Genomic DNA, 43356 nt, shown 5'->3' with positions numbered 1-43356 from the left:
GGTTTCAGGTTTCAGGTTTCAGGTTTCAGGTTTCAGGTTTCAGGTTTCAGGTTTCAGGTTTCAGGTTTCAGGTTTCAGGTTTCAGGTTTCAGGTTTCAGGTTTCAGGTTTCAGGTTTCAGGTTTCAGCACATAAAAAAAATCCATTTGTAAATACAAATGGATTTTTTTTTATGTGTGGTTGTCTTAAGCACAACGTTCCAACAACCTGAAACTTTATTTTATTCTTTCGAAGCTAAATAACGCTCCGCATCCAATGCAGCCATACACCCGGTTCCGGCAGCAGTAATTGCCTGACGGTACACATGATCTGCAGCATCTCCCGCTACAAAGACACCTGCTACATTTGTATTAGAAGTTCCCGGAGTATTTACGATATAACCTGTTTCATCAAGTGTAATATAATCTGCAAAAATATCGGTATTGGGTTTGTGGCCAATGGCTACGAAAAATCCTGTTGCAGGAATTTCAACAACTTCAGCAGTGGTTTTATTCAATGCTTTTATGGCATGTACCACATTTCCATCTCCTAATACTTCAACAGTATCGTGGTTCATTAAGATTTCAATATTTTCGGTTTTGCGAACGCGTTCTTCCATGATTTTAGAAGCCCTGAATTTTTCGCTTCTCACCAACATCGTTACTTTTTTACAAAGTTTAGATAAGTAATGTGCCTCCTCGCAAGCAGAATCTCCTGCTCCCACAATTACAACTTCCTGATTACGGTAGAAAAAACCATCACAAACAGCACAAGCAGAAACTCCTCCACCCATTTGCAAATAATGTTGTTCTGACGGTAATCCTAAATATTTAGCAGATGCTCCTGTAGAAATAATAACTGTTTCACAGTGCAATTCGATGCTATCGTTAATCCAAACTTTATGAATATCTCCTGAAAAATCAACTTTTGTTGCCCAACCATCACGAATATCTGCTCCAAAACGTTTTGCTTGTTCTTGCAGCTGAATCATCATTTCCGGTCCTGTTACACCATCAACATAACCAGGAAAATTTTCTACTTCATTAGTTGTAGTCAATTGTCCGCCTGGCTGCATTCCCTGATATAAAACCGGATTCATGTTTGCTCTGGCAGCATAAATAGCCGCAGTATAACCTGCTGGACCAGAACCAATAATTAGGCATTTAATTTTTTCGATTGTATCTGACATAATGTATATAGTTTTAAGAGTCGCAAAGGTAAACTTTATTATAAAAAATTGCACTCAAAACAAATCCTAAATAACTATCTCAAAATAAGTTTTATTTATTTTGAGATTTTTCTTTTGTAAATAGAATTTATTACTATATTTGCATCCGCTTACGGGGTGTAGCGTAGCCCGGTTATCGCGCCTGCTTTGGGAGCAGGAGGCCGCAGGTTCGAATCCTGCCACCCCGACAAAAGTCTTTTCATTTATTTGAAAAGACTTTTTTTTTGCCCTTTAAGTAAATACGTCTTTATTTTTTGAATAGATCCGGCAATTAAACCCATTGGTTTTAATCTCATTTCAAATATAGCCCGCGATTTCAACCGTGGGGATACCAATTACCATACTATATTGTACTCCAATGGTTAAAAGCATAGGCAATGTTTTTTTATTCAGGTTATATCATTTATCATAAGGAACCAGCTGACGAAATTCAAAATGAGCTACTTTAACAATTCAATCCTTGATAATTTAGCCGACAAAGAAATTAAAAAGCTTTACGAGCATTTACTGCAAGCTGAAAAAGATAAAAACGAGTATTTAGAATGTATTAAACAAAAAATAACCTTTGTAAAACATATAAATTTAAGAAGCTTTTTGAACCTTCTTTTTTTTTGTAAAATCTAAAAAAACTACTCTAACATTTTACAACCTGAGTACAACTCAAAAACACATTTTTAGATCAGAGTAAAAGATTTAAATAGAAAGAATTAAAACAAAAGGCCGACTCAGGATTTAAACACTTTTTTCTGATCAAACTGCAGATTTGTTCTTTTTACTGTAAAAATGAAAACAAAATAGAACGAAATTTCCCTACTATTTTTGCCGATAATAAAAATATAATCCTAAAAAACACGCACCATACAACGATTAACCGAAGTTTCTTAAATGTTAACAAAATAGATTTTCAGAAACCATAAATAATTGTATTTTTACGGTTCAAAATTCAGAAAATAAATGGGCAAAATCATTGCGATTGCTAATCAAAAAGGAGGCGTTGGAAAGACTACTACATCGGTAAATCTTGCGGCCTCATTGGGTGTTTTAGAAAAAAAAGTATTATTGATTGATGCTGATCCTCAAGCAAATGCCACATCTGGCCTTGGGATTGATGTAGAATCTGTTGAGATTGGTACCTACCAAATACTTGAACATAGCCATACACCAAAACAAACCATTGTAAAATGTTCAGCTCCAAATGTTGATGTGATCCCTGCTCACATTGATCTTGTTGCCATCGAAATCGAATTGGTTGATAAAGAAAACAGAGAATATATGCTTAAAAAAGCATTAGAGAGTGTAAAAGACGAGTATGATTTCATCATTATCGACTGTGCTCCTTCTCTTGGCTTATTAACCCTGAATGCTTTAACAGCAGCTGACTCAGTAGTAATTCCTATTCAATGCGAGTATTTTGCACTTGAAGGATTAGGAAAATTACTGAACACCATAAAAAGTATTCAAAAAATACACAACCCTGATCTTGATATCGAAGGATTATTACTAACCATGTACGATTCGAGATTACGTTTATCCAATCAGGTTGTCGAAGAGGTTCAAAAACACTTTAACGATATGGTTTTTGATACCGTTATTCAGCGAAATGTAAAATTAAGCGAAGCCCCTAGTTTTGGTGAAAGTATCATTAATTATGACGCAACAAGCAAAGGAGCCGTTAATTACATTCATTTAGCGCAAGAAATTATAAAGAAAAACAGCAAATAGTTTTTATGACAAAAGCAATTAAAAAACAAGCCTTAGGAAGAGGATTATCAGCATTATTAAAAGATCCCGAAAACGACATTACATCAGTAGAAGACAAAAATGCTGACAAAGTTGTTGGAAATATTATTGAGCTTGAAATAAGTGCTATAGAAATAAATCCGTTTCAGCCTAGAAGCAATTTTAATGAAGAATCGTTACGCGAATTAGCCACCTCTATTAAAGAACTTGGTGTAATTCAACCTATTACTGTTCGAAAATTAGACTTCAATAAATACCAGTTAATTTCAGGGGAACGCCGTTTGCGTGCTTCAACTTTAGTGGGCTTAACACATGTCCCTGCCTACATTCGTATTGCTAATGATAATGAATCATTGGTAATGGCTTTGGTAGAGAACATCCAGCGTCATGACTTAGACCCAATCGAGATCGCACTTTCATACCAGCGTTTAATTGACGAAATTCAATTAACACAAGAGCAAATGAGTGAACGCGTTGGAAAAAAACGTTCTACCATTGCCAATTATTTACGTCTTTTAAAACTGGACCCGATTATCCAAACGGGTATTCGTGATGGTTTTATTAGTATGGGCCACGGCAGAGCTATTATCAACATTGAGGACTTAGACGTTCAAACAGATATTTACCAAAAAATAGTTAGTCAAAACTTATCGGTTCGTGAGACTGAAACTTTAGTAAAAAATTATCACGAAAGCTTAAAACCAAAAGCCGAAGGAGAAGAAAAAATAAAAACCGACTCTTCGTTTATGGTTAGAGAAACTCAAAAAAACACTTTCAATGATTATTTTGGTTCGAAAGTTGATATAAAAGTCGCCAATAACGGAAAAGGAAAAATTACAATTCCTTTTAATTCTGAAGCTGATTTTAACAGAATTATAAAATTAATAAACGGATAGTGAATAAGATTGTCCCCATAAGCCTATTGTTCTTTCTCATAGGAACCGTTTCTCTTTTTGCCCAGGTAAAAAAAGACACGGTTTTGGTTGTTAAAGACACTAGCAAAATAGAAGAAATAGATCCGCTTACACCTGCAAAAGCGGCATTTTACTCTGCCATTCTGCCCGGTTTAGGCCAGGCATATAATAAAAAATACTGGAAAATTCCGTTAGTTTACGGAGCAATTGGTACAAGTTTATACTTTTATATCGATAACAATAAAAAATACCACGATTATCGTGATGCCTACAAACGAAGACTTGAAGGCTATAACGATGACAACTATAAGTTTTTAGATGAAAGCAGACTTATTGCAGGTCAGAAATTCTACCAGCGAAACAGGGACTTATCCGCTTTTTTTATCGTAGGCTTTTACGTTTTAAACATTATCGATGCCAATGTTGATGCTGCTTTAATTCAATTTAACGTAAGCGAAAGATTATCAATGCGTCCGGAAGTCTATCCCGCTGATGTAACATTTAAACCAAACGTTGGACTAACCTTTAACTATCGTTTTTAAATAGTTTTATTGCTATTTAAAATTCTCAAATACATATAATAATGAAAATTGCGCTTTTAGGATACGGAAAAATGGGTAAAGTAATTGAACGAATTGCTTTAGAAAGAGGACATGAAATTGTTTTAAAGAAAGACGAATTCAATACTTACGACGGACTTTCAACAGCTGATGTTGCAATAGACTTTAGTGTTCCAACCGCAGCAGTAAGCAACATTTCGAGTTGTTTTAACAATAATGTTCCTGTAGTATCCGGAACAACAGGATGGTTAGAACATTTTGATGAAATGGTAACACTTTGCAATGAAAAACAAGGTGGCTTTATATCAAGTTCAAACTTTAGCTTAGGCGTTAATATTTTCTTTGAGCTAAACGAATATTTGGCCAAAATCATGTCACAATTTGATTCGTACAAAGTGACAATGGAAGAAATTCATCATACCCAAAAATTAGATGCCCCAAGCGGAACAGCTATTTCATTAGCAAAAGGAGTTATTGAAAACAGCAATTACGCCAATTGGACTTTAGATCAGGCCAAAACAAACGAAATTCATATTGAAGCAAAAAGAATTGGAGATGTTCCGGGTACACACACCGTAACTTACGACTCTGTTGTAGACAGCATCGAATTAAAACATACCGCCCACAACCGCGAAGGTTTCGCGCTTGGAGCTGTTATTGCTGCTGAATGGCTGGCTGGAAAAACAGGTATTTACAGCATGAAGGATGTTTTAAACTTAAAATAAACAGATTGAAACTTTAAGGTCAGAACAAAAAAAGCCTTAAACGTCAAACTTTAAACAAAATATTATGACACTATATCTTTGGTTTGTATTTTTCTTAGCGGTACAGGTAATTCACTTTCTGGGAACCTGGAAATTGTATCAGACAGCCGGAAGAAAAACCTGGGAAGCTGCAATTCCGGTTTATAATGCAATAGTTTTAATGAAAATAATTGGCCGGCCAACCTGGTGGACTATATTACTTTTTATTCCGATTATTAATTTAATTATGTTTCCGGTTGTTTGGGTAGAAACTTTAAGAACATTTGGCAAAAAATCGACTTTAGATACTTTACTTGGTATTTTTACTTTTGGATTTTACATCTATTATATCAATTATACACAAAAATTAGAGTATAATGCCAATAGAAGTTTAACGCCACAAAACAAAACTGCTGACACCATAAGTTCATTACTTTTTGCTATTATCGTAGCGACATTAGTACATACTTATGTTGTACAACCTTATACGATTCCAACTTCTTCATTAGAAAAATCGCTGTTAATTGGAGACTTTTTATTTGTTAGTAAAGTAAATTACGGCCCAAGAGTTCCGATGACTACAGTAGCATTACCAATGGTACATGATACGATACCATTTTTAAAAAGAAAATCGTATTTAAGCTGGCCACAACTACCATATTTAAGACTGCCTGCTTTAGAAAAAATAAAAAGATCCGATATCGTTGTTTTCAACTGGCCTGTAGATACGGTTCATTATTTTTATGAGCCAAAAGGAAGACCCGGCGTCATAAAGCCTATCGACAAAAAATCAAATTACGTAAAAAGATGTGTTGGTATTCCTGGCGACAGCCTATCCATTAGAGACGGATTCGTTTTCATTAACGGAAAGAAATTAGTACTGCCGGAAAGAGCAAAACCTCAATATTCGTATTCAGTAGCGTTAGACGGAAAAACACCTTTGGACATCGAATCTTTAATGAGAGAATTAGATATTACTGACGGTGCATATCTTAAAAACCCGGACAAAAGAGACACTATTTACTTTAGGGCATTAACAGAAGCAAGCGCAGAGCGTCTAAAAAACACGCCTGGAATTACTGCTGTAAAAAGAGAAATTGACAAAGGAAACGACAATGCAATTTTCCCTCATATCAACAAATGGAATCAGGATAATTTTGGTCCGATTTATATACCTGAAGCCGGAAAAACAGTAGCGCTTACGAATGAATCTTTACCCTTTTATAAAGAAATCATCACCAATTATGAAGGAAATACTTTAGAACTAAAAGGTTCTAAATTTATCATAAACGGTAAAGAAGCCAACACTTATACCTTCAAACAAAACTATTACTGGATGATGGGAGACAACCGTCACAATTCTGAAGATAGCCGTTATTGGGGTTACGTACCGGAAAACCATATTGTAGGAAAACCGGTTTTCATCTGGATGAGCTGGGATACCAATGGAAAAGGAATCAATAAAGTTCGTTGGGACAGAGTTTTCACGACTGTTGACGGAGAAGGACAACCACAATCCTACTTTAAATATTTCTTATTTATTCTTGCCGCTTATTTTATTGGCGAATATTTCTGGAGAAAAAGAAAAGAAAATAAAGCATAAAAAAAATAGTTATTTTTGTTTCAGGTTTCAGGTTTCAGGTTCTTTACGAGCGTGAAACCTGAAACCTGAACTTTTAACGTAAAACTTTACAAAATGAATTCCTTATTACTTCCTACCTATTTTCCGTCGATTAGTCACTTTGCAGTTATGGCTCAATCTGAAAATATAACTTTTGAAATGGAAGATAATTTTCAGAAACAGACCAATAGAAACCGTACCTATATCTATAGTCCAAACGGAATTCAGTTATTGAATATTCCTGTCAAACACTCCAAAACAGTTCATCAAAAGACAAAAGATGTGCTAATTGAGAATGAATTTGACTGGCAAAAACAGCACTTTAAATCCTTAGAAGCCGGATACAGAAGTTCGCCTTTTTTTGAGTTTTTTGAAGATGATATTCGTCCTGTTTTCGAAAAACAACATACTTTCCTGATGGATCTAAACTTAGAAGTTTTAGATATCTTAACAAGGTGTTTGCGAATGAAACTGGAATACAGCAAAACCACTGAATATTTTATGGAAGCAGAAAACATTTCTGATTTCAGAATTTTAGCAAACGGAAAAAAAGACACCAATTCGTTTGAAAAATACACTCAGGTTTTTGATGACAAACACGGATTTATCAATAATTTAAGCGTTTTGGATTTACTATTTAACGAAGGTAAATTTGCAATGGATTATTTGAAGACACAGAGAATATAAAAATTAGCGTCTCACATCATTATTATTGATATCCTGAGAATCTATTTTATCATTAAATTTTTTACCAAAATTATAAGTTAAAATCAGTAACAAATTTCTGGAATTATTTGTGGTTTCAACTTTTTGATAAAAATTACCATAACTACTTATATCCGTAAATCCACTAGCTGACTTTCCTAGTAAGTTCCTAGCGTATAAACTGATACCTATTTTATCCTTTAACACATTAGTATTTATGTTAAAATCCAGATAAGGTTTTGTTATTCTCTTTGACAAAAGTGAATAATTAGGACCGTCTTGTCTGCCTGAGAATGAAACTGAAATATTATCTTTAAAAAATTTAGCACTTAAATTAATATTGCCCCTAAAAGTATAACCACTATTTTTTTCAATTACCGCTTTCTCACTATTATCCCTGTATACATTATAGTCAAATCCAGAATTAATGCTAGTTATAACTTTCTTAAATAATTTTGTTTTTACCCCAGCATTAAAACCTAACGAATTATATGAAGCTGCATTATCAAGTGTTTGAATCAACAATTCCCCATCTTTTCTATAAACCTCTGTTATTGCATTATTAATAGATTCATTGTAAAATTTTAATGAGAGATTATCTGATTTAATTGACTTAATAAAAGTTAATGAATAATAATCTCTCAATTGCGGATCTAAATCTTCATTTCCTTGCTTGGCAAGTCCTGGATATATAACTACTATATTACTATTTAAATCACTAGCATCAGGGCGCAAAACTTTTCTGGAATAGCTAAGTTTAAGATCAAGTTTATTCTCAAAATGATATATTCCATTAAACGTAGGCAACAATAAATTATAGTTCTGATTTAATGTCACATTACCGTTACTGGTATTTTCAAATGTCAAAGCTATTTCCGTAGAAATCTTACTCGACCAATCGGTATCTAATTCTACTGAAGCATCCACAACTTTTTGATTGAGATAATATGTACTATCAAAAAAACTATAATTTCTATTAATAAATTTTAAATCAGCATACAAACTCATATTTTTACCTACAAAAACGATGTTTTCTGATTCTAAATCTAACTCCGCTGAAAACTCCTTGTTTTTAGATTGAATATCATAATATTTTAATCCCTGATATTCGTAATCAAACACATTAGTATCAACTTTTTTATAGATTGAATAGGCTCCTTTTACAAAAAAAGTCGTGTTTTTTTTTAATGAATGACTAAAAACTGAGCCTAAATTCATTTGACTATTTGCTTCTTTGCCCTTTTTAGTAAAAAGTTCAGCATTTTCATCATTTAACATTGAAAAACCTCTGGCAATACCTTTAAACTTATAACCAGAGAATCCATTCGTAAAGGTAATATTTGATTTCTCAGACAGTTTTACACCCACACGCGTATTAAAATTTTCTTGATTACTTTTTGTTTTTTTTACATTACTCTGATAAAAAACGCCTTCCTCATCATTTCTAACAGAATTAAAATCAACAATCTGATCATTATTCAAAAATCTAAAATTGGATCTTAGAGCAAATCTTCCCTTTTTATAAGTAAGAGCAGGATTTATAGACCAATAATCATTATTAGTTCCAACAGTAGCACCAAGGCTTCCCTTAATAAATTCTTCAGTTGTTTTTTTAGTTATAATATTAATTATAGCCCCAAAAAACTCAGAACCATAAAGAGTTGACGATGGATTTGAAATCACTTCAATTTTTTCAATATCAATTGCATCAATATTTTCAAGTTCATTGGACATTGCCTCTATTCCATCAATAAAAATTCTAGCATTAAGGACTCCATCAACAATCACCTTCTCATCGAATCTATTAAAATAAACATTTGGCACAGTACTTAAAACCTCTCCGGCTTTAGCATTTTTTAAAAAATCTTTTGAATTGATTTTGTATGTAGATTTGCGAGCTGTATTGACTATTTTTTTTTCAGATTTAATTATAACTTCGTTAAGTTCTTTTGCTTCTTCTTTCTCAAGATAAATGTTATTCTCTAATCTTAGATGTGGAATTCTATGATAATAAGTTTTATAGCCCGGCTTACTTACTATCAAAAACAGAGTATCATTATCTTTAGTATTTATATTAGAAAATCTATACACTCCTCGTTTATCACTAACTGCGAATTTCGAAATTGTACTACTTTTTAATTCGACAAGAACATCGATTAAAACCGAATCATCATATGAAATTTTCCCATAAACTTCTACACCGTTTTGAGAAAAGCAATTTATAACTACAAAGAAAAATACAATAGAAAATTTTAAGTTCATGAAGTAGTTTTATAAATTTAATAAAAATGTTTCCTGAAAAAATCCAGGAAACATTTACAATTAATGTATAATTAATCTTTTTTAGAATAATTAGTAAAACTATAATTTAAACATTCTTTGAATAATAAAACAAAAAAAGTATCAAACCTAATTGTCGTAATTTTTATTATTCTCGATACAATTATTAAAAAAATCACTAGCTAAAAAAAATAATCAACAAGTTAATATTAACTATACTCCCCTACAATTGGATCACCACTAGATGTTGTACCACAACTTTTAGGTTTATCATCACAGGAGCCGGCGCTTTTCCCTTTGGCTTCAACGCCAATAGAACCAAAAAGAGCTACAGTTACCGCAAAAACAACAATAACAAATTTTAAATAATTTTTCATAATAAATACTTTAAAAATTAACAACTGAAATATTTTAATGTCTAGCTACAATATTAAGTTTTAAAATAAAAACTTACTTACTATATACCCCATCAATCACATTACCTCCCGACGTAGTACCACAAACATCCATTGTCCTACTACAGCTTCCTGGCAGTTTACCCTGGTCTTTTTGTGCTTGTGAAGATATAGAACTAAAAAGAGCAATAGTAACCCCAAAAACGACAACAACAAATTTTAAATAGTTTTTCATGTTTAAATAAATTAAGTTAATTAAATAATTATTTTTATTTTAAAAATTTAAAGGATGCATAATCTGAATTAAAAGCAATAATCAAATTATCTTTGTCTATACGAACATTTCCTATACTTTTTGAATCATAGTTATTATAATTTACCAGATAACTTTTATCATATTTTAAAGTTTCATACGAGTACTCGTCAATTACAATATTTGTTTCAAATTCAGATCTACCTGAAAAAACAAATACCTTTTTTTTATTTAAGTACACCGCTTTATTTGTAGACCAAGTATCTCCTCTACTATAAAAATTATCTCCTTTATCATTTGTCAATATTTTGGGTAATGGAACATTTTCTTTTGTATTAAGTTCCTTGAGATACGTTCCTGTATTATCAAAGAAATAAATCTTAGAAAATTTATCACAGAAATAAGCAATATCATCACCTTCAAAACTGCTTGAAAAATCTCCCGAATAGATCAAAAAATTTTCTAATATCATACTTTTTTCACTAAACTGTATTTCCTTAACAAGATTAACATTTTGAGAATTAATATCAACAATATAAAAACCTGTTACATATTTATTATCAATTAGATACTCTCCTAAACACAAAAATTTAGTCTTTGAATTAGACAGCGGTTTAATATTAAAAACTTTAAAAAAATTAATATTAATTTCCCTAGAATTCTTTATTTTAAAATCATAAGTAAACAAGTTGAATTTTATAGAATAAAACATCTTATTAGAGGTATAAAATAACAAGTAAGAGGAAGTTGGAAGAATCGCTTCCTTTATCTTATTATGGCTAAAATCAAAATCAAAAAAATAAAATTTATATTGCACATTTGATTCATCTATTTGCTTCTTATCTCTTTCAATTAAACAACTATCGGACTTTACATACATAACGTATTCCCCTTCGTTTAATTTATTATTTTTTTTTTGAAATCTCAAAACACTATCGTTAGAAAATTTCCTGTTGAAATAATACTTTTTTTTAGTAACAGAATCAGTAACATTAAAAAAAAATATACAAAAACCAATAGCAACAAAAAAAGTAACAATACCAATTAAAAACTTATTTTTCATTATCAAAAGCATTAAAAGTAAAAAAAGAAAATAATGCCCCTAATACCAATCCAACATTTATCAGAAAATGATATTTATACTCTAAACCATTTAAAACTCCTCCACACCCACAAACTTCATACAAACCTTTAAATCTTAAAAAAGATATATATAGCGTAAAGATTAACATGGTTACACTACATAATAAAAGTCCTTTAATTTTAAAAAAAAACAGAACTAATACTAATACGATTTCAAGAATAATTATCAGAATAGAAAAAACATCTGCAAACTCCTTACTAAACAATGTTGTTTTAATTAAATTAGTTTTAAACGAATCAATCTTAAACAACTTATTCGAAGCCGTATAACACAGAAAGAATATTAAAAAAAGGTATATTACTTCAGCTATATTTTTTTGAAATTTAAAAAGTTCCATATCCCTAATATGATTTTAATAACGTAATAACACTGTTAATTTTAGCTAATATAGTAAGATTATATTTATTTTTTATAAAAAAGAAGATAATTCTTAAAAAAAAATAATAAAGTCCCAAAATCAAATACTTAAGAACAATGAAAGAGAAGTAACTAAAAGAAAGAGACGTATAAATTAAATAACTTTAAAACTTTTATGTTTTTTGGTATTACTATAGAGCATACAAGTATGAAATTAGTGCTTGACATAACTAATTAAAAATCATCAATTTCAGCGTTTTAAAAAAGAAAGATTTTGAACACATTTGAAAAATACACTCAGGTTTTTGATGACAAACACGGATTTATCAATAATTTAAGCGTTTTGGATTTATTATTTAACGAAGGTAAATTTGCAATGAATTATTTGAAGACACAGAGAATACTTTAGATTTCGCTAAAATATCTTTTAATTTTTCTTTTAATCCTTTCTGGTAAATCCTTTTATTTCCAGCCATCTTCCCAGTGTTTCCATAATAAGTGCCTTATCTTTTTCCGGAAAATCTTTAACTCTTGTTGAGTGACTCCCGGTTGGAAGAACCATTTTTAAGGCATCACTACAGCTACATCGTCCGGATATTTTGACTTATATATAAGAGCTGTTTCACCGCCTTTACTTATTCCGGTCGAAATCCATTTGCCGGAATAAATCTGTTTTAACTTCATTACAAGATCATGGTAATCTGCAATGGCCTGATCATTCGTTAAATATTCCCATGGAAGCGGCTCCGGACGTGATTTTCCGTAAAAGCGATATTCAACCGCAATTTGGTTGGCGTTCAGTAACGTACTTACTTCACTTTTAATATTCACTGTTTGATAACCATGGGTTTCAATGACCGTTGGTTTATTAAAATCCAGATGAGAAAGATAAACGTAATGTTTAAATGTTCCTTTTGGAGGATTGTTATGATCTAATGGCTCCTCTAAAATCAATTGATACGATTCCGAATATCCCGCTAAATTTTCTATACGGGTAATTTCTGCTTTTGGAAATAATATGGTGAGTTTTTGAAGTAAATCTGATGTTGTCTGCGCCGGACCAAAATGCGGAATCAGGATGATGCACACTAACAAAAGTAAGCTTTGTATTTTTTTCATCTTTCAGGGTTTAATTGATTTCTTAAAAATACAGGCTCTGTAAACCTGAATCCGATACTATATTACCTGCAAATTATCCTATTTTATCTACTTTAAGTTAAAATATCACTATCCCGAAATATTCACTTAATTTTAATCAAAAACTATAAAAAACAATCTCAAAAACCTCATCACAGCCCTAAAAACAGGTCCTTATTTACTTATTATGCAAAACTTTATTTACGCTATTTTTCTTTCTACCACCATACAGCTTGGCTTTGCACAAACAAAGTTTCCGAATTTAGAAAACAGCAAAAACAGTCTTAGTTATAGCGGATATCCAGCTTCGGCAACTGACAGAACATCTTTAGCTTTTTCGGACAAAGGCTCCTGGTTTGCGTACGGTTTCTTAAATGCAAACAAAACAGAGGCAGGTTTTTCAGGACCATTACTTTTAACGGAACAAAATGGAGTCTGGCTTAGCCCTGCTTTTACTTCTTTTCATCTGAAAGAAAACCCAGGACAAAACGAAATCGACTGGAAAGTTTCTTTGGTACGCCAAACAAGTTATAATAGTCATCTGGAACAGGAATTCAAAACCAAAAACCTCATCATCAGGCAGCAACTTTTTTTTCTATCAGGACACACAGCTTTACAAAAGACCAGTATTACCAACATTTCAAATCAAAGTATAAAGCTAAACGGTTACTTTTCGGGGGAAAAGTATTTAAAAACGATTCAGCTTCACGCAAAAAAAAAGGAAATAACAGTAACGTCAAAGAAAGGAAATGCAGTGGGACATCTGCAATTTTTTGGAACTGAAGTCAATTCAAAAGTTACTTCTACTGGCTATACCACAACACTTCATTCCTTTGTTTTAAAACCAAAGCAAATAAAAGAAATCCTGATTGCGCAAACCTTTATTTTTCCCCAATATTCCTGGAAAGAAGAACAACAAAAGATTAGAAAAAGTAATTTTGATCTTGCTTTAGAAACGACTAAACAGGAAAAAGAACTACAATTAACCCATTTGATCTCCCATAAAAAAACTATTTATGCAGATATTCTGTATTCTAATTTATTAGCAAAACTTGCCCTTACATTACAAAACAATACGAGAATTGCGGCTGAAGGTTTAAAGCATAATGGTTTATTCCCCAGTTATCATTACGAATGGTTCAACGGCTTTTGGGCCTGGGACAGCTGGAAACAGGCTGCCGCTGTGGTCCATTACGATCCGGAAGTGGCAAAAAACCAAATACGCGCTATGTTTGATTATCAGGAACCGAACGGATTTATTCCTGATTGTGTTTATCGCGATACGCTAATCGAACCTAACAATTACAGGAATACCAAATCGCCACTGGCTGCCTGGGTAGTTCTAAAAGTTTATAAAAAAACAAACGACAAAGATTTCCTGAAAGCACTTTATCCTAAATTAAAAAAATACCATGAATGGTGGTTCAGAGAAAGAGATCATGACCACGACGGGCTGTGCGAATTTGGTTCTACTGACGGGACTTTAATTGCTGCAAAATGGGAAAGCGGTATGGATAATGCAGTTCGGTTTGACAGTAGTGTTTTATTGCAAAACCGTAAATATGCCTTTTCTTTAGATCAGGAAAGTGTCGATTTGAACTCCTTTTTATATGCCGAAAAAATATTTTTATCTGAAATAGCTTCTGTTTTGGAAGATCAGGTCAATGAGTCAACATTTAAAAACCAGGCTGAAATTTTGAAAGGAAAAATACAGGCTCAATTTTGGGATGAAACTACAGGATGGTTTTATGACACTACGATTGATGGAAAAACGTTATTGAAAGATATGGGTTGTGAAGGTTATTTTCCTTTATGGGCCAACGCAGCAACTCCGGAACAGGCCGAAAAAATTAAAAACAACATGATGAATCCTGAAATCTTTAATACATTTATTCCGTTGCCAACGCTGGCCGCAAATCATCCTAAATTCAAGCCTGAAGGAGGATATTGGCGAGGTCCGATCTGGCTGGATCAGGTTTACTTTGGGATCACCGGACTAAACAATTACGGCTATCAGAAAGAAACAGAAACACTAACTTATAAAACCATCCACAATGCCGAAGGTGCTCTTAAAAAAGGATATGCGATTAGAGAAAATTATCAGCCCATAACCGGAAAAGGACTTGAGGCCTATAATTTTAGCTGGTCTGCAGCGCATTTTATGATGTTACTACTGAATGATTAAAAAAATACAATTAACCTTAAAAACAAAAAAGATGACTATTGGAGTTGGCGGATCTGACGCAAATACAGAATTAGAAAAAATACAAAATATGACACTGAATGTAAAAGCCATTCAGCCGGAAGAATACAAAATACGTATTCAAAAAGCAGTGTCTATTATGAAGACAACAGGTGTAAAATCATTATATGTGAATGCCGGAACCAATTTATATTATTTCACGGGGACTAAATGGAATGCCTCTGAAAGAATGGTTGGCGCTGTTTTATTTGAAGATGGTACGTTAGAGTATATTGTACCTAAATTTGAAGAAGGAACTTTTAAAAAATTCAGGCAAATAGACGGCAAAATCAATTGTTGGGAAGAGCACGAATCTCCCTATACTTTGTTTGGCACAATACTTCAAAACAAAAACGTAAATGCGGGTAAAATCGCTTTAGATGAATCTGCCGGTTATTTTCTGATTGATGGCCTGACCAAAGCTAATCCGGGTTATGAATTTCAAAATGCACAGCCCGTTACAACCGGATGCCGCATTCAAAAGTCAGAAAATGAGATTGCCATTATTCAGCAGGCAAAAGAAATTACCATGGTGGTGCAACGTGCTGCTGCCCGTATTTTATATCCGGGTATCGAGGCCAAAACGGTAGTTGATTTTATAAATCAGGCACATATTAAAGCAGGAATTTCTTCAGGTTCTTATTTTTGCATTGTCCTGTTTGCAGATGATTCGCAATATCCACATGGGGTAACGGCTCCGCAGGATTTAAAAGAGAATGACATTGTACTGATTGATACAGGGTGCCGTTTAGAAGGTTATTTATCTGATATCACAAGAACTTATGTGTACGGAACCCCAACTGAAGCGCATATCAAAATCTGGAATTTAGAAAAGGCAGCTCAAAAAGCAGCTTTTGATGCAGCACAATTAGGAGCAACTTGCGGCGTTGTTGATGATGCAGCGCGAAAAGTAATTGCACAAGCCGGTTTGAGCCCTGATTACGAACTTCCGGGATTACCGCATCGTGTGGGTCACGGAACAGGATTAGACATACATGAACATCCTTATCTCGTTCGAGGCAGTACTACGGTTTTGCAAGAAGGAATGGTGGTGAGCAATGAGCCCATGATTTGCATACCGGGACAATTTGGGATTCGGCATGAAGATCATTTTTACATGACATCAAACGGCCCAAAATGGTTTACCACTCCCATGCATAGTATTGACAACCCGTTTGGCATTGAGGTCAATTGATATTTTGTTTTATGAAAATAAATAAAAAAGGGGGAAACGATTTTGTTTCCCCCTTTTCTTTGTAACCAGACTTATACACTACTTAATCAATAATTTTTTACTTTCAGTGAAGCTTCCGTCTGTGGCTACCACTATATAAATTCCTCTTCTGAGTTGGTATACAGGATAAGAAGTTGCATTTTCTAATACCGCTACTACGCCCCCTGTACTATCATAAATCGTTATTTTAATACTGGCTAAATTTAAATTCGTGAAATTAAAGTTAACCAGGTCTGTAGCCGGATTAGGATACATTGCAAATGACTTCGGAAAGTCGATTTGATCCTGTCCAGCACCTAAGCTTTGTAAATCAACCGTTAATGGAGCGCTCCAGTCACTCTGTTCAGTAGCATTTTTGGCTCGTACCCTAAATTGATAAACGGTTTGTGTACCTTGCTTTGGAACCCATAAATAATAAGTTGTTGAAGTTCCAAATGTAGTCCATCCAGTACCTGAATTATTCAATTGCACTTCATAATCTGTCGCATTGGGAACTGTATTCCAGGACGTATAAAACCCTGTAGAATAAACTCCTGCATTACCAATATTCGTTGGGGTTGCCAGCGTTACCGGTGTTGTTACTGTTCCTGAAACTACCGTATAATCTTCTACTTCTCCGTCAGCAATATTACCACAAGCGGATGGGTTAGAATAGTATTTCATTACGATTCGCATTCTTGTTGATCCTGTAAAAGCAATTGGGGTAAAACTTCCGGCAGCAGTTCCGTTAGATGAAATTCCATCGATTACTTTTTCCGAAGCTTCGAAAACACTATTTTTATTATAATCAATCCAGACTCCCCAATATTCTAAATAAGCATCACCTGAGAATCCCGCCGTAAGGTTAACACTCGTAACGGTATTTGACGTTACTGTAATCACTTTAGAAGAATAATCACCGTAAGCACCTGAATCTTTACCAGAGGTATTATTGAAAGCCCCAACCGTTACAGATTTAATGTATTCATATTTATTATCAGCCTGCGTGGTACAATATGATGAACCGGCCGTAATTGTAACCGAAACCTCATTAGAATAGGACGAATAAACAGCATTTGCTTTGGCACGAATTTTATATTTATAAGTACTTCCGGCTGTTAAACCTGTGTTTGTATAGCTTAGCGCTGTACTTGGCAAGGCTGCAATTTCTGAAAAAACATTGTCTTGTCCTGCTCTTTCAATGATGATGTTTATTGCATTTGTTGCATTATTTACCCATGTTAATTGCACTTCTAAGCTGCTATTATTAGCCGTCGCCGTTAAATTTGAAGGAGCCAAAACGGTTGTAGTTGTTTGAGTTCCCGCCAGAATCATTTCGTTAGGTTTTGTATTGTATGCAAAATCCAAAACGGTATATCCTGCTCCGCCCGCTTCTACTTTCACGTGCATCCAGCCATAACAGGTACGTCCTCTGCTTTTATATTCAAAACCTACATACCCTGTTTGATTGTCCCAGGCAGTATAACTTGCAGTCCTTAAATCTAACTGATCGGGATATGCGGCACCCGGAGATACAAAATTACTCGATGCACCAATTGAAGTTCCCTGAGTAATGAAAGAGATGTTTCTGGTTCCTGCCTGGCCTACTAATCTTTTACCATAGGTTTCCATTTTTAAAGCAGCAGCTGCAAATTGCCAAACACCATATGCTGTATTATCACCAATTGCCAGATCAAAATATTGCCATGGTTGAGTTGCCGAAGCCACATAATCAGGATTATTGACATAGAAAACGCCGTAAGGTGCATCAAATTTTAAATTAATAGTTTTTGAAGCATTATCCAGAGTCGAAATGCCACCTGTAATGGCAAGGTCTTTAAATGTAATAACTACAGCAGCATCGTTTGCGGGAAGATGTGCAGTTGCTTTTCCTGTAAAAGACAGTACTGCTTTATTATTTGCCTGAAGTGTTAATACTGCCGTTAGTCCAGACGGAACTCCTGTAACCGTATAATCCGTTCCGGCGGTAAAGGTTCCGGTACTTTTTGTAAATGTTCCATTATTAGTCGATAGTGTAATTGTAGCGGTTGCTGTAACGCCTCCATCATTTGCTTCTGCTTCATAAAAAGTACTATCTGACAACGTTACCGCTGTTTTATTTGACATTCCGGTATAGATTGGTGCATTGGGTTGTGTGTTATAAGCATATTCCGAAATCGTAAAGGCATCTCCGTTTGCCGCAACTTCTGCTTTAAACCATCCGTAACAAGTTTGGCCTTCAAGTTTGTATTCAAAACCTACATATCCTGATTTTCCTTCCCAGGCAGTATAACCTGCTGATCGTATATCCAACTGATTAGGATACGCCCCCGGCGCTGTCATATTACTTGTTGGTCCTACTGCTGTATTTTGTCCTAATAAAGTAATATTTCTGGTCCCTGTTTCGCAAACTAATTTTTTGCCATAGGTTTCTATTTTTAATGCATTCGCAACATAACGCCAGCCTCCAAACGAAGTATCGTCTCCTTTTGCTATATCAAATGCTTTCCAGGTTAAACCTGAAGAAATGTTTACGTCAGGCATATCCACAAAAAATATCCCGTAAGGATCTGTAAATTTCAAATTGAAGAATAAAGCGGTACAGGCTAAACCCGTAGTTCCACCAGTAAAAGCTGCCGGCAGAAATGTAATTCCGGCCGTTGTATTTTGTGCTGCTGCATGATTAGTCGCTTTTCCTGAAAGCGTTATGGTGAGTTGTCCGTTTGAATTTACAGTTACTACCGGTGTAATGCCTGCTGGAAAAGTATGCGTAAAATGTGTTCCGGCAGACATAGTCCCTGAACTTAAGGCAAATGTTTTACCACTGCTCAGTGTTACCACTGAGGATGTATCGAAGGCACCGTCATTTGCAATTGTTTCTTTTAAAGTGGTTACACTTGCTACTAAATTGCTTTCTGTTGCATTTACGCCTGTGTCTATTAAATTTTGAGGTTGCCAAAGTGTAATTCTTGCAGGATGCTGTAATGCTGCCAGCATTCTGTCGATCTGTCCTTGTGTATACATTTTGTAACAACCTTGCGCACCGTTGTACCCCATGTAGTTTTCAAAGTTTACTTTATCTCCGCTACAATTTGTTCCGGGTGTACAGGCAAGCGTATGCAAACCGTCTTCTGGTGGCGTATCAGCGATTTCATCCGTTCCGGTACAGCCTCCTTCAAAAGTGTGAATTAGATTTAGAAAGTGTCCAAACTCATGTGTTAAAGTTGCCGAAAACTCTTTACTATATGAGTTATCGTAAAGATAGGCTCCGTTAAAAACGACACGTGCTGTATTGCTTGCTGTCATATCAGTATTTGGATACCAGGCGACCCCGGAATTATTTAAAGTACCGTCATTATACAAATCATTCTGAATATAAACGTTCATGTATTTTTTATTATCCCAGGCATCGGCAGCAATCTGATCGTCATAACCGCCACCATTTCCGTATCCATTTTTTGCAGGATGAAAAACCACACCGGTTGTACAGCCTCCGTTTGGATCTTTTTTGGCCAATTTAAATTCGATGTTAATAGTTCCTCTTCTTGCCTGAAAAAAAGGCTCTACGGTTTGATAATCTGCATTTCTCCCATTAAAATCATCATTTAGTTGCGCCAGATGATTGACAATTTTTTCATAAGTGATAGATTTACCACTTTGTATATCTCCGTAAATATGAAAAACTACGGGAATAGTATATGTAACTGCTGCAGTTTTACCTGTTTTACTTTTACGCTGAAGGGTAAAGTTTCTGGTAAAAATATCAAAATCTTTTTTTTCCTGAAGTGAGTTCGGATTCGCCCGGTACACTTTGGCATTTTCTTCTGTTGTCCGGCAAGGAAGTCCTTGCCCGCTCATTTTTGCTATCGTAAAAATCAGCCATAATACTAGTAGTTTTGTTCTCATTTTTTTTGGGTTTTGTTAACACCAAAATTATCAGGATCGCTTTTACTTTACTGATACTATCTAACTAAAAAACAATACAGTATTAACAACTTTTTAACCATAAAAAAACATATTGTTAAAAAATAAAACAATAATAACAAATATCACCAACCAAAAACAACCTTTAACCAAACATATCCGAAACATATATAAAAACAAAAAACCGGATATCTACTTAAAGACATCCGGTTAAAAACAGGAAAACTAATTCAAATCAAAATTTATCCCAGAAAATTTTTGTGGTCATTAAATCCCCTCCAATAGCATTAGCAGCGGCTTCATAATTTTCTTTATTCAGAGTCTTATCGAAAATTGAATAAATATTACGAACCGGTACTTTTCCCTGTGCTGCGTCAACTGCGGTAGAAGGTGCCTGCAAAACAGGAAAATCTAATCTTCTGTATTCCGTCCAGGCTTCAAACCCTCTATTGTAATAAGCAATCCAAAGCTGATAGGCAATCTTCTCTTTTGCCGTTCCTGTTGCCGTTGCAAAATCAACATCAGCTCTGTTTAAATACGTTTGGGCTTCCGTATCTGCAACTCCCCAAAAATGCATACTGGCCAGAATCCCTTTTTTATAATATTCTTCTGCCGTTCCACCTACATTAAAACCTCTGTTCGCAGCATCTGCCAATAAAAAACATGTTTCGGTATAGTCAAAAAGAACGCCCGGATTTGTTTTTTCTTTTAACCTTGTTCCTACATTAGAAAAGTCGCTGTAACTTACCTGCTTGGCATACGGTGCGCCTTTGTAATTGCCTTGCTTTTTAGAATTTGGATTAAAGAAAATATCACGTCTTGGATCTGCTTTTGCATTTAGTTCATTAACAAAAAATGCTGTAGGTACAGTCTGACTTTCATTTACCAAAGTATCGTACAAAGGATTCATATCGACCAGTGAAGAAAAATACTGAAAAAGTGCTGTTTGACTTTCATTTGTCATGATTCCGGAACTATAAGCACTCTCGACCATACTTTTAGCTTTTGCAGGGTCAACATCAGCAAGATGCAATCCTAATTTTAGCTTTACGCTGTTGGCCAATATTTTCCATTTCCCGACATTGCCTTTGTATATTAAATCGGCATTGCCAAAACTATCTTTAGTAACATCCATATTGGCTATTGCAAGATCTAATCGTGCCGCTAAATCCAGATAAATAGTTTTTGCATCATCGTATTTGGGATAAGGATGTGCTTTAATATCTAAAGCTTCACTATAGGCGACATTCCCAAATAAATCTACCAGGGTTTGATATGCCATGATAATCTGAACTTCAAGAATTGCAATGTTGTTTTTCTTCACCGCGATATCAACAGCTCCTAAAACTTCTTTTTCTTTAATTTGTTGCCGGGCGTTAACCAGATCCTGCAAAACATCTCTGTATATCAAAACAGCATGAGAATTTCCTAAGTTTCTTCTTTCCTGATTGTAATTTACCTCATCTGTATATGTTGTAGCTGTCCAGTATTGTGCATACCCTCTAAAATTATTATTGTTCACGGAAGCATTGGTAAGAAAAAAAGCGTAATTAACCTGTGCACTTGTCATTAAGGCACCGGGTAAAACCGTTGTGTACGCTTTTTCGTCCTGATTTAAATCTTCTAAATTATCGCACGAAGCAACCGAAAGTAAAATGGCCCCTGCAAAAAATATTGTTTTTACTATTTTCATTTTGTTTGTTTTTTAGAATTGAACTTTCATATTAAAGTTATACTCTTTTGAAGTAGGCAAAACTCCGGTTTGAAAACCCTGAAGATTTCCTGAAGAAAGTCCCGCCTCCGGATCCGCATAGGGTAAATTTTTACTAATGATCCACAAGTTGCTTCCGTTCACAGCGAAAATAATGTTACTTATAAAAGTCTTTGTCAGGAATTTTGATGGCAATCTGTAGCTTAATCCCACCTCACGCAATTTGACATACGAAGCATCATAGACATATTGCTGTTCCGGCATCGAGTTATAAAAAGAATATCCGTCTGCCCCTTCTACACTTACCACCTTCTCATTTCGGGTTCCGTCTTCTTTGACACCAGATAACAAAATACCTCCGCCATTTGCAACCGGGTCTCTTTGCGGATTTCCTAAATGATTATTAGACACGGTACTTTGGTATATTCCTGTAGTATGTCCAAAACGCTGATCTAAAGAATATACATCTCCTCCTTTTTTTACATCAATTAAGAAGTTAAATGAGAAGTTTTTGTAATTGATAACATTATTAAAACCACCAATCCAATCCGGATTTATATCGCCAATTGTTGCTCCGGCAGTTTGTAAATATCTTCCGTTGGAGCGAATCACTTTTTCTCCGTTTAGATACGTAAATCCTGATCCAATAAGCTGCCCTACGGGTTTTCCAACCTCAGCAACATAGCCCACGCCCTGAAAAGATCCCAACGAAATCCTGTCGGCTCCTCCTAATGAAATGACCTCATTTTTATTTGTTGACCAGTTTACTTTTGCTTCCCAGGAGAAATCCTTTGTTTTAACCGGAACCACTGTCAAGGTTACTTCATATCCTTTATTCTGAACATCTCCCGCATTTATCCACGCTCTTGTATAACCTGTTTGTGTAGGGGTTTCAATAGACAAAATCTGATTGGTCGTGTTCGTTTTGTAGTATGAAAAATCAAGACCTGCTCTGTTTTTAAACAGTTTAAGTTCAATACCTGCTTCAATCCCTTTTGTAAGCTCACTTTTTAAATTAGCATTACTTTTACTGTTTTCGGTAGAAAAACGAATTCCGTCGGGACCAAAATTATCATTCTTAGGATAGGTAGATGAAGTCACGGCAAAAGGAGCATCGTTTCCTGTTTCAGCATAATTCAGACGCAGCTTTCCAAAGGACAACCAGTCAGTCTTAATATGGTTACTAAAAATATAGGTTCCGGTAATTGAAGGATAGGAATAGGTATTATTATCTTTTGGCAGGGTCGATGACTGATCGACACGATACGTCCCTTCTAAGAAATAGGTTTCTGAAAAGTTAAAACCGGCATTGGCATAAATACTGTTGGTCCCTAAAGTAGTCTGGGATTCTGCAGGACTGTTTATTTTATCAATAGAATTATTCAAAGCATAAATTCCCGGCACCACCAATCCACCATTCGTGGCAGCAAATATCGAATTACTGACTGAGCGTCTTGAATTTGCCCCAATCATTCCGTTAAACTTAATATTATCCGTAATATCAGTCTTAAAATTCAGGATCAGATCCAGATTGATCTCTCTAAAAGTTTTATCGTATCTGGTGTATTGCCCCAATGTGTTGGCAGTTCTTTTTGACCCCACTGCAATACGCTCTTCTTGTAACTGATGGTAATAATCTACAGCTCCTTTACCCAAGATATCAAACCAGTCGTTGACTTGTGTACTTAAAGCTACGTTTCCAAAAAAACGATCACGATCTAACGTATTGTAATTGTTATATCTTTGAAAATAAGGATTATCATGAAATTGCAAACTCAAATCGTTAGGTCCGCCCACACTCCAGGTGGTATTTTCTTTTGTCAAATTATAGGCATTTTCCAAATCCTTAAAATCTACACTTGTTGAATACCATTGTCTTACGCTGCTTAAATAATTATTTCCGCCATCACCATAACCCGTTTCATTCATTCCTTTGGCATTTGCTTTTAAATAGTTGGCAGAAGCGGATATTTTTGTCTTCGGTTTTAAGTTATAACTGGCCGAGAAATTAAAATTATCTTTACGATTGTCACTATTGGGTAAAATTCCCTGATCCTGATTGTAATTCGTATACCCAATTCTGAGATCACCATTTTCATTAGATCCTGATATGCCGATAGTATTGATGTAGGTTAAACTATTCTGATAAAAACTATTTGGATTATTTTTTACTGCTGTCCATGGTGTTGCTTTTCCGTAAGCAGGCAATTCAGGATAAAATGAATTCCAATTGTAAACCAACAAATTTTGGTCGAATTTTGGCCCCCAGGAAGCATCATCGGTTGCTGCATAAGGATGCACACCGGTTCCTAAATCGACTGTACCATAAAAGTCACCATATCCTCCTCCATACTGTTTTTGATATTCGGGTAAGGTTTTTTTATCCACCACCCCAATGGTAACCCCCGAGCTAAAACTTACTCCTAAACCGCCTTTAGATTTACTTCCTTTTTTTAGCGTAACCAAAATTACTCCGTTCGAAGCTCTCGAACCATATAAAGCCGAAGCCGCTGATCCTTTTAAAACGTTCATGGTTTCGATATCATCCGGATTGATATCTGAAGCAGCATTTCCGTAATCATATCCACCGGTATTACCGCCGCTTTTTTGATCGGCACTATTGGTATTGTCATTATTTAAAGGAATACCGTCTACAATCCACAAAGCCTGATTGTTTCCCGTTAGTGAAGTGGTACCACGAATAATAACATTTGTAGAACCGCCAATATTATTGTTGCGCCTGATTTGTACACCTGCAATTTTACCGGAAATCGAGTTGGCCACATTTCCCGTATTTACTTTTGTAAGGTCTTCCCCTTTTATTTCCTGGGTAGCATATCCCAGGGATTTCTTTTCTCTTTTGACCCCTAAAGCCGTCACAACAATTTCTTTAAGCTGCTCCGAGCCTCCGGACAAAACTACATTTACGGTATTAGTTGCAGCTGTTATTTCCTGAGTTTTCATCCCAATATAATTAAAGACAAGAACAGCATTGAGACTGGCTTTTATAGAATATTTTCCGTCAAAATCTGTTTGAGTTCCCGTTTTTGTTCCCTTGATCAATACAGTGGCGCCCGGCAAAGGCATTCCTGCATCATCTGAAACAATTCCTGATACAATCCGCTCTTGTGCAAGCGCAAATTGTGCTAGCAGTACAAAAAAAAGTACCACCGTTTTTCTTTGAAAAAACTTAAATTTCATAAAATGGTTTTATAATTAGTATTGGCAAATATTTTGATTTTTCGATAATTTTTATGATAATATATTACCACAAAAACCGATTATATTACCCTTTAATTACATAATTATTATTTTTACATGTATTATCTTACCATTTAAAAACAAACCCGTTTTTTACTCAGATTTTCATGATTTAGCTAAATCGAAAAACAAAAAAAGGAGAACTTCTTTTTACAGAAATTCTCCTTTTTTTTATGATTCTTAAAGTTAATTATTTTGCTCCCGGCGGGCATTTTTCTTCAATAAATTTTATAAAAGTATCTACTAAATGCCTTGTTGTTCCTTCACCTTCATAAATAGAATGCGAGCGATTTGGGTAAACCATTAAATTAAATACCTTATCATATTTTATCAATTCGTTAATCAGGACTTCGGCATTTTTATAATGGACATTATCATCGCCCGTTCCGTGAATATAAAGTAAGTTTCCTTTTAAGTTCTTTGCATGTGTTACCGGTGAAGCCTGAATATATGCCGCTTCGTTTTCGTCTGGCAGGCCCATATAACGTTCTGTATAAATATTATCATAAAAATGCTGATCTGTCACTGCAGCGATTGCCACACCTGTTTTGTATATTTCAGGATATTGAAACATCAGGTTCAAGGTAACAGCACCACCGCCACTCCATCCGTGAACAGCAACCCTGTTGGTATCAATAAAATTCCATTTCAAAATTTCTTTTGCCGCCATTGCCTGATCACGGGTATTGATAATTCCGATGTTTTTATAAATTGACTTTCTCCATTTGGTTCCTTTTAATACCGGGGTCCCTCTGTTGTCCATCGCAATTCCGATATATCCTTTGGGAATTAACAAATCTATAAATTCGTTAAAATACGGCATATCATTCGCTACAGAAGCCATGGGTTCGCCATAAACGTAAAAAAACAAAGGATATTTTTTTGACGGATCAAAATCAAGGGGTTTTGCCATAATTCCATCCATTTCAACACCATCAATGGTAGTTACTTTAAACTTTTCCAAAGAAAAATCACGTACCGGTTTCGTAAAAACATCAGCCTCTTGCGGCAGTACTTTTTTATGCCCTGATAGCGAAACTAAACGCGTATTTAAATCCCGATTGATGTTAGAATTAGTATGTTTGGCATACGATCCGTCCGTAGAAAATTCATATTCATTGGTTCCTTCAAATACTTCAGGAGTTAATCTTTTTGTTTTTCGGGAATTCAGATTTGTTTCGTACAAATAGCGTTGCGTCGCATCTTTAGGACTTGCGATATAGTAGATTGACTTTGTTCTATCATTATACGCTTTAAAATAAGCATCAAAATTTCCGGTTGTAACCAGTTCTTTTTTCTTTCCGTCAGTGCTAATTTTATAAATGTGCATCCAGCCATCAGCATCAGAACTCCATAAAAAAGCTTTGCCGTTATCTACAAACTGGCACGGAAAACCATCATAAACTCCTGAAGAAATATCAAAAACATCAATCCACTCAGCTGATTTTTCCTGATAAATTAAATTCGTTTTCCCTGATCCCGTATTGCAATTGTAAATCGAAGCCTGATTTTGATTTCTGTTAAGCTGAACGACCATTACTGCATCACTGGCCACCCATTCCATACGAACCAGATAATTATTATCCGGTTCACCGGGAATATCCAGCCAATTTGTTTTTAGGGCAGCAACATCAATAACTCCAATTTTTACATAAGAAGGCTTTTCACCGGCTTTAGGATATTCAACAGGAACTACAAACGGATATAAGGCATCTGTATTATTAATCATGAAATGAAATTTTGTCTCTGAGGCATCAACACGCCAAAAGGCAATACTTTTTCCGTCAGGACTCCAACGAAACCCATCGCGGGCCGCAAGTTCTTCTTCATAAACCCAGTCAAAGGTTCCGTTGATTACCTTATCCGTTCCATCAGTGGTCAAAGGTGTTATTTTGCCTGAAGTTAGATTTTCCAGATAAATATTATGCTTTGACACATAGGCAACATTTTCATTATCATTAGAAAATTTAACAAACATCAGGGAAGACTCTTCTAAATTTGCACCCAGTTTTCTCCCTTTTCCTGTAGCTAAATCAAAAAACCAGTAATCTCCTTTCGTATTGGCTCTCCATACTTTTTTTAAATGGGTGTAAACCAGCACTTTTGTCTTGTCCTGATTCCAGACCAAATCTTCAACTTCTCCGCTAAAGCCTGCATTTTTTAATTGCTGACCGGTTAAAACAGTCGTATTCTGATTTAATTTATCAACATCATAAACCTGAACATTCTGGCCTGAATTTACCCAAAATGAATGTGAATTGGGCAACCATTTTAATTTATTAATGTCAATACCTGTTTGGGCAAGTAGGCTTGTACAAACAAAAAAGAGTAGTAAAAAATGTTTTTTAATCATGTTTATTGGGTATTTATTAGCTGTTCTATTTCTATAATTTCAATTGGTATTTCTTCAGATAAATTGATGTTTCCGTTCTCCGTCAGTAAGTAATCATTTTCTAAGCGGCAGCCAATTCCTTCTTCGCGGATATAAATCCCGGGTTCGCAAGTCAGCACCATTCCTTTTTCAAATGGTTTTGAATAAAGCCCCACATCGTGAACATCAAGTCCTAAATAATGTGCTGTTCCGTGCATGAAATATTTTCTATAAACCGGATTTTGAGGGTCCTGAGAAGCTATTTCTTCTAAAGTGATCAATTCTAGCTTAACCAGTTCGGCCTCGATCAGACTTGCCATTTGCAATTCATAAGCTTTGGACAAAACCCCGGGTTTCAAAAATTTTGATCCTTCTTTTAGACAATACAAAACCGATTCGTACACTGCTTTCTGACGTGGTGAAAATTTTCCGCTTACCGGAAAACAACGTGTAATATCTGAATTATAATTAGCATAACAAACACCAAAATCTATCAAAATCATATCTTCCTTATTACAAACCGAATCATTGGTAGTATAATGAAGTGCACAGGCATTTTTACCGGAGGCAACAATGGGTTTGAACGCATGACGATTTCCTCCGCTTTTAATATATTGATACGCCAGTTCAGCTTCTAATTCATATTCTTTTACCCCGGGTTTTACAGCATTCAAAAGTCTTTTAAATCCTTTTGCACTTATTGAAATTGCTTTCCTGATCAAATCAACTTCTACTTCTGATTTTACAGGCCGCAGATCACGGGTAATTTTAGCGGCACGCTCGTATTGGTGCAGCGGATATTTTTGTTTACACCACTGAATCATTCGATCCTGGCGCGTATTCATTTCTGAAGTTATTCTTTTAATGTGCTCATTATGTCCTAAATAAATGGTATCCGCCTCAAACACAAAAAGCTGAATTGCTTTTTCAAATTCATGAATCCATTTTACATTTTTAATTCCGGAAATAGCCGTAGCTTTTTCTTTGGTCAAAAAATCGCCTTCCCAGATTAAAGTCTGCTCTGTAACTTCTTTTACAAATAAAATTGCCCGGTTTTCTTCTTTAAAAGCACCCGGATAAAGTACCAGAATAGTTTCATCCTGTTCAATTCCGGATAAATAAAATAAATCATTGTTTTGCGCAAATCCCATTACATCATCTGCATTATTGGGCATCACATCATTTGAAGTGAGAATGGCCAAACTGTTGTTTTGCATTTTTGCGGCAAACCTTTTTCGGTTATTTTCAAACAAGGAAACCGGAATTGAATCGTATCTCATATTTTATAATTGAAACATTTTTGTATCAACAGAAGTTGTTTTGCCTGAAATAATCTCTGTGATTATTTTTCCTGTTGCCGGTCCGGGGCTTAAACCCATCATGGCGTGCCCGGTGGCAAAAGTCAAATTTACAACTTTTTGTGCTCGTGTAATAATTGGCATACCCGAAGGGGTACAAGGTCTGAATCTAAACCAGGTATCCTGCTGCCCCGTCTTCTTCAGCTTTGTTGGCAGCCAGAATAGCACCACGGGTGGTTTGTTCTGCAATATTCATAATTACCGGTACCTGATTGTTAACCATACTCACAGTACCTCTTACTAATTCTCTTTTTTCTTCTTCTAAAAGCGTGCTTGCTTCTCCTAATGTGCCGCCAAGAATTAGTCCTTCAACACCTGCTTCTAATTGTACTTTTAAATTTACCTGATTTTAGCCAGGACCAAAATTATTTATATTGAACAAAGCATGAAGCTTATAAATTACCTTAAAATGATATTATATTGCCCTATATTTGATATTTACGCAAAAAATTAACTAATATATTGTCATTTTATCACTAAAATAAAATATATTTGAAGTAGCTAACCCAACCAAACCATGAAAGTTTTTCCATTTAAAATTCCTAAATCGGGGGAAGATCCCCTTATATATCAGGAAGATAGAGAGATTATTTTTTATGATAAGCTTCATCAGCACGAAGAGATTCAGATTAGTTTTATAGAAAAAGGAGAAGGGGCCATTTTTGCAGGTGATACTATTTCGCACTACAACGAAGGAGATATACTGGTGATTGGCAGTAATTTACCACATGTATTTAGAAGTGAGGTACGCGAAAATGAAGCTTCTATAATGCGCACTTTATTTTTTACGACACATTCTTTTGGGAAAGACTTTTTTGCCCTGAATACTTTTAAGAACATTTATCCTTTTTTAGAAAGCAGCAAAAACGGGTTTATCATTCATAACGCACCGAAAAAGATCACCAAGTCTTTCAGAAAATTGCAAAAAGCGGACAATTACGAGCGCTTTATTTTGTTTTTAGAAATCATGAAATGGCTGTCTAACAATGACAAAGAATATCTTTCGAATCATTTATATGACAAAAAAATTACTGATAATGAAGGAAAACGCATGCAGACGGTTTTTGAACATGTGATGACTAACTTTAGCAAAAACATAAATTTAGACGAAATTGCCTCGATTGCCAATATGACCAAAAATGCTTTTTGCCGGTATTTTAAAGTCCGGACCAATAAATCTTTTTTCCAGTTTTTAATAGAGGTGAGAATTGAGCATGCTTCAAAATTATTAGCCAACAACAGCGAACTTTCTGTTTTAGAAATTGCCGAATTGTGCGGTTTTAACAACATCTCTAATTTCAACAGAAAATTTAAAGAATTAAAACAAACATCTCCTTTGCAATATCGAAAGTTAAACCTGTAAACTAAAAAATATATAATTTTAACTGCAAGGAAACCAATCCCGATAGCGATCGGGATAACCAGAGTCCGTAAAGCTATTGATTCCCAAAACAGAAAAACTAAATCAAAGTATTTACTATTCTATCGAGATCCTGGTCATGATAGGATAATGGTCTGAATTTTCGAAATCAGGAAAACTTTCAAATTGTTTGACTTTCATTTTGCTGTCAGTAAAAATATAGTCTATTCGTGCCGGGTAATAGCGAAATTTATATGTTGCCCCAAAACCTTCACCCGCTTCTTCAAAAGCATCTTTTAGTTTTCCTTTTATATTGCGATATACATACGAAAAGGGACTATTGTTCATGTCTCCACAAATAATAATCGGGTTTTTACATTGTTTGATGTTCTCTTTAAAAATTTCAGCCTGCTCCTGTTGTTGCCTGAACCCTTTGCTGATCCTGGTATAAATTAATTGTGATTTCTCCTGATTGACATTGTCGATATTATTTGAAATATCACTTACGTCAGGTGAGATTTTAATAGACTGCAAATGCATGTTATAAACCCTGATAATATCTTTACCACGTTTTATATCGGCATAAATTACGTTATTATCTGAATTTGGAAAAATAATATTCCCCTCATATAAAATAGGAAACTTGGAGAAAATAGCCTGTCCGGTTTTAATCTTTTTCCCATCTATAAAAATGTAACGGTGAGGATATACCTTTAAATCAATATGTGCTGAATTTGAATATTCCTGAATACATAAAATATCCGGGTCTTTTTCATCAATAAAGGCTTTGATATTAGACGGGATATCATCACGGTCCAGCCATTTAAAAACATTAAAAAGACGAACATTGTAACTCATTACAGAGAAGTCTTTTTCATTAGGAACGTATTCTTTAGCCGAAAATTTATAAAATTTACTGATAAATGTAATTCCGGTTAGCAAAACCAGACCCGATAAAATAAGGCGTTTTTTAAACTGAATTGCCCAATAAACAAAAAACAGGCCATTCAGAACAAAGAAAGCCGGCATAAAGAGTGTCAATACCGATAGAAGCGGAAAACTCTTTGGTGCCAGAAATGGTAAAATATAAATACTAAAAGTCAGTACAGTTAGCACTATATTCAAAAAGAACATTATCTTATTAAACCATGAAAGGTTTTTCATATTATATGGCTAAAAGGATTATTTTCCAGCTCTAAATAAAAACTCTTTTTCTTCTTTTGTCAGACAATCATAACCAGACTGGCTAATTTTATCTAAAATCTCATCAATTTGTTGTTGCGTTTTATCTTTCGTAACAATTCTGGATGTAACTTTTTCTGTAGGTTTTTTGTAATTCTTATGAACTTTTGTGAAAGGGGTCGAAGGGGATTTTTTAAAGAGATTTACAAAGAAATCGAGTGTTCTGGAAACTATTTTACTTAAATCTGTTCCGTTTTGAAGTAGCTTAATGAATATGAATCCAAAAACTGCTCCGGCTAAATGAGAGATATGCCCGCCAGTATTATCCAATCGGAACTGCATTAAATCCAGCACCAAAATTACAGCGGTAATATGCCAAAGCTTAACATTACCAATAAACATTAAACGTACCCCCATCAAAGGCTGATATGTTGTTACTGCAACCAGAATTGCCATAATTGCAGCCGAAGCTCCTACGATATAACCTGCAACATTTAAAAAGTAAAAACTCAAGGCAAAAACAACACCCGAGAAAATTGCACCTAAAATATACAATCCCAAATATTGTTTCTGAGTAAAAAACGTCAGGAACAGATTACTCGCAAAGTTCAAAACCATCATATTGAACAACAAATGCCAAAATGATGCATGAAAAAAAGCATAGGTTAAAAACGTCCAGGGTTTAAATAAAAAAGCATTAGGATCTGATGATAAAGCCAACCAGTTTGGGTATGCAAAACCACCTGCTGAATATTGATAAAAGAATATCAACGAAATCAGGAAACAGGCAATGTTCCAGTAAATTACACGCATTGCAACACCTCCTAACCTGTACTGTAGTTTTAAATCGTCCAGAATATTCATAAAAGCTTTTTTTGGTTTTTGTTTGCGATATTAAAATTAAAAATTAATTCCAACGATTACTATTAAACTGATTCTTTTTCCAGTACCACATCATAAGATAACCAACAACTGCACCACCTATATGCGCAAAATGGGCAATCCCAGTTCCTCCACCTCCAAAAAGGGAATTACCTTTAAAACCTAAAAACAAGTCAATTGCTAAAATTCCCGGCACAAAATATTTCGCTTTAATTGGAATTGGTATAAACATTAAAGCTAATTCTGCATTAGGAAACATGAAAGCAAAAGCTACTAAAAGCCCATATATAGCACCTGAAGCCCCCACCATTGGAACTTGAGTAATTATCGAAGCATCAAATAACCCTTTAAAACCTGCATCGTCAAGATTTGTTTTTCCAGCTCTCTCCAATATCGGCTTAATTTGTTCTAAAAATAAATCTGACCTGAAATTTACCCCATCAGTAAAATTCACATTTAATATTTGATGTAATGTTGCATCTGACAATCCTAAGCTTCTCACAGGTTCCAAAGCTGATTGGAATTGCAGATAGTTTACTCCTATTTGCAATAACGCAGCACCTAAGCCGCAAGAAATATAAAAGAATATAAATTTTTTACCACCCCAGAAATGTTCTAAAGCCGATCCGAATGAAACCATCGCAAACATATTGAAAGCAATATGCAAAATACCACCATGCATAAACATATGCGTTAAAGGCTGCCACAATTTAAAGAAATCACTTTCAGGAAAAAAAAGAGCGAAAAATTGTTCAGAAACGGGAACTAATTGAGCACCAATAAAAAAGATAATGTTAATTATCAACAATTGTTTTACAACGGGAGTCATATTCATCATAAGGCAAACTTTTTATCTATATCTTCCACACGCATGGTGATGAAAGTTGGTTTTTGAAAAGGTGAAATATTTGGATCTTTACAGGCAAACAAACCGTTTACCAGATTATCCTGTTCTTTTTCGGTTAAATACGATCCGGTTTTAACGGCTAAACTTTTGGCCATTGACTTGGCAATGGTATCGTTCTGGCTGTAACTGCTTGCCGGAATTCCGTCCTGCAAATCACTTAATAATTGTTCGATTACAAGAGAAACTTCACTTTCGGTAATATTTACAGGAATTCCTGAAATTACGATATGATCAGTCTGAGCTTCTTCAAAAACAAAACCTGTGGTTTCTAAAGAAGGCTTTAACTCCTCAATTAATTCCATTTCGCCAGACGAATAAAACAGATTTAAAGGAAATAACAATTGCTGACTTGAAGCCTGATTCACCGTCATATTCAACAAAAATTGTTCGTACAAAATACGTTGATGTGCTCTTTGCTGATCTACGATCACCATTCCTGATTTAATTGGCGAAACAATATATTTTTTATGAATCTGATAGGTTCCCTGACTTGTCTGCTCAATCTCATTATCATTAAACAAAGACGAAGTAACTTCTTCATTTTCGAATGTAAAAGGCGAACTTTCTATCGTATCTGTTTCCAGGCCTACATACAAACTTTCCCAACTTGCTGTTGGTTCTACTCTTTTATTATATCCTGAATACGAACCCGAACCTGAGCCGGAACCCGAACCCGAACCCGAACTAAATCCGGAACCTGATCCCGAATTTGCTTTAGCATAATGCTGATTGGTCTTGTCATCCGTAAACGGATTAAAAGTTCCATCAACCTGTATGGTAGGCGTCTCTGCCCCTAAATCTTTATAATGATACGGTGTGTCTAAATTAGCATCACGATCAAAATCAAGAACAGGCGCTACATTAAATTGCCCTAAACTATGTTTGATCGATGCTCTTAAAATGGCATATAGAGCCTGCTCATCATCGAACTTAATTTCTGTTTTAGTGGGATGAATATTGATATCTATAGTATTGGGCGGAACTTGTAAATATAAAAAATAACTGGGCTGCGAACCATCTTTCAAAAGTCCGTCATAAGCCGCCATTACGGCATGATGCAAATAACCACTTTTAATGAAACGATCGTTTACAAAAAAGAACTGTTCTCCCCTGTTTTTCTTCGCAAATTCAGGTTTACAAACAAATCCCTGAACGTTTATGATTTCTGTATCCTCATTAACCGGCACCAGTTTTTCATTGGTTTTACCGGACATGATGCCAACAATACGCTGGCGATATCCTGCGGCAGGCAAATTATACATTTCACTTCCGTTATGGTAAAAAGTAAAATGAATATTTGGATGTGCTAAGGCTACACGCAGAAACTCATCCATTACATGACGAAATTCAACCGTATCCGATTTTAAAAAGTTACGGCGTGCCGGAATATTAAAAAATAAATTTTTAACCGCAAATGAGGTTCCTTTGGGCAAAACAGCCACTTCCTGCGACACAAACTTACTCCCCTCAATGATAATATGGGTTCCTAACTCGTCCTGATCCTGCCTGGTTTTCATTTCCATATGTGCAATTGCAGCAATAGAAGCCAGTGCTTCACCACGAAAACCCTTTGTACACAAGGAAAACAAATCTTCTGCCTGACGGATTTTAGAAGTAGCATGACGCTCAAAACACAAACGCGCATCGGTCACGCTCATTCCAGATCCATTATCAATAACCTGCACTAATGATTTTCCTGCATCTTTAATAATCAACTTAATATCAGTTGCTTTTGCATCAACAGCATTTTCTAACAGCTCTTTTACGACTGAAGCAGGTCTTTGAACCACTTCTCCGGCGGCAATCTGGTTAGCAACATGATCAGGAAGTAATTGAATAATACTGGACATTAAGAAAAAATAGTTTAAAGGTTAAGGTTTAAAGTTTTTAAACCAAGAAGCACAAATTTAATAAATTTCTCTTGGCTTTTAGAATAAGTGGTATCATAAAAAAAACAAAAAACCTATACTATTATGACACAGTATAGGTTTTATCATTTTTAAAACAAATGTGTTTTTTATTCTTTTTCGATTGTAATGGGAGTTTCTTCAATCTGGATTGCTCCTGAAGACAACAAAGGCTGATTAAACGGATGCGACATTGAAGCCTGTTGACGAATATAAGCCATTTTGATTGCTGCAATCGCTGCTTCAGTTCCTTTGTTTCCGTGAATCCCTCCACTTCTGTCAATAGACTGCTGCATGTTATTGTCTGTCAGGACACAAAAGATAACCGGAATATCTGTTTGAACATTCAAATCTTTGATTCCTTGTGTAACACCTTCGCATACAAAATCAAAATGCTTTGTTTCGCCCTGAATTACACATCCAATCACAATTACTGCATCTACATTTTGTGTTTGCAGCATTTTTTTTGCACCGTAAATTAACTCAAAACTCCCTGGAACATTCCAACGGATAATTTGCTGAGCCGGAACATCACAATCAATTAAGGCGTCTAAAGCCCCATTGTAAAGTCCTTCTGTTACGGTTTCATTCCATTCAGAAACAACAATCCCAAATCGAAAGTCTTTCGCATTTGGGATTGTGTTTTTATCGTATTCTGATAAATTTTTATTTTCGGTAGCCATCTGTACTATTTAAGATTTTAGAATAATTTCAGAATGCTAAAATACAAATCTATCCCGAAACTTTGGGACTAAAATTTGAACTCTTCAATAATATTATTGCGCTAATCCTATCAATACATCAACAGCAGCTGCTTCCGGAGTTGCATCGTAGTTGTCTTTTATGTCTGTTAAATACTTCAAAGCATCTTCTTTTTGACCTAAAGCCAAAGCTGTTTTTCCTGCTTTTAATAAGAAACGAGGTGTTGTAAAATCGTTTTTATTAGATTCAGCCGCTTTTACATAATAGTCTAAAGCTTCTTTTTGTTGGTTCTTTTGAGAATAAGCATCTCCAATAGCACCAATAGCCAAAGCATTTACAATAGCTTCTTTTGATTTAAAGTTTCCTAAATATTTAATAGCATCATCGTATTTACCAATATTCAAAGAGGCAATACCTGCATAATAATTAGCTAATTTTCCTGCATCTGTTCCAGAATATTCTTCAGCAATTTTAATGAATCCGAATTTACCTTCAGAACCATTCAAAGCCAATTTATACAATGAATCGCTTGCTACACCATTTGTTGCTTTTTCAAAATTTTGCTGAGCAACAAACATTTCGCTTGCAGCTTCGTCCTGTTTAGGAGCTTCGATAAATTTTTGGTAAGCCAAATATCCAATAGTAGCAACTGCAATACCAGCAACTAAACCAATAATGATTTTTTGATTTTTAGCAACCCAATCCTCAGTTTTTGAAGCAGTTTCATCTAATTTAGAAAAAACACCAGCAGTTGTGCTGTCTTTTTCATCAATAATTACCTGTTGTTCTTCATTTACTTCTTTAACTTCCTTTTCCTTTGGTGCTTTATATCCTCTTTTATTGTAAGTAGCCATTTAAAATTAATTTAGTGAACGGCAAAAATAAAATTTTTATTGAAACTGAGGTAAAAAAAATCAATTTTATCACTATTTTAAAAAAAATAATTTCAATAATCGTAACTCCTTTCTCTTCAGGGATAAAATAATTCATCCTGAAACACCCCAAAAGCCTATTATATCGATAATTTTCGATAATTTGCACCCTCAAATTTTTGCTTTTCCAAAACAGGAACTTACTAAGCCAAAACAGTAGTTTAGCCACCGATTTTATAGTTTATCGCCGATTAAAAAAGACATCAGACCAGATTTCATGAAGAAATCTTTTAAAATTCTTTAATGCGTGGCATAAAAAATACAATCTGAAGAAGAAAGTTATAGTTACGGAGCATCAAATTTTATCATTAGAGTCTCTTAAAAAATGTATTTAAACAAAATTTCTTTATTCAATTATAAAAATTTCTCCGAAGTCAGTTTTGATTTTGACCGCAAGATCAATTGTTTTGTCGGCAAAAACGGAATTGGAAAAACCAATGTGCTCGACGCAATCTATCATCTGGCTTACGGAAAAAGCTATTTTAATCCGTTGGCAGTGCAAAACATCAAACATGGAGAAGAGTTTTTTGTGATTGATGCCGAATTAGAAAAAAACGACAGAACGGAGCAAATTGTCTGCAGTTTAAAAAAGGGACAAAAAAAGATCTTAAAACGAAACGGGAAAGCTTATGACAAATTCTCCGATCATATCGGGTTTATTCCGCTCGTTATTATTTCGCCCGCTGATCGTGATTTAATTGTAGAAGGAAGCGAAACACGCCGTAAATTTATGGACAGCGTGATTTCGCAATTAGACTCCACTTACTTACACCAGCTTATTCAGTATCAAAAAGTAATTGTACAGCGAAATGCGCTTTTGAAGTATTTTGCACTCAACCATACTTTTGATAATGATACCTTATCTATATATAATGAGCAGTTAAATAGTTTTGGACAATCGATTTTTGAAAAACGAAAAGATTTCCTCGAACAATTTATCCCTATATTCAATGTACATCACCAAGCCATAACCGGATCTGAAGAAACGGTACAATTGGTTTACGAAAGTCATTTGTTCGAAAAAGACCTGTTGACACTTTTACAGGAAAACATCAATAAAGATCGTGCCCTGCATTATACCAGTGTAGGAATCCATAAAGATGATTTGTCTTTTGAAATTGATTCACATCCAATAAAAAAATTCGGATCACAAGGGCAGCAGAAATCTTTTTTGATTGCATTGAAACTGGCTCAATTTGAATTTTTAAAGAAACAAAGCGGTGTAAAACCTCTTTTGCTATTTGATGACATTTTCGACAAACTGGATGAAAGTCGTGTCGCCAAAATCATCGAAATGGTCAACAGCGAAACTTTTGGCCAGCTTTTTATATCAGACACACATCCGGAACGTACCGAAGCTATTGTAAAATCGACACATCAGAGTTATAAGATATTCAATTTGTAAGCAAGGTTCTTCAATACGAATTTCAGCAATCAGCACTAATTCTTATTTTGTTTAAATTTCTAAAATCAATTTAAAACAGAAAAGATTCGTAACATTCCTTTTTCAGAAAATTTCATTCGTGACTATTCTTGAAATTCGTGACTATTTTTTTATTTCACTTTCTATTAAGAATTCAAAAATGAAAAATCATTACTTTAGCAGTACTTTTTTTTAAAAAATTTGATCTCATGAAATTCCCTAAAATCTTATTCCTGATATTTTCAGTTGTGCTGCTTTCCTGTAATGAAAAAAAACCTAATTCTTTTGAATCCATCACTCCAAAAGAATTCGCAGAGAAGATCAAAACAACTCAAAACCCTCAAATTTTAGATGTTCGGACTCCTGATGAATTCGAATCAGAACATATCGACAATGCCAAAAACATAAACTGGAACAGTGACGATTTTACAGCAAAAGCGGAATCTTACGACAAATCGAAACCTGTTTATGTGTATTGCTTAAGTGGCGGAAGAAGCAAAAAGGCAGCAACAAAACTAACCGAATTAGGTTTTACCAATGTTTACGAACTGGAAGGCGGAATCATGAACTGGAACGAAGAAGGATTTGGTAAAGCCTCAACAGCACAGGTTGGAATGACCATGGATGATTTCAACGAGCTGTTACCTACAGACAAAAAAGTTTTAATTGATTTTTATGCCGAATGGTGCGGCCCCTGCAAACAAATGGAACCGTTTATTTTAAAAATGCAAAAAGAAATGGCAGACAAAGTTATCATCATTCGTATTGATGTTGACAAAAACAAAACGCTGGCAACTCAAATGAAAATTGATCAGCTACCAACTATTGTATTGTATGAAAACAAAGCCGTACAATGGAAAAACACCGGTTTTATCAGCGAAAAAGACTTAAAAAAACAACTGCAATAAAATTTAAAGAATATGCTAACGAAAGAATCATTGCAATTTTTAGACGATTTAAAAAAGAACAACAACAGAGACTGGTTTCAGGACAATAAAAAACGATACGAGATTTTCAAAAAAGATTACCATCAATTAGTCAGCGATTTTCTGGATGTGATGAAACCGCTTGATCCTTCGCTGGAATTACTGGAAGTAAAAAATTGCACTTTCAGAATCAATCGTGACATTCGGTTCTCAAAAGATAAATCGCCTTACAAAGCACATTTGGGTGTCTGGATGTCGGGAGGAACAAAAGGCCTTAACCGTTCAGGGTATTATGTACATATCGAAAAAGGCGCCAGTTTTATTGCCGGAGGATTTTATTCACCTGAGGCAGAAGACCTGAAAAAAGTCCGTAAAGAAATTGCTTTTTTTCACGAAGATCTGGAAGCAATTATTGCCGATAAAAACTTCAAAAAAGAATTCGGAAGTTTAGATGTAAACGAAAATAATTCGCTTAAAAACCCGCCAAGAGGTTACGAAAAAGACCATCCTGCAATTGAATTCTTAAAATTAAAAAGCTTTACGGCTACTCAAAAATATGATATTTCTGAAGTGACACAAAAAGATTTCGTGGCCAAAATGAGCAAGAAATTAATCGCTTTAAAACCATTAAACGAATTCATCAATCGCGCTTTAGACACTGATGAATTTTAAAAAATTAGATCTATTTTTGCCACAGATTTTACAGATCAACACACAGAGTATTAAAAAAATATTTTAAGTCCTTTAAGCTGTGGCAAAAAACAATCGAATGAAAAAAAGAAAAATACTTTTTCTGGGAGAATCCTATCGTGCTGACGCTATAACCTGGATGAAAGGCTTAAAAGAATTTGGCGATTTTGAAATTTGTACCTGGGAGCTTCAAACCCCGAACAATTCAAAAATCAATAGGTTTAAACGTATCTTAGAATATGCATTCTCTCCTGTTTCTATTCGAAAAACCATTCGTCAGGAAAAACCGGATATGATTATTGCCGAAAGAACAACCAGCTACGGGTTTCTTGCGGCGATTTCAGGCATGCATCCGATTGCCATTGCACAACAAGGCCGGACTGATTTATGGCCGGAAGGCTCTGTTTTACTTCCTTTAAAAAAAATCATTCAAAAACATGCTTTCAAAAAAGCCGATTTAATTCATGCCTGGGGTCCGGTAATGACTATTTCGATGAAAGCCATTGGTGTTGACATGGCTAAAGTACTTGTAATCCCTAAAGGAATCGATTTATCCCTTTTCTCTCCTTCAGCCAACAATTCGAACAAAATTGAAGCCATTGTAACCCGTTCTTTGCAACCTGAATACCGCCACGATTCAATTTTAAAAGCTTTCGCCATTTTACATCAAAAAGGAATTGACTTTTTACTTACTATTGTTGGCGACGGAACAAGATTACAGTTTTTAAAAGATTTAGCCGAAACTTTACAAATTAAAAACAAAGTGATTTTTACAGGAAGAATTGCAAATACTGAACTTCCTAAATTATTACAACAATCGAATATCTATATCAGTATGCCCATTACCGAAGGTGTTTCGGCTTCTTTATTTGAAGCGATGGCTTGTAATTGTTATCCTGTAGTTTCGGACATTCCCGGAAATCAAAGCTGGATCAGACATCGTGAAAACGGACAATTGATTGAAATTGACAATATCAATATGCTGGCTGAAGAATTAATTTGGTCCTTTGAAAATTCAGAATCCCGGAATCAGGCCATCCTTCAAAACAGAAAATTTGTGGAGAAGAATGCCAATTATGATGTTAATATGAAAATTATTGCCGACAAATATCATGAATTACTAAATTCCCGAAAGTAACTCAACCACATCGTAACTTTTGTTCAATCGCAACGACATATTATTTCACGGTATTATTTAATTTAACCTGAAAGAAATATGAACAATAGAAGAAATTGGCTCAAACAAGTAAGTTTAGGCACACTAGCCTTAGGATTTTCTCCATTTGAAACATTTGCAAATCCACGATCAGAAAATTATGTTTACCCGGATACAGACAAATCCCCTATCTTATTACGGTCAAATGAAAACCCTTATGGTCCTTCTCCTTTAGCCCGAATTGCCATGACCAAAAGTGTAAACAGCAGTAATCGATACGGCTGGAATCTTTACCCGCAATTAATTACGGCTATCGCTAAAAAAAACAATGTTTCAGACCATAACATTATGTTAGGTGCCGGTTCTACAGAAATCTTAGACCTGGTACTTCAATACAGCGCCCTAAACAAAGGCAATTTTATAATGGCCGAAACTACCTACGACTATTGGACCGATCCATTTGAAAAATTAGGACTAAAAAAAATCACTGTTCCCTTAACGAAAGATAAAAAGAACGATTTACCAGCCATTTTGAAAGCGATCGATTCTAATACAAAAATGATCTACATCTGCAATCCTAATAATCCAACAGGCACTATATGCGATAGAGAAAAATTAATCTCATTTATAACAGAAGCCACTAAAAAAGCAATTGTTTTTGTTGATGAAGCTTATATCGATTTCACAAAAGAACAATCACTGAGTGAACTTACAGTTGAAAATAAAAATTTAATTATCACCAAAACTTTTTCAAAAATGTATGGCTTGGCCGGTGCACGTTTAGGTTATGCGATTGCTGCTTCGTCAACAATTGGCGAACTCAGCACTTTAAAATCGTCTCCAAATTTATCTGTGAGCATAGTATCTGCTGCTGGTGCCCTGGCATCTTTAAATGATGAAAAATTTATTCAGCAAGTATATGCTGCAAATGAAGAGGTAAAGAAATATACTATTGAACAACTTACCCGGCTAAATCTTACCTGCATTCCTTCCTGTTCCAACTTTATCTATTTTTCACTGGAGAATTACAAAAAAGATTTCTTTAAACAATTAGAAGATCACAACATATTAGGCACAAAAATTTATGAGGAGAATGGAAAATGGACCCGAATTACCATAGGTACAATGAAAGAAATGCAACAATTTATTGCAGCCATAAAGTAATTTTTTACAAAAAAGTCTTTTTACAGAAAATCTATTCAAATAAATTATAATCGTTACTTTTGAACTCAGAATTTTTCCGAAGTTCCGGAACTCAAAAAGCCTTTTATTTATGGAAATCCAATCCAATTTTTCTTTAAAAAACTACAATACGTTTGGCATTGAAGCCAAAGCAAAACAATTTGTTGCCGTTCACTCAGTTGATGAGTTAAAAACCATTTTGACAACAAACAAAAACGAGAAAAAATTTATTTTAGGCGGAGGCAGCAATATGCTTTTAACAAAAGACATCGAGGCGCTGGTAATTCATATTGATTTAAAGGGTAAAAAAATCATTAGAGAAGACGATGATTTTGTCTGGGTAGAAAGTCAGGCTGGCGAAACATGGCATGATTTCGTACTCTGGACAATCGACAACAATTTTGGCGGTTTAGAAAACATGTCCCTGATTCCGGGAAATGTAGGAACCACACCCGTTCAGAACATTGGCGCGTACGGAACGGAGATCAAAGACACTTTTGTTTCCTGCGAAGCGATGAATATCGAAACTCAGGAAATAAAAACCTTCCTAAACAATGAATGTAATTTTGGATACCGCGAAAGCATCTTCAAAAATGAAGTAAAAGATCAATATATTATAACCTCGGTGATTTACAAACTCACCAAACACAATCATAAAATCAATACTTCATACGGAGATATTACCGCCGAACTGGCTAAAAACAATATAGCTGCCCCAACTTTAAAAGATGTGAGTAATGCTGTAATTGCAATCAGGCAAAGCAAATTACCGGACCCTAAAGAATTAGGGAATAGTGGGAGTTTTTTTAAAAATCCGATTTTACTGAAATCTGATTTCGAAAAAATACACGAGAAATTCCCTGAAATGAAATATTATGAAGTTTCTGAAACGGAGGTAAAAGTTCCTGCAGGCTGGTTAATTGAGCAGGCTGGTTTTAAAGGAAAACGTTTTGGCGACGCGGGAGTTCATAA

At 34.8% G+C, this 43356-nt stretch carries 34 protein-coding genes, 1 tRNA gene and 2 pseudogenes (1 of these 37 cut by a window edge); 17 read left to right on the top strand and 20 right to left on the bottom strand.

Annotated features, from left to right (window positions below; genetic code table 11):
- Positions 1 to 219: 219 nt before the first annotated feature.
- On the bottom strand, positions 220 to 1167 hold the full coding sequence (gene trxB, locus ACHRWY_RS25035) for a thioredoxin-disulfide reductase (RefSeq protein WP_395358294.1): 948 nt from the start codon (positions 1165 to 1167) through the stop codon (positions 220 to 222).
- 152 nt (positions 1168 to 1319) lie between these two features.
- Here trxB and ACHRWY_RS25030 point away from each other — a divergent pair.
- The 7 genes from ACHRWY_RS25030 to ACHRWY_RS25000 all read left to right on the top strand — a co-directional run bounded on the left by ACHRWY_RS25030 (position 1320) and on the right by ACHRWY_RS25000 (position 7471).
- Positions 1320 to 1394 (top strand) — tRNA-Pro (locus ACHRWY_RS25030).
- Positions 1395 to 2160: 766 nt separating this feature from the next.
- Positions 2161 to 2928 (top strand): ParA family protein, encoded by a 768-nt coding sequence (locus ACHRWY_RS25025; protein ID WP_395358292.1) that lies wholly within the window; start codon positions 2161 to 2163, stop codon positions 2926 to 2928.
- Between the two features lie 5 nt (positions 2929 to 2933).
- Entirely contained in the window at positions 2934 to 3842 is a 909-nt protein-coding gene (locus ACHRWY_RS25020) for a ParB/RepB/Spo0J family partition protein (RefSeq protein WP_395358290.1), read from the top strand.
- Complete coding sequence (locus ACHRWY_RS25015) at positions 3842 to 4402, top strand: DUF5683 domain-containing protein (RefSeq protein WP_395358288.1); 561 nt, start codon at positions 3842 to 3844, stop codon at positions 4400 to 4402. The genes ACHRWY_RS25020 and ACHRWY_RS25015 overlap by 1 nt, the downstream gene beginning before the upstream one ends.
- Before the next feature lie 41 nt (positions 4403 to 4443).
- Positions 4444 to 5145, top strand: a complete 702-nt coding sequence (gene dapB, locus ACHRWY_RS25010) for a 4-hydroxy-tetrahydrodipicolinate reductase (RefSeq protein WP_395358286.1) — start codon at positions 4444 to 4446, stop codon at positions 5143 to 5145.
- Between the two features lie 64 nt (positions 5146 to 5209).
- The gene (gene lepB / locus ACHRWY_RS25005) at positions 5210 to 6766 is read left to right on the top strand and encodes a signal peptidase I (protein WP_395358284.1); all 1557 of its coding nucleotides are present in this window, start codon (positions 5210 to 5212) and stop codon (positions 6764 to 6766) included.
- A gap of 93 nt (positions 6767 to 6859) precedes the next feature.
- Positions 6860 to 7471, top strand: a complete 612-nt coding sequence (locus ACHRWY_RS25000; protein ID WP_395358282.1) for a WbqC family protein — start codon at positions 6860 to 6862, stop codon at positions 7469 to 7471.
- Between the two features lie 3 nt (positions 7472 to 7474).
- On the opposite strand, the gene ACHRWY_RS24995 is transcribed toward ACHRWY_RS25000, so the two are convergent.
- The 4 genes from ACHRWY_RS24995 to ACHRWY_RS24980 form a co-directional block, all read right to left on the bottom strand.
- On the bottom strand, positions 7475 to 9751 hold the full coding sequence (locus tag ACHRWY_RS24995) for a TonB-dependent receptor plug domain-containing protein (RefSeq protein ID WP_395358280.1): 2277 nt from the start codon (positions 9749 to 9751) through the stop codon (positions 7475 to 7477).
- A gap of 227 nt (positions 9752 to 9978) precedes the next feature.
- On the bottom strand, positions 9979 to 10146 hold the full coding sequence (locus ACHRWY_RS24990; protein WP_395358278.1) for a hypothetical protein: 168 nt from the start codon (positions 10144 to 10146) through the stop codon (positions 9979 to 9981).
- A 287-nt stretch (positions 10147 to 10433) separates the two neighbouring features.
- A complete protein-coding gene (locus tag ACHRWY_RS24985; RefSeq protein ID WP_395358276.1) occupies positions 10434 to 11480 on the bottom strand; it encodes a hypothetical protein in 1047 nt (348 codons plus the stop codon).
- Positions 11470 to 11898: a MauE/DoxX family redox-associated membrane protein gene (locus ACHRWY_RS24980; RefSeq protein ID WP_395358274.1), complete on the bottom strand. Its 429-nt coding sequence runs from the start codon at positions 11896 to 11898 to the stop codon at positions 11470 to 11472. Before ACHRWY_RS24980 ends, ACHRWY_RS24985 begins: the two co-directional genes overlap by 11 nt.
- Positions 11899 to 12183: 285 nt before the next feature.
- Here ACHRWY_RS24980 and ACHRWY_RS24975 point away from each other — a divergent pair.
- A pseudogene (locus ACHRWY_RS24975) lies at positions 12184 to 12327 on the top strand (WbqC family protein); the annotation flags it as partial.
- Between the two features lie 30 nt (positions 12328 to 12357).
- On the opposite strand, the gene ACHRWY_RS24970 reads toward ACHRWY_RS24975, so the two are convergent.
- The gene (locus tag ACHRWY_RS24970) at positions 12358 to 12480 is read right to left on the bottom strand and encodes a hypothetical protein (protein WP_395358272.1); all 123 of its coding nucleotides are present in this window, start codon (positions 12478 to 12480) and stop codon (positions 12358 to 12360) included.
- A gap of 2 nt (positions 12481 to 12482) precedes the next feature.
- On the bottom strand, positions 12483 to 13037 hold the full coding sequence (locus tag ACHRWY_RS24965; protein ID WP_395358270.1) for a S28 family serine protease: 555 nt from the start codon (positions 13035 to 13037) through the stop codon (positions 12483 to 12485).
- A gap of 205 nt (positions 13038 to 13242) precedes the next feature.
- Between ACHRWY_RS24965 and ACHRWY_RS24960 the strand changes: the two genes are divergently transcribed.
- Together ACHRWY_RS24960 and ACHRWY_RS24955 are read left to right on the top strand one after the other, a co-directional pair.
- Positions 13243 to 15240 carry an MGH1-like glycoside hydrolase domain-containing protein gene (locus ACHRWY_RS24960; protein ID WP_395358267.1) on the top strand — a complete coding sequence of 666 codons (1998 nt, stop codon included), beginning with the start codon at positions 13243 to 13245 and terminating at the stop codon, positions 15238 to 15240.
- Positions 15241 to 15271: 31 nt separating this feature from the next.
- On the top strand, positions 15272 to 16492 hold the full coding sequence (locus tag ACHRWY_RS24955; protein ID WP_395358265.1) for a M24 family metallopeptidase: 1221 nt from the start codon (positions 15272 to 15274) through the stop codon (positions 16490 to 16492).
- A gap of 78 nt (positions 16493 to 16570) precedes the next feature.
- Here the strand turns inward: ACHRWY_RS24955 and ACHRWY_RS24950 are convergent, their stop codons facing one another.
- The 7 genes and pseudogenes from ACHRWY_RS24950 to ACHRWY_RS24920 form a co-directional block, all read right to left on the bottom strand.
- Positions 16571 to 20416: a M43 family zinc metalloprotease gene (locus ACHRWY_RS24950; protein WP_395358263.1), complete on the bottom strand. Its 3846-nt coding sequence runs from the start codon at positions 20414 to 20416 to the stop codon at positions 16571 to 16573.
- Between the two features lie 253 nt (positions 20417 to 20669).
- The gene (locus ACHRWY_RS24945; RefSeq protein WP_395358261.1) at positions 20670 to 22127 is read right to left on the bottom strand and encodes a SusD/RagB family nutrient-binding outer membrane lipoprotein; all 1458 of its coding nucleotides are present in this window, start codon (positions 22125 to 22127) and stop codon (positions 20670 to 20672) included.
- Between the two features lie 12 nt (positions 22128 to 22139).
- Complete coding sequence (locus tag ACHRWY_RS24940) at positions 22140 to 25346, bottom strand: SusC/RagA family TonB-linked outer membrane protein (protein WP_395358259.1); 3207 nt, start codon at positions 25344 to 25346, stop codon at positions 22140 to 22142.
- Between the two features lie 250 nt (positions 25347 to 25596).
- Positions 25597 to 27759 carry a DPP IV N-terminal domain-containing protein gene (locus ACHRWY_RS24935; RefSeq protein WP_395358257.1) on the bottom strand — a complete coding sequence of 721 codons (2163 nt, stop codon included), beginning with the start codon at positions 27757 to 27759 and terminating at the stop codon, positions 25597 to 25599.
- Between the two features lie 2 nt (positions 27760 to 27761).
- Positions 27762 to 29057 carry an aminopeptidase P family protein gene (locus tag ACHRWY_RS24930; RefSeq protein WP_395358255.1) on the bottom strand — a complete coding sequence of 432 codons (1296 nt, stop codon included), beginning with the start codon at positions 29055 to 29057 and terminating at the stop codon, positions 27762 to 27764.
- Between the two features lie 3 nt (positions 29058 to 29060).
- Positions 29061 to 29219, bottom strand: coding sequence for a hypothetical protein (locus ACHRWY_RS24925; protein WP_395358253.1), 159 nt, complete (start codon positions 29217 to 29219; stop codon positions 29061 to 29063).
- 28 nt (positions 29220 to 29247) lie between these two features.
- Positions 29248 to 29481 (bottom strand): annotated as a pseudogene (locus ACHRWY_RS24920) (dihydrodipicolinate synthase family protein); the annotation flags it as partial.
- Between the two features lie 171 nt (positions 29482 to 29652).
- On the opposite strand from ACHRWY_RS24920, the gene ACHRWY_RS24915 reads away from it, so the two are divergent.
- The gene (locus ACHRWY_RS24915) at positions 29653 to 30498 is read left to right on the top strand and encodes an AraC family transcriptional regulator (protein WP_395358251.1); all 846 of its coding nucleotides are present in this window, start codon (positions 29653 to 29655) and stop codon (positions 30496 to 30498) included.
- A gap of 114 nt (positions 30499 to 30612) precedes the next feature.
- Here the strand turns inward: ACHRWY_RS24915 and ACHRWY_RS24910 are convergent, their stop codons facing one another.
- From ACHRWY_RS24910 to ACHRWY_RS24885, 6 genes are all read right to left on the bottom strand, one after another.
- Complete coding sequence (locus ACHRWY_RS24910; protein ID WP_395358249.1) at positions 30613 to 31659, bottom strand: endonuclease/exonuclease/phosphatase family protein; 1047 nt, start codon at positions 31657 to 31659, stop codon at positions 30613 to 30615.
- Between the two features lie 18 nt (positions 31660 to 31677).
- The gene (locus tag ACHRWY_RS24905; RefSeq protein ID WP_395358247.1) at positions 31678 to 32541 is read right to left on the bottom strand and encodes a rhomboid family intramembrane serine protease; all 864 of its coding nucleotides are present in this window, start codon (positions 32539 to 32541) and stop codon (positions 31678 to 31680) included.
- A gap of 43 nt (positions 32542 to 32584) precedes the next feature.
- Positions 32585 to 33397, bottom strand: a complete 813-nt coding sequence (locus ACHRWY_RS24900; RefSeq protein WP_395358245.1) for a rhomboid family intramembrane serine protease — start codon at positions 33395 to 33397, stop codon at positions 32585 to 32587.
- Entirely contained in the window at positions 33394 to 35316 is a 1923-nt protein-coding gene (gene mutL, locus ACHRWY_RS24895; protein ID WP_395358243.1) for a DNA mismatch repair endonuclease MutL, read from the bottom strand. Before mutL ends, ACHRWY_RS24900 begins: the two co-directional genes overlap by 4 nt.
- Positions 35317 to 35483: 167 nt before the next feature.
- Positions 35484 to 36056 (bottom strand): 6,7-dimethyl-8-ribityllumazine synthase, encoded by a 573-nt coding sequence (ribH, locus tag ACHRWY_RS24890; protein WP_395358241.1) that lies wholly within the window; start codon positions 36054 to 36056, stop codon positions 35484 to 35486.
- A 93-nt stretch (positions 36057 to 36149) separates the two neighbouring features.
- Positions 36150 to 36929, bottom strand: a complete 780-nt coding sequence (locus ACHRWY_RS24885; protein WP_395358239.1) for a tol-pal system YbgF family protein — start codon at positions 36927 to 36929, stop codon at positions 36150 to 36152.
- Positions 36930 to 37332: 403 nt separating this feature from the next.
- Between ACHRWY_RS24885 and recF the strand changes: the two genes are divergently transcribed.
- The 6 genes from recF to murB form a co-directional block, all read left to right on the top strand.
- Positions 37333 to 38412: a DNA replication/repair protein RecF gene (recF, locus tag ACHRWY_RS24880; protein WP_395358237.1), complete on the top strand. Its 1080-nt coding sequence runs from the start codon at positions 37333 to 37335 to the stop codon at positions 38410 to 38412.
- Positions 38413 to 38639: 227 nt separating this feature from the next.
- The gene (locus tag ACHRWY_RS24875; protein ID WP_395358235.1) at positions 38640 to 39338 is read left to right on the top strand and encodes a thioredoxin domain-containing protein; all 699 of its coding nucleotides are present in this window, start codon (positions 38640 to 38642) and stop codon (positions 39336 to 39338) included.
- A gap of 12 nt (positions 39339 to 39350) precedes the next feature.
- Positions 39351 to 40028, top strand: coding sequence for a DUF2461 domain-containing protein (locus tag ACHRWY_RS24870; protein ID WP_395358233.1), 678 nt, complete (start codon positions 39351 to 39353; stop codon positions 40026 to 40028).
- A gap of 97 nt (positions 40029 to 40125) precedes the next feature.
- Entirely contained in the window at positions 40126 to 41184 is a 1059-nt protein-coding gene (locus ACHRWY_RS24865) for a glycosyltransferase (RefSeq protein WP_395358231.1), read from the top strand.
- 78 nt (positions 41185 to 41262) lie between these two features.
- Positions 41263 to 42366, top strand: coding sequence for a pyridoxal phosphate-dependent aminotransferase (locus ACHRWY_RS24860; protein WP_395358229.1), 1104 nt, complete (start codon positions 41263 to 41265; stop codon positions 42364 to 42366).
- A gap of 109 nt (positions 42367 to 42475) precedes the next feature.
- Positions 42476 to 43356, top strand: the 5' portion of a protein-coding gene (gene murB / locus ACHRWY_RS24855; protein WP_395358227.1) for a UDP-N-acetylmuramate dehydrogenase. Its footprint extends 133 nt past the window's final position; only the first 881 of its 1014 coding nucleotides appear in the window; its start codon is at positions 42476 to 42478; its stop codon lies beyond the right edge, outside the window.

It is taken from the genome of Flavobacterium sp. FlaQc-48, assembly GCF_044007335.1.
Classification (GTDB): domain Bacteria; phylum Bacteroidota; class Bacteroidia; order Flavobacteriales; family Flavobacteriaceae; genus Flavobacterium.
Note: the sequence above shows the minus strand (reverse complement) of the source record. Positions and strands in the feature narration are given on the sequence as shown.

Bases quoted from the DNA above. Each gene is read 5' to 3' on its own strand.
- trxB (WP_395358294.1), bottom strand. From the start codon at position 1,167: ATGTCAGATACAATCGAAAAAATTAAATGCCTAATTATTGGTTCTGGT.
- ACHRWY_RS25025 (WP_395358292.1), top strand. From the start codon at position 2,161: ATGGGCAAAATCATTGCGATTGCTAATCAAAAAGGAGGCGTTGGAAAG.
- ACHRWY_RS25020 (WP_395358290.1), top strand. From the start codon at position 2,934: ATGACAAAAGCAATTAAAAAACAAGCCTTAGGAAGAGGATTATCAGCA.
- dapB (WP_395358286.1), top strand. From the start codon at position 4,444: ATGAAAATTGCGCTTTTAGGATACGGAAAAATGGGTAAAGTAATTGAA.
- lepB (WP_395358284.1), top strand. From the start codon at position 5,210: ATGACACTATATCTTTGGTTTGTATTTTTCTTAGCGGTACAGGTAATT.
- ACHRWY_RS25000 (WP_395358282.1), top strand. From the start codon at position 6,860: ATGAATTCCTTATTACTTCCTACCTATTTTCCGTCGATTAGTCACTTT.
- ACHRWY_RS24995 (WP_395358280.1), bottom strand. From the start codon at position 9,751: ATGAACTTAAAATTTTCTATTGTATTTTTCTTTGTAGTTATAAATTGC.
- ACHRWY_RS24990 (WP_395358278.1), bottom strand. From the start codon at position 10,146: ATGAAAAATTATTTAAAATTTGTTATTGTTGTTTTTGCGGTAACTGTA.
- ACHRWY_RS24985 (WP_395358276.1), bottom strand. From the start codon at position 11,480: ATGAAAAATAAGTTTTTAATTGGTATTGTTACTTTTTTTGTTGCTATT.
- ACHRWY_RS24980 (WP_395358274.1), bottom strand. From the start codon at position 11,898: ATGGAACTTTTTAAATTTCAAAAAAATATAGCTGAAGTAATATACCTT.
- ACHRWY_RS24970 (WP_395358272.1), bottom strand. From the start codon at position 12,480: ATGGTTCTTCCAACCGGGAGTCACTCAACAAGAGTTAAAGATTTTCCG.
- ACHRWY_RS24965 (WP_395358270.1), bottom strand. From the start codon at position 13,037: ATGAAAAAAATACAAAGCTTACTTTTGTTAGTGTGCATCATCCTGATT.
- ACHRWY_RS24960 (WP_395358267.1), top strand. From the start codon at position 13,243: ATGCAAAACTTTATTTACGCTATTTTTCTTTCTACCACCATACAGCTT.
- ACHRWY_RS24955 (WP_395358265.1), top strand. From the start codon at position 15,272: ATGACTATTGGAGTTGGCGGATCTGACGCAAATACAGAATTAGAAAAA.
- ACHRWY_RS24950 (WP_395358263.1), bottom strand. From the start codon at position 20,416: ATGAGAACAAAACTACTAGTATTATGGCTGATTTTTACGATAGCAAAA.
- ACHRWY_RS24945 (WP_395358261.1), bottom strand. From the start codon at position 22,127: ATGAAAATAGTAAAAACAATATTTTTTGCAGGGGCCATTTTACTTTCG.
- ACHRWY_RS24940 (WP_395358259.1), bottom strand. From the start codon at position 25,346: ATGAAATTTAAGTTTTTTCAAAGAAAAACGGTGGTACTTTTTTTTGTA.
- ACHRWY_RS24935 (WP_395358257.1), bottom strand. From the start codon at position 27,759: ATGATTAAAAAACATTTTTTACTACTCTTTTTTGTTTGTACAAGCCTA.
- ACHRWY_RS24930 (WP_395358255.1), bottom strand. From the start codon at position 29,057: ATGAGATACGATTCAATTCCGGTTTCCTTGTTTGAAAATAACCGAAAA.
- ACHRWY_RS24925 (WP_395358253.1), bottom strand. From the start codon at position 29,219: ATGCCAATTATTACACGAGCACAAAAAGTTGTAAATTTGACTTTTGCC.
- ACHRWY_RS24915 (WP_395358251.1), top strand. From the start codon at position 29,653: ATGAAAGTTTTTCCATTTAAAATTCCTAAATCGGGGGAAGATCCCCTT.
- ACHRWY_RS24910 (WP_395358249.1), bottom strand. From the start codon at position 31,659: ATGAAAAACCTTTCATGGTTTAATAAGATAATGTTCTTTTTGAATATA.
- ACHRWY_RS24905 (WP_395358247.1), bottom strand. From the start codon at position 32,541: ATGAATATTCTGGACGATTTAAAACTACAGTACAGGTTAGGAGGTGTT.
- ACHRWY_RS24900 (WP_395358245.1), bottom strand. From the start codon at position 33,397: ATGATGAATATGACTCCCGTTGTAAAACAATTGTTGATAATTAACATT.
- mutL (WP_395358243.1), bottom strand. From the start codon at position 35,316: ATGTCCAGTATTATTCAATTACTTCCTGATCATGTTGCTAACCAGATT.
- ribH (WP_395358241.1), bottom strand. From the start codon at position 36,056: ATGGCTACCGAAAATAAAAATTTATCAGAATACGATAAAAACACAATC.
- ACHRWY_RS24885 (WP_395358239.1), bottom strand. From the start codon at position 36,929: ATGGCTACTTACAATAAAAGAGGATATAAAGCACCAAAGGAAAAGGAA.
- recF (WP_395358237.1), top strand. From the start codon at position 37,333: ATGTATTTAAACAAAATTTCTTTATTCAATTATAAAAATTTCTCCGAA.
- ACHRWY_RS24875 (WP_395358235.1), top strand. From the start codon at position 38,640: ATGAAATTCCCTAAAATCTTATTCCTGATATTTTCAGTTGTGCTGCTT.
- ACHRWY_RS24870 (WP_395358233.1), top strand. From the start codon at position 39,351: ATGCTAACGAAAGAATCATTGCAATTTTTAGACGATTTAAAAAAGAAC.
- ACHRWY_RS24865 (WP_395358231.1), top strand. From the start codon at position 40,126: ATGAAAAAAAGAAAAATACTTTTTCTGGGAGAATCCTATCGTGCTGAC.
- ACHRWY_RS24860 (WP_395358229.1), top strand. From the start codon at position 41,263: ATGAACAATAGAAGAAATTGGCTCAAACAAGTAAGTTTAGGCACACTA.